This is a genomic window from Piscinibacter defluvii (assembly GCF_004011805.1).
Classification (GTDB): Bacteria; Pseudomonadota; Gammaproteobacteria; order Burkholderiales; family Burkholderiaceae_C; genus Piscinibacter; species Piscinibacter defluvii.
In genome coordinates, this window is record NZ_RCHJ01000027.1 from 1 (window position 1) to 54,374 (window position 54,374).

A 54,374-nucleotide genomic window follows, 5' to 3' on the forward strand; every position below is an offset into this window, starting at 1 on the left:
CCCTGCGGACACCCGCGCGCCTGGCGAAGGACCGCGCGCATGCAGGCGCGCGGGCTGGGCAGCGCATGGTGGGTCTTGCTGCGCGTCAAGCGCGGCATGGGCTCCGCGGCGCAGAATGGTCTCCACACGAAGGAGAAACCATGGCCATCCGCTACCCGCTCGACCCTGCCGGCGCCGATGCCGCGGCGGTGCGTGACACCCTGCGCGCGCGCCAGCGCAGCCTGGCCGACGAGATCGCCGCCACGCGCGGCACGAGCGAGGCGCGTGGCGACGAGGTGCTGGACCAGAAGGACGAGGCGACGCGGCGCGAGTTCAACGAGATCGGCGACGCCGAGGTCGCGCGCGACGTCGGCGAGTTGCGCGAGATCGAGGCCGCGCTGCGCCGGCTCGACGAAGGCCGCTACGGCCTGTGCGCCGCGTGCGACGCCGCGATCGACCCGCGCCGCCTGCAGGCCGAACCCTTCGCGGTGCGCTGCGCCGCCTGCCAGACCCAGGTGGAACGCGGCCGGCGGCGCTGATCAGGGCAGGCGCAGCTCCACGCGTTCGCCGTCGCGCTGCACCGTCATCGACATGCCGGCCGGCGCACGCCAGGCGAGCAGCAGGCGCGCCAGGTCGGCGCTGCTGGCCACCGGCCGGCCGCCCAGGCCGAGCACGATGTCGCCGGCGCGCAGGCCGAGCCGCTCGGCCAGGCTGCCGGGCTGCACACCGAGCACCAGCGCGCCGGCCGTATCGCCGCGCCCGCGCAGCAGCGCCACCGGCGGCGACAGGTCGACGAACTCGGCCCCGAGCCGCGGGCGCACCACGCTGCCGTTGCGGCGCAGCTCGTCGGCCACCTCGAGCACGATCTCGATCGGGATCGACAAGCTGACCCCCGGCGCCCCGTAGGCACCGACCACGGTGCGCATGTTCATGCCGACGATGCGCCCGGCGGCGTCGACCAGCGGGCCGCCCGAGTTGCCCGGGTTCAGCGCCAGGTCGGTCTGGATGTAGAGCAGTTCGGGGTCGTCGACGAAATGCCGGTCCATGCCGCCGACGATGCCGGCCGTCACGGAGCGGTACAGGCCGTAGGGCTCGCCCACCGCCAGCACCCAGTGGCCCGGCCGCAGCGTGGCGCTGCGGCCCAGCGGCACGGGCTCGGCCGCCGCGTGGGCCACGCGCAGCAGCGCGATGTCGGTGTCGGCGTCGGTGCCCAGCACCTCGGCGGCCAGCACACGCTGGTCGGCCAGCTTGACGACCACCTGCTCGGTGTCGGCCACCACGTGGCCGGCGGTGACGAGCAAGCCGGTGGCATCGACGAAGAAGCCGGCACCGATGCGCGCGTAGGGCGCGACGATGCCGCGCTCGGCCTCGGCGTCGGGGCCGGCGGCGCCGTCGTAGTCGATGCGCTCGCGGCGCGCCAGGCCGTAGACGCCCACCGCGAACGGCAACGCCCGGGCCAGCGCCTGGGCGAAGCCGGTGTCGGCACGCGGCACGCGCCCGGGCACCAGCGGCGCCGCGCAACCGGTCAGCAGCAAGGCCAGCAGCAGCGCGAGCGGCAGGGCAAGCCGTGCACCCCGCACGGCCGGGTCGGGGCCGGTCATGCGTCGATCATGCGCGGCGCCGGCGCCTGGCGCCTGCGCCGCGTCAAGCCGACGGCAGCGCGAGCACGCGCGCGCGCTTGCCGCTGCGCCCCGGCGGCGGGGGCGGGCCGTGCTGCGCCTGCACCCGCACGCCGGCCAGGCCCTGCGTGCGCAGGTAGGCGCGCAGCGCTGTGCAGGCGCGCGGCAGCGCGGCCGTGGCGCCGGGCTCGGCCACCCACAGCGCGAGCGCACGGGCACCGCGCTGCACGAGCTGGAAGTCGAGCACGCCGCCCTGCTCCTCCAGCACCGTGGTCAGCGCCAGCGGCAGCAGCCGCACCGGGTGGCCGCCCGCATCGTGCAGGACCAGGCTGTCGTCGACCCGGCCGACCACCTCCAGCGCCGGCAGCGCCGAGCCGCAGTCGCACGGCGGCAGCAGGCGCACGCGGTCGCCCAGCCGGTAGCGGATCAGCGGCTGCACGTGGTTGGCCAGGTTGGTCAGCAGCGTCGCCGCGCCGCTCTCGCCGGGCGGCACGGGCCGGTCCTGCGCGTCGACCGGCTCGAGGATCACCCAGTCGCTGTTCAGGTGCAGCACGCCGTGGCGGCACGGCGCGGCCAGCGCGAGGAACTCCGAGGCGCCGTAGCTGTTGGCCAGCGGGCAGCCGAAGGCCTGCTCGATCTGCGAGCGCATCGGCGGGCTGAGCGCCTCGCCGCCGGTCCAGATCTCGCGCGGCGCGATCGCCAGGCGGCCGGCCGCGCGTTCCTCGGCCAGCAGCAGCGCCGCGCTCGGGTAGGTGGCCAGCAGCGTGGGCGCGAAGGCCTCGAGCTGGGCACGCAGCGCCGCCAGCGGCTGCAGGAACGAAAAGGCCTGCAGCCGAGGCGCCAGCCAGGGCTGCAGCCGGCGCAGGCGCTGCAGCGACACGATGCTCGCGAAATGCCCGTCGGTGGCGCCGACGAAGGCGCTGCGCTCGGCCTGGTACCAGGGGTCGAACCAGCGCCGCAGCGGGTCCAGCGGCGTGCGACGCAGCAGCTCGAGCGCGTCGTAGACCGCCATCGCCGCAGCGTCCTGCACGAACACGCCGGGGCGGCCGCTGCTGCCCGAACTCTCCCAGACCCACCAGCGGTCGCGAAACGGCATGCCGATGCGTGCCGGGTCGGCCATGAACGCCTGCAGCGCGTCGAGCTCGAGCACCGGGTCGGTGACCCAGTCGGCGAAGCGCGACATCAGCTCGTCCTTGCCGACCGGCTCGATCCGCTCCAGGGCCCGCGCATCCAGACCGCCGAGACGCTGCCGGTACAGCGCCGAACCGCGCCGTGCGGATTCGACGAGCGCGTGCAGCCGCATGCGCCGGCGCGCCGCCAGGGCGGCGGGCGCGGCCTGCGCGGCGGCCAGCACGTCGAGCGCGACGCTCGCGGCCTGCCAGGCGGGGTCGAAGAAGGTCGACACGGTGATTCCGCGAGCCTCGGGCATCACCTCGTTGGTGGCAAGGCCATTCCACGCGTGGGGCCGGGGCAAGGTTGATGCAAGGCAAGCCGTGGCCTAATGGAGGACCCGGCTACCCGACGCTGCGTACATGTGACGACCCCGCTGCACCTCGCCGTTCTCGACGACGAGATCGACATCACCCGGCTGCTCGCCCATTACCTCGAGAGCCACGGGTACCGCGTCAGCGAGCTTCATCGCGGCGCCGACCTGATGGCCCTGATGGCCAGCGACGCGCCGGCGCTGGTGCTGCTGGACCTCGGCCTGCCCGGCGAGGACGGTTTCGCCATCGCGCGCCAGCTGCGCGAGCACTGGCGCTGCGGCCTCGTGATCGTCACCGGCCGCGGCGACGCGGTCGACAAGGTGGTCGGCCTCGAGGTCGGCGCGGACGACTACGTCACCAAGCCCTTCGACCTGCGCGAGCTGCTGGCGCGCATCAAGGCCGTGCTGAGGCGCATCGAGCCGGCCGGCACGGCGGCCGCACCGGCCCCCGCAGCGCCGGCCGTGGCGGACAGCGAAGGCCGCCGGCTGCGCTTCGCGCAATGGGAGCTCGACCTCGCCGCGCGCCGTCTGTGCGACGTCCAGGGCCGCGAGGTGGTGCTGACCACCGGCGAGTTCGACCTGCTGGCCGCGTTCGCGCGTCACCCGGGCCGGGTACTGTCGCGCGACCAGCTGCTCGAGCAGACCCGCGGCCGCCCGGCCGGCCCGTTCGACCGCACGATCGACGTGCAGGTCGGCCGCCTGCGCCGCAAGCTCGACGACCATGCCGACGAGCCGCAGATCATCAAGTCGGTGCGCGGCGCGGGCTACCTGTTCGTGCCCGCGGTGGTGGCGGCGTGATGGCGGCCGACGCGCCGCCGGCCATCGGCGTGCGCCTGCCGCCCGGGCTCGACCCGCACGGCGTGTTCCGCTCGCTGTTCGCGGCCTACCCGGACGCGCTGCTGGTGGTCGGCCACGACGGCTCGATCGTGCTGGCCAACCCGGCCGCCGCAGCGCTGCTCGACTATGGCGTCGACGAGCTGGTCGGGCTGCCGGTCGACGCGCTGGTGCCGGATGCGATCCGCCCACGCCATGCGGCCTACCGCCGGGCCTACGCGGACAGCCCGCGCGCGCGGCCGATGGGCACGCAGATGGACCTGCTGGCGCGGCGCCGCGACGGCTCGGAGGTGATGGTCGAGATCGCGCTCAGCCCGCTGCAGGACCACGGCCTGCCCTACGTGGTGGCGGCGATCCGCGGCATCGGCGCCTACCCGCGTGTCAGGCAGGCGCTGCAGCGCGCGCGCTACAGCGAGCAGGTGGCGCAGTTCGGCCGCCTGGCGGTGGACGCGCGCGATCCGCAGCTGCTGGTGGAGCAGGCGCCGCGCGTGGCGGCCGAGGCGCTGGAGATCGAGAGTGCGGTGCTGCTGCTGCTCGAACCCGGGCGCCACGAGCTGCGCGTGGCCGCCGGCGTGGGCCTGCTGCCCGACGAGCCGCTCGGATCCCGCCTCAGCGCCGTCGCCGGCACCGCGCTCGGCCGTGCGCTGCACGAGGGCGTGGCGCCGCCGGTCGCGGGCTGGGGCAGCGTGCACGCGGTGCCGCTGGCCGGGCGCGACCAGGCACTGGGTGTGCTGCTGCTGCGCGCCCGCGCGCCGGAGCGCTTCGGCAGCGACGAACGACGTTTCCTCGACCTGCTCGGCAGCCTGCTGGCCACCAGCCTGCAGCGCGCCCACAGCGAGGAGGCCCTGAACCATTCGCAGCGGCTCGAGAGCGTCGGCCAGCTCACCGGCGGCATCGCGCACGACTTCAACAACCTGCTGACGGTGATCTCGGGCAACCTGCAGGTGCTGGAGGAGCTGCCGGCGCTGGCCGGCGATGTCTTCGGCCAGCAGCTGGTCGGCGCGGCGGCGCGTGCCAGCCGGCGCGGCGCCGAGCTGACCGGCAAGCTGCTGACCTTCTCGCGCCGCCAGGTGCTGCAGCCGGCGGCCATCGACGTGGAGATCCTGCTCGAGTCGCTGGCCGACATGCTGCGCCGCACGCTCGACCAGCGCATCCGCATCAGCGTCGAGGCCGAGCCGGGCTGCCCGCAGGTGCTGGCCGATCCGGCGCAGCTCGAGTCGGCGCTGCTGAACGTGGCGATCAACGCGCGCGACGCCATGCCCGAGGGCGGGGCGCTCGAGTTCTGCTGCCGGACCCTGCCCGCGGCCGAGCTGCCGATCGAGCTGACCGCCGGCGGCAGCGCCGCCCCGGAGCGTTATGTCGAGATCGCGGTGGCCGACAGCGGCGTGGGCATGCCCGAGCATGTGAAGGAGCGCGCCTTCGAGCCCTTCTTCACCACCAAGGAGGCCGGCCGGGGCACCGGGCTCGGCCTGGCCACCGTGTACGGCTTCGCGCGCCAGTCGCGCGGCGCGGTGCTGATCGACAGCGCGCCGGGCGCGGGCACGACCGTGCGGCTGGTGCTGCCGGAGGTGCCCGGCAGCGGCGAGCCGGCGCCGGTGGAGACCGCGCCGCGTGCCCAGCTGCCTGCCGGGCTGCATGTGCTGCTGGTGGAGGACGACGCCGAGGTGCGCCAGGTGGTGCAGCGCTTCCTGGCCGGCTTCGGCTGCCGCGTCACCGAGTGCGCCAGCGGCGAGGACGCGCTGGCGGCACTGGCGCCCGGCGCCGTCATCGACGTGCTGCTGAGCGACATCGCGCTCGGCGCCGGCCTGCGCGGCACCGAACTCGCCGAGAAGGCACGCGAACGCATGCCCGGCTTGCCGGTGCTGCTGATGAGCGGCTACTCGAGCGCGCTGCTGGACGCGCCGCCGGGCTGGCCGCTGCTGCGCAAGCCCTACACGCGCACCGAACTCGCCCGTGCGCTGGCGCGGGTCATCGCCGCACGCTGAGACGACACCGGCACGGCGGGCTCAGTGGACGGCCGCCGGGTTCGCGGCGCCCCCGCCCATGCAGCCCTGGATGAAGGCCGACAGCGCCTCGACCCGCGGGATCTGGATCTCGCGCCGGCCCTTCTCGGCGAAGCGGATCACGTCGCCGCGCGCCAGGCGCGACAGCGCGCGCGAGACCGTCTCGAGCGTCATGCCCAGGTAGTTGCCGATCTCCGCACGCGTCATGCGCAGCGTGATCTGGTCGGTGCGCAGGCCGCGCTCGGCCAGGGCCTCGGCCCAGTTGCGCAGGAAGTCGGCCACGCGCGCATCGGCCGGCAGGGTGCACAGCGCCAGCATGGAATCGCGGTCGCGCCCGATCTCGCGGCTCATCGCCTCGTGCAGCAGGGTCAGCAGCACCGGCTTCTGGGCGCAGGCCTGCAGCAGCGCGTCGTAGCGGAACGACCAGACCTCGCCGGTGTCCATCGCGATCGCGTCGCAGCCGTAGTGGCCGCTGGCGATGCCGTCGAAGCCCAGCCAGTCGCCGCGGAAGTGCAGGCCCACCACCTGCTCGCGGCCGTCGGCGGCGAGGTTGACGACCTTGACGAAGCCCGAGTTCAGGATGAACAGCTGGGTGAACGGCTCGCCGGCCTGGTACAGCGTGTCGCCGGCGTGCACCACGCGGCGCTGGATGGGCAGGGCCTCGCGCAGCAGGCTCATGCTCTCGGCGATGCGCTGGCTGGCGTTCACGGTCTGGGCGGTGCTGGCGTTCATGGTTGTCTCCGGTGTCGATGCACGGCAGTCTCGCGGCCGCCGGCAAACCGGGTGAGAACCGTCGTGCACGCTGCGTAACGCTGCGTGAACCAACGGTATCGAACCGGTGTCCGGCGTCCTTGCGTTGACGGCGCGCAAGCTGCGCGGAAACCGCCTTCGGTACGGTGCGCCCTGCAATGGAACGCCCGCGCTCGCCTTCGCTCGCTGCCCCCCGCGGGGGGCCCCGATGGTTTCGGGCGGCCGCGCGACACTGACATGCAAGCGCGCCAAGAAGTCGATCCGTGCCACCTGTGGTCGGTGGAGGCCCTGTCCGGGCGTGAGTTGCGCTGCCTGCTCGAGCGCGCCCGCCGGCTGCGCCATGAGCCCGCGCAGGCGCCGCTGCGCGGGCGCAACCTGGCCCTGCTGTGCGACGGCGAGCCCGACGAGGCGGCCCGGGCGCTGCAGCGCGCGGCCGGCGAACTGGGCGCCCAGGTCGCCACCCTGCGCGCGAGCGACACCTGCCCGGACGGGCACACGGTCGACCAGGCCACCGTGCGCCTGCTCGGCCGGCTCTACGACGCGATCGATTGCCACGGGCTGGGCGAACCGCAGGTCGAGATCATTGCCCGCGAGGCGGGCATCCCGGTGTTCAACGGCCTGGGCGAACGTGACCGGCCGGCCCGCTCGCTGGCAGCGCTGCTGGGCGTGCTGGAGCGCAGCGGCAAGCCGCTCGAGGCGCTGCAGCTCGGCTACGTGGGCGACCCCGGCAGCGACTGCGCCCGGCGCTGGGCCCGGCTCGCGGCCACCGGCGGCATCGTGCTGCGCCAGGTCGACGCGCCCGAGGCACTGCACGACGACGTCGACCTGCTGATCGACGCGCGCAACGGCCAGCCGGTGCTGACGCCGGCCGTGACGCCCGATCAGCGCGAGGCCGACCGCCGCGTCACGCTGCAGGCGATGCTGATGACGACGATGGCCTGAGCGGTCCGCCGGCGCGCCCGATCAGTTCGCGCGCGCGGCGTTCGGCCGCGACGGCGGCCTCCAGCGGCGAGCGCACCAGCCCGGCGTGGGCGTAGTGCAGGTTCTCGTACAGCTCGGCCGCGGCGGGGTGGGCGCCCAACACGGCGTCCAGCGCGTCGGCCGGCAGCGCCGGCGCGAGCAGCGCACGCTGCAGGCGCTGCACCACGGTGCGGTGCGCGTCGGCGTCGATGCGCCCGGGGCGGCGTTCCAGCCGCTCCAGCAGGCCGGCGAGCACGATCACGGTCTCGACGGCGGCGCGGGCGCTGGCGGCATCGGAGGGTGCGGACATGGCGGTTCCTGCGGTGGGAGTCCTTCTCCTCCCCTAGCTGCGGCCGGCCGGCCCGCCTTCAAGCCAGCGCGCTGCTCAATCGTTCACGATGCGCGACACCAGCGCGCGGCTGAACTCGCCGGTCGAGGCGCTGCCGCCCAGGTCGCCGGTGCGCACCTTGTCGACGTTGAGCGTGCGGTCGATCGCGCGGCGCAGCCGGTCGCCGAGGTCCTTGCGGGCGACATGGTCGAGCATCATCGCCGCGGCCAGCATCAGCGCCACCGGGTTGGCCTTGCCCTGGCCCGCGATGTCGGGCGCCGAGCCGTGCACCGCCTCGAAGATGGCCGCGTCGGCGCCGATGTTCGCGCCCGGCGCCATGCCCAGGCCGCCCACCAGGCCGGCCACCAGGTCCGACAGGATGTCGCCGAACAGGTTGGTCGTGACGATCACGTCGAACTGCCAGGGGTTGAGCACCAGCTTCATCGCGCAGGCGTCGACGATCACCGTCTCCATCGCGACGCGGCCCTTGTACTTCGCCTCGTACATCTGCTCGGCCGTTTCCTTGAAGATGCCGGTGAGCGCCTTCATGATGTTGGCCTTGTGCACGATGGTCACCTTCTTGCGGCCATTGGCGATGGCGTACTCGAAGGCGTACTCGAGGATGTGGCGGCAGCCGGCGCGGGTGTTGATGCCGGTGGCCATCGCGACGGCGTGCGGGTCGTCGTCGATCTGCACGTAGTGCTCGTGCCCGATGTACAGGCCTTCCAGGTTCTCGCGCACCACCACCAGGTCGATGTTCTCGAAGCGTCCGCCGGGCACGATGGTGCGCGCCGGGCGCAGGTTGGCGTAGAGCTTGAACTCCTCGCGCAGCCGCACGTTCGAGCTGCGGTAGCCGCCGCCCGAGGGCGTCTCGAGCGGTCCCTTGAGTGCGAGGCGCGTCCGGCGGATGCTGTCCAGCGTGGCCTGCGGCAGCGGGTCGCCGCTGTCCTTGATGCCGGCCAGGCCCGCGCTGGCGCGCTCCCAGGCGAACGGCGCCTTCAGCGCCTCGAGCGCCGCGAGCGTCGCGTCGACGATCTCGGGGCCGATGCCGTCGCCTTCGATCAGCGTGGCGGGAATGGTCTGCGTCATGGGTCTCTCCGCAATGTCGTATTTGTTCAGGCCGGCACACTCAGCTCGAGGTTGTCGATCAGGCGCGTCGTGCCCAGGCGTGCGGCGGCCAGCGCGACCAGTTCGCGGTCGTCCGCGCCGGGCTCGAGCAGGTCGACCCGGCGCCGCACGGCCACGTAGTCGGGTTTCCAGCCGCGTCGCACCAGCCGGTCCACGGCCTCGGCCTCGAGCGCCGCCCAGTCGCGCCGCCCGGCGCGCAACGCCGCGCCGATGGCACGCAGTTCCTGTGCCAAGGCCACCGCCTCGGCCCGCTCGGCCTCGCTCAGGTAGCCGTTGCGCGACGACAGCGCCAGGCCGTCGTCGGCACGCGCGGTTTCGCCGGCCACCACCTCGATCGGCAGCGCCAGCTCGCGCACCATGTGGCGGATCACCATCAGCTGCTGGTAGTCCTTCTTGCCGAACACCGCCACCTTCGGCTCCACGATGTTGAACAGCTTCAGCACCACGGTGCACACGCCGTTGAAGAAACCGGGGCGAAAGCGCCCCTCGAGGATGTCGGCCAGCGCCGGGTCGGGGCGCACGGTGCAGGTCTGCGGCTGCGGGTAGAGCTCGTTCTCGGAGGGCGCGAACACCATGTTGCAGCCCACCGAGCGCAGCAGCTCGCAGTCGCGCCCGAGCGTGCGCGGGTAGGTGTCGAAGTCCTCGTGCGGTGCGAACTGCAGCCGGTTGACGAAGATGCTGGCCACCACCGGGCCGCCGTGCTCCTTGGCGAGCTTGATCAGCGCGAGGTGGCCCTCGTGCAGATTGCCCATCGTCGGCACGAAGGCCGTGCCGGTGGTGCCGGCCAGCGCCTGGCGCAGGTCGGCGATGGTGTGCAGGATGCGCAAGCGGGCTTCTCCGGAATGGCGTCAGTGGCTGTGGCGGGCGTCGTCCGGGTAGCTGCCGGCCTTCACCGCGGCCACGTAGCGCTGCACCGCGGCGGCGATGCCGCCGCCCTCGGCCAGGAAGTCGTGCACGAAACGCGGCTTCGGCCCGCTGCCCAGCCCCAGCATGTCGTGCAGCACCAGCACCTGCCCGCTGCAGCCGGCACCGGCCCCGATGCCGATGGTCGGGATCGGCAGCGCCTCGGTCAGCGCGCGGCCGAGCGCCGCGGGCACCAGCTCGAGCACCAGCATGGCCGCGCCGGCATCGGCCAGCTCGCGGGCATGGGCCTGGAGTGTCCGTGCCGAGGCCTCGTCGCGCCCCTGCACGCGCCAGCCGCCCAAGGCGTGCACCGATTGCGGCGTGAGCCCGAGGTGGGCACACACCGGCACGCCGCGCTCGACCAGGAAGCGCACGGTCTCGGCGGTCCAGCCCCCGCCCTCGAGCTTGACCATCTGCGCGCCGGCGGCCATCAGCATCGCGGCGCTGCGCATCGCCTGCGTGGGCGACTCCTGGTAACTCGCGAACGGCAGGTCGCCGATCAGCCAGGCATGGCGCCGCCCGCGCGCCACGCAGGCAGTGTGGTAGGCCATCTCCTCGAGCGTCACCGGCAGCGTGCTGTCGCGGCCCTGCAGCACCATGCCGAGCGAATCGCCGACCAGCAGCACGTCGACGCCGGCGTCGTCGAGCACCCGCGCGAAGCTGGCGTCGTAGCACGTCAACATCGCGATCTTCTCGCCGGCTGCGTGCATGGCGCGCAGGCGCTGCAGCGTCACCGGCTTGCGCGGCGTGGAGGGAACCGGGCCGTAGGGTGTGGAATCCATCGCAGGCGGATTATCGCTGCGTCGCAGCAAATCCCCGGCGGCCAGGGCGGTGGCCAGGCGCGAGGGACCTTGCCCGGGTTGGGGTCGGAAAGTAATAAATGACAGGGAGGGTGGCACAATACCCACGGCTGTACAGCCTCGAGAACCCATGAAACTCAGAGACGTCGTTATCTTTTCCGGCGCGCGATTCGAGGTGCCCGAAGGCATCCAGCGCATCGACCACCGCGCCACCCATGGCTGGCAGCTGCGTTACGGCGGCACCAAGCTGTTTTCCGACTTCACGCCCGACGGCAGCGGCGCCGCGCGTTCGCTCGAGAAGGCCACGCGCGAGCTGCTCGCGCGCATCGCCAAGCTGCCCGCGCCGTCCAAGCTGCAGAAGGGGCCGAGCGAGAACAAGTCCAGCGACCTGCCGGTGGGCATCTCCGGCCCGATCGTGCGCACGCGCCACGCGACCGGGCTGCGCGACTGCAGCTTCCTGGTCTCGGTGCCACGCTACGGGAAGACACCGCGGCGACGCACGGTCTACATCGGCACCGAGAACACCTACACGCCCGAGAAGTACCACGCCGCGCTGGCGCGCGCCATCGCGATCCGGCAGGAGGCCGAAGAGGCCTACCAGCGCGACGCGACCCGCGCCAAGCGGGCGGCTGGCCGGGCGCTGCGGGCACAGGCCCGCCAGTCGGCCTGATCAGCCCAGGTCGAACAGGCTGGTGGCCTCGAGGTCCAGCACCTCCTTGTGGTGCTGGTTGAAGAGCTGCCAGCGCCAGCGCAGGATGCCCAGGCTGCCCTGGGTGCGCGAGCGGCGCGCCTCGATGATCGTGGCGCGCAGCCGCAGGGCATCACCCGGGCGCACCGGGTGCGGCCAGCGGATCTTCTCAACGCCCGGCGAGGCGAACGACTCCGAACCCTCCAGCGCCGCCTGCACGGCCAGTCGCATCGCGATGCCGCAGGTCTGCCAGCCGCTGGCGATCAGGCCGCCGAAACGGCCCCGTGCCGCCGCGTCGGGATCGGTGTGGAACCATTGCGGGTCCCACTCGCGCGCAAAGGCAAGCAGGTCCGACTCGCTCAGCAGGTAGGGCCCGGCCTCGATCACCTGGCCGGCCTGGAACTCGGCGAACCTCATGCGGCGCGCCGCTGCAGCCAGGGGCTGACGCGGTAGCGTTCGCCGCGGTAGGTGGTGTCCAGCGCCGCGATCACGCCGGCCACGCCGGCCACGCTCCAGCGCGCCAGCCACTCGAACGGCCCGGCCGGGTAGTTGACGCCGAGCTTCATCGCCGCGTCGGCCCCTTCGGCCATGCACACGCCCTGCAGCACCGCATCGGCCGCCTCGTTCACGAGCATCGCGACCGTACGCGCCACCACCAGGCCCGGCACGTCGGCCAGCGGCAGCGGGGTCACCCCCAGCGCGGCCAGCCAGGCGGCGGCCTGGGTGCGCCAGCCCTCGCTCGCACCGTCGTGAACGGCATAGGCGAGTGCGCTGCCGGCGGCCACCGGCAGCACGACCGGCCGGTCGAACACCGCCACCTCGTGCGTGCCCAGGGCCCGGGCCAGTTCGTGCGCCGGACGACCGTCGGTCAGCACCAGGCGGGCCGCGTCGATCGCCAGCCCGGTCCAGGCCGAGCCGCGTTCGCGCGCCGGGCCCCAGCCCTGCGCGGCGAGCGCCGCGGTGGCGGCCTGCTCGAGCCAGTCGGCGATCGGCCCGTCGCCGTGCACCGTGATCTCGCGCGCCGTGGCCGGCGCCTCGTGCACCGCCACCGGCAGCGCCGGAACGCCCTCGGGGTAGCGGTAGAAGCCGCGCCCGCTCTTGCGCCCGAGCAGGCCGCCGTCGACCAGCTCGCGCTGCACCAGCGAGGGCGCATAACGCTTGTCGAAGAAGTTGGCCTCGTAGACCGAGTGGGTGACGGCGAAGTTGGTGTCGTGTCCGATCAGGTCCATCAGCTCGCAGGGCCCCATGCGGAAACCCGCCGCCTTCAGGCAGGCGTCCAGCACCTGCGGCTCGGCAGCCCGCTCGAGCAGCAGCGCGAGCGTCTCGGCGTAATACGGCCGGGCGATGCGGTTGACGATGAAGCCCGGCGTAGAGCGGGTGTGCACCGGCACCTTGCCCCAGGCCTTGCTCAGCTCGAAGATCGCATCGGCCACCGCGGCCTCGGTGTGCAGCCCGGACACCACCTCCACCAGCTTCATCAGCGGCACCGGGTTGAAGAAATGCATGCCCACGAGCCGCTGCGGCCGCGTCAGGCCATTGGCCAGCGCGGTGACGGAGATCGACGAGGTGTTGGTGGCGAGCACGCAGTCGGCATCGACGATCGCCTCCAGCTCCATCAGCAGCGTGCGCTTGACGGACAGGTTCTCGACGATCGCCTCGACCACCAGCGCGCTGCCCTGCGCCTCGCCCAGCGCGCCGATCGGCTCGATGCGCGCCAGCGTGGCCTGCGCCGCCTCGGGCGCGAGCTTGCCCTTGGCCGCCAGGCCGTCGAGCGTGGCGGCGAGCTTCTTCTTCGCGTCGGCCGCGGCGCCTTCGCGCGCGTCGTACAGGCGCACCGCATGGCCGGCCTGCGCCGCCACCTGCGCGATGCCCACGCCCATGATGCCGGCGCCGATCACCGTGACGGTGGCGCCACCGAGGTTCTTCTGCGTCATTGCGGGATCCAGTTCGCCGGCCGCTTGGCCAGGAAGGCGGCGAAGCCCTCGCGCGCTTCGTCGGTGCCGCGCACGCGGCTGATGGTCTGCGCGGTCAGCTCGCGCACCTCGGGCGTGATCGGCCCGACGGCGAGCTGCGCGAACAGCTGCTTGATCTCGCGCTGCGCCGCCGGCCCTCCGGCGAGCAGCTCCTGCACCGTGGTGTCGACCGCGCCGTCGAGTGCGTCGACGGCGACGACCTGCTGCACCAGACCGATCGCCAGCGCCTCGGCGGCGGCGATGCGCGTGGTGCTCAGCGCGAGCCGCTTCGCCTGCCGCTTGCCGACCGCATTGGTGACGTAAGGCCCGATCACCGCCGGCAGGATGCCGAACTTCGCCTCGCTGACCGAGAAGCTCGCGTTGTCGGCCGCGATCGCGATGTCGCAGGCGCAGGCCAGGCCCACGCCGCCACCGAGCGCCGCACCCTGCACACGCGCGACGGTGGGCTTGGGGCAGGCTTCGATGCGCGCCAGCATGCCGGCAAAGCGGCGGGCATCCGCGAGGTTCCACTCCGGCGTGGCCTCGCTGGCACGCTGCATCCACTGCAGGTCGGCCCCGGCGCTGAAATGCCTGCCCTCGCCGGCCAGCACGATCACGCGCACGGCCGGGTCGTCCGCGAGCGATGCGAAGGCCGCGTCGAGCTCGCCGATCATCGCCTCGTCGAAGGCGTTGAAGACGGCCGGGCGGCTCATCGTGACCCGCGCCACCCCCGGCGCGGGACGGGTGACGACCACCGACACCATCAGTAGGTCTCCAGATGCAGCCGGCCGTGGGTCTTCATGGCCGCGCCGACCGTGTCCCAGTCCAGCCCGGCCTGCTTGGCGACGTCGCGCAGCGCCAGCACCACGCCCTCCTCCATCGCCTTCAGGCCGCAGACGTAGAAGAAGGCGTTCGAGTCGGCCAGCAGCGGCGCGAGGTCGGCAGCACGCTCGCGCATCAGGTCCTGCACGTACCGCTTCGGCTGGCCCGGCGTGCGGCTGAACGCGAAGTTGATGTCGATGAAGTCCTTCGGCAGGTTCTGCAGCGGGCCGAAGTACGGCAGCTCTTCCTTGGTGCGCGCGCCGAAGAACAGCAGCAGCTTGCCGCCCTCGAACTTGCCGCTGGCGCGCAGGCGGCGGCGCCACTCGGTCATCGCGCGCATCGGGGCGCTGCCGGTGCCGGTGCAGATCATCACGATGTGGCTCTTCGGGTGGTTGGGCATCAGGAAGCTGGTGCCGAACGGGCCGATCACCTGCACCTTGTCGCCGACCTTCAGGTCGCACATGTAGTTGCTCGCCACGCCGCGCACGGGTTTGCCGGAATGGTCCTCCAGCACGCGCTTGATGGTCAGCGAGACGTTGTTGTAGCCCGGGCGCTCGCCGTTGCGCGGGCTGGCGATCGAGTACTGGCGCGCATGGTGGGTGCGGCCCGCGTCGTCGGTGCCCGGCGGCACGATGCCGATCGACTGGCCCTCGAGCACCGGGAAGGGCATCGCGCCGAAGTCGAGCACGATGTGGTGCGTGTCGTACTCCTTGCCGACCTCGGTGACGCGCACGTTGCCCACCACCGTGGCCGCGACCGACTTCTCCGCCGCCTTCGGCCCGTAGAGATTGGTGTAGGCATGGGCGGCCGACCAGGGCGGCAGCGTCGCACCGTACTGCGCGGAGTTGAACGCCGTCTCCCCGCTCACGGCGGCGGGCAGGCTCGGCGCCACCGGCTCCACGGCCGGTGCCGCGTCGGCCGCGACGCCCTGCGCGGCGAGCTCGTCGGCCGTCAGCTCGGCCGGCAGGCTGTCCCAGGTCAGTTGCTCGGCGACGCTGTAGGCGCGCACGATCGGCATGATGCGCCAGTTGTCGATCGAGCCGGTCGGGCACGGCGGGATGCAGGCCATGCACAGGTTGCACTTGGCCGCGTCGACCACGTAGTTGCGCGAGTCGTGCGTGATCGCCTGCACCGGGCAGGTGGCCTCGCAGGTGTTGCAGCGGATGCAGATCTCGGGGTCGATCAGGTGCTGCCTGAGCACACCCGATTCAGCGGCCATGTCCATGCTTGTCTCCTCGAAGGCAAGGGGCCCGCGGGCCCCTTGCCGTCAGCCTCGATGATGCCGCGCTTCAGTTGAAGCGGACATAGTCGAACTCCACCGGCTGGCGGTTGATGCCCATCACCGGCGGCGCGATCCAGTTGGCGAACTTGCCCGGCTCCACGACGCGGCCCATCAGGCTGGCGACGAAGGCACGGTCCGTGGCGCTGGGCAGCCACTGGTCGACCTTGGCGGCCCATTCGGCCTCGCTGATCACCTGGCCGTCCGGGCTCACCTTCACGCCCGAGAGCGCACCGATGTTGCGGTGGAAGGCCTTGTGCGGCGTCTTCAGCCGGAACGGGATGCCCGCCTTCTCGATCACCTTGTTCCAGCGCTCGACGCCGGCGACCGAGTCCTTGATGTAGTCGTCGCGCAGCACCTCGTTGAGCGCGTTGAGCATCGGCACTTCCTTCTCGACGAGCTTGCCGCCGACCGCGTTGAGCACCTTGTAGGTCTGGCCCTTCAGCACATGGTCGTCGGTGCGCTTGCCTTCCTCGAAGCGGCCCTTCAGGCCGGTGGAGTAGAAGGTCGCGGCGTTGCTCGACTCGTCGGCGCCGAACAGGTCGATCGTCACCGAGAAGTGGAAGTTCAGGTAGCGCTGGATGGTCGGCAGGTCGATCACGCCGGCGGCGCGCAGCTTGGCCGGGTCGTCCGTCTTCAGCTCGTTCATCGCGGCGCAGGTGCGCTGGATGACGCGGCTGACGCCGGATTCGCCCACGAACATGTGGTGCGCCTCTTCCGTCAGCATGAACTTCGTGGTGCGGGCGAGCGGGTCGAAGCTCGATTCGGCCAGCGCGCACAGCTGGAACTTGCCGTCGCGGTCGGTGAAGTAGGTGAACATGAAGAACGACAGCCAGTCCGGCGTGGGCTCGTTGAAGGCCTGCAGGATGCGCGGGTTGTCGGTCTGGCCCGAGCGGCGCTCGAGCAGGGCCTCGCCCTCCTCGCGGCCGTCGCGGCCGAAGTACTTGTGCAGCAGGTAGACCATGGCCCACAGGTGGCGGCCTTCCTCGACGTTCACCTGGAACAGGTTGCGCAGGTCGTACTGGCTCGGGCAGGTCAGGCCGAGGTGGCGCTGCTGCTCCACCGAGGCCGGCTCGGTGTCGCCCTGCGTGACGATGATGCGGCGCAGGTTGGCGCGGTACTCGCCGGGCACGTCCTGCCAGGCGTCCTCGCCCTTGTGGTCGCCGAAGTGGATCTTGCGGTCCTTCTCGGCCGGGTTCAGGAAGATGCCCCAGCGGTAGTCGGGCATCTTCACGTGGCCGAACTGCGCCCAGCCCTGCGGGTCGACGCTGACCGCGGTGCGCAGGTAGACGTCGAAGTTCTGCGAGCCGTCGGGCCCCATGTCGTTCCACCAGTCGAGGTAGTTCGGCTGCCACTGCTCGAGCGCGCGCTTGAGCGTGCGGTCCTCGGCGAGGTTGACGTTGTTGGGGATCTTCTCGCTGTAGTCGATCGTGCTCATGTCTCGTTCCTTGGTGACTCTGTTCAGACGCGGTTCCAGTCGAAGGCGGCCTTCTCGCCCTTGCCGTAGACCTTCAGCGCGCCCTTCTCGCCGACCGCATTGGGCCGCTGGAAGATCCAGTTCTGCCAGGCGGTCAGCCGGCCGAACACGCGGGTGAACATGTTCTCGGGGCCGTTGAAGCGCAGGTTGGCTTCCATGCCGGTGAGCGCGTCCGGGCTCATCGCCACGCGCTCCTCGATCGCGATGCGGGTCTCGTCGGCCCAGTCGATGTCGTCCGGGTTGCTGGTCACGAGGCCCAGCGCGTAGGCCGCATCCGCATCGAGCGGCTGGCCGAGCTTCGCGCGCACGGCCTCCATCGCCGGCGCCTCGTCGTAGAAGCGGCGGGCGAGGCGGCTCTGGCCGGTGACCATCGGGTAGAGGCCGAAGTTGACCTCGCCCACGGTGACCTTCGGCGCCTTGGCCTCGTCGTCCGGCAGCGCCAGGTGGTAGCTGCGGTCACAGGCCAGCGCCAGCTCGAGGAAGCTGCCGGCGAAGCACGAGCCCGCCTCGATCAGCGCGAACAGCGAACGCGACGACACGTCGAGCCGGCTGAACGTGCGGCGCAGCAGACCGATGGTTTCGCGCACCAGCCAGTGGTTCTGGTTCGCCAGCAGCACCACGTCCATCGCCTGCACGGCGGCGGCGTCGCCCTCGGTCTTGATCAGCCAGGTGCCGATGTCGAGCTCGTTGGTGCGCATCGACAGGATCGCGTCCTCCAGCTCGCGGGCCAGCGCCAGCGGGTACCAGGCGGCGCCGGACTCGACGATCTGCGCCGGCGTGCTCGGCTGCGGGCCGCTCGGTGCCTTGACAGTGAAGGTGGCGGTGCGGCCGGCGCGGTCGATCTCGACCGTCACGTTCGGATAACGCAGCGCATCGGCCTCGATGCTGCGGTCGATCGGCGTCAGCGCCACGCCCTTGCCGTCGGCCGGGCGGTCGCTGCGCTGCGCGAGCTGCAGCGCGCGCTCCTGCACCTTGGCGGCGAACTGCGCCGGCTTGGCGATGTCGTCGACCAGGCGCCATTCCTTGGCCTTCTGGCCGCGCACGCCTTCGGTCGTGGTGCAGAAGATGTCGGCCAGGTCGTGGCGCACCTTGCGCTTGTCGGTCACGCGGGTCAGGCCGCCGGTGCCCGGCAGCACGCCCAGCAGCGGCACCTCGGGCAGGCTGACGGCGCTGCTGCGGTCGTCGACCAGGATGATCTCGTCGCAGGCCAGCGCCAGCTCGTAGCCGCCGCCGGCGCAGGCGCCGTTGACCGCGGCGAGGAACTTCAGGCCGCTGTGCTTGGAAGAGTCTTCCAGCCCATTGCGCGTCTCGTTGGTGAACTTGCAGAAGTTCACCTTCCAGGCGTGGCTGCTGACGCCCAGCATGAAGATGTTGGCGCCGGAGCAGAACACGCGGTCCTTCGCGCTGGTGACGACCACCGTGCGCACCTCGGGGTGCTCGAAGCGGATGCGGTTGATGGCGTCGTTCAGCTCGATGTCGACGCCGAGGTCGTAGCTGTTCAGCTTGAGCTTGTAGCCGGGGCGCAGGCCGGCGTTCTCGTCGAAGTCAGCCGCCAGCGTGGCGACCGGGCCCTCGAACTTCAGCTTCCAGTGCTTGTACTGGGACGGATGGGTCTGGTAGTCGACGCGGGGGGCTTGGCTCACGGTGGGGCTCCTCAGGTTACGCAGCGCGGTGCATGTTTGGTGACGCGTTGTACGCATCATAGTGCATGCATCTGCGGGAGGTCAAGCAGTACAGTGCATATTCTTTGATTCGGGTTTACCCCTGCAGCTGCAGTGCGCCGCGCACCAGCCGGCGCAGCTCCGCGAAGGTCGGTTCCAGTGCCTGCGCGCTGGTGTCGAGGCGGAACTCGGCCTTGGAATAGAAGGCCGCGCGGCCGGCCAGGATGACCTTCAGGTCCTCCATCGCCTCCTTGCTGTCGGCCATCGGGCGCATGTCGCCCTGGGCGATCACGCGCTTCATGTGGTCCTCCGGATCCGCCTGCAGCCAGACCGTGGTGCAGTGCGCCAGCAGCAGATTGAAGGTGGCGGCATCGGACACCAGACCGCCGGGCGTGGCGATCACCGCCTCGGGGTAGATCTGAATCGCCTCTTCCACCGCACGCCGCTCGTAGCGCCGGTAGGCGTTCTGCCCGTACAGGGCCTGGATCTCCGAGATCGAGCAGCCGGCGAACTTCTCGATCTCGCGGCTCAGCTCGACGAACGGGAAGCCCAGGTCCTCCGCCAGCATCTGCCCGAGGGTGGACTTGCCCGCGCCGCGCAGGCCGATCAGCGCCACCCGCGGGCTGCGCTGGCCGCGTGCATTGGCGCCGCCGGTGCCGAGCATCGTGCCGATCGCCTCGCGCACGCGGCGCAGCGTCGCCTCGTCGCGGCGCTCGAGCAGTTCGCGGATCAGCAGCCATTCGGCCGAGGAGGTGGTCACGTCGCCGAGCAGCTCGGCCAGCGAGCACTGCAGCGCCTGCGCCACCTGCAGCAACACGAGGATGGACGCATTGCCGACCCCGTACTCCAGGTTGGCGAGGTGGCGCTCGGACACATCGGCCGCCAGCGACACCGCCTTGCGCGTCATGCCCCGCCGCGCCCTGAGCGAGCGCACACGTTCCCCCAACGCCACGAGGAACGGGTTCTTCTCTTCTTCGGTCGCGTCCGCCGCCTGCGGCGCCTCGGCAGGGCCGCTAGGGGCTAACCCGGGTACAGGCAATATAGTGCTTGACATGGTGAGGGTCGAACCCTAAAGTCCTGGCACGCACAATACTGCATCCATTGGGTGCGTACAAGCCTGACAAAGGACCAGCCATGTCGCCCGACACCTTCCGCGCCCAGATCGCGGCGCTGACCGCGCAGATCGCCGGCCGGCCGCTCGACGCCGACCTCGACGCCTGGCTGAACCACGAGCACGGCGCCGGCAGCGCCAGCTTCGCGGCACTCGCCGAGAGCTGCCGCGCCGGCGTGGCCGAAGGCTGGCTGGCCAACCGCGAGGGTGGCGGCATCCGCTACGGCCGCATCTTCAAGCCGGCGCCGGACCTGCACGGCTTCTCCGTCGACGTCGTCGACATGCAGGACATCGCCGGCCCGCACCATGTGCACCCGACCGGCGAGATCGACCTGATCATGCCGATCGACCCCGAGGCCCGCTTCGACGGCCGCCCCGCCGGCTGGCTGGTGATGCCGCCGGGCAGCGCGCACCGCCCCACCGTCTCGCAGGGCCGCGCGCTCGTGCTCTACCTGCTGCCGGAAGGCCGCATCGACTTCACCAAGGCCTGACACATGACCGAGCTTCTGAAGAACTTCGTCTCCGGCCGCTGGCAGGCCGGCACCGGCGCCGGAACGCCGCTGTTCGACCCGGTGCTCGGCACCGATCTCGTGCGCGTGGATTCGACCGGGCTCGACCTCCCTGCCGCGTTCGCCTTCGCCCGCGAGCAGGGCGGCGCGGCACTGCGTGCCCTCAGCTACCGCGAACGCGGCGCGCTGCTGGCCGCAATGGTGAAGGTGCTGCAGGCGAACCGCGACGCCTACGATCAGATCGCCACTGCCAACAGCGGCACGGTGAAGAACGACTCGGCGGTGGACATCGACGGCGGCATCTACACGCTCGCCACCTACGCCAAGCTGGGCGAGACGCTCGGCCAAACGTCTGGAAATGGGCGTTTCCTGGTCGACGGCGAGGCCGCCAGGCTCAGCAAGGACGGCGGGTTCCAGTCGCAGCACCTGCTCGTGCCGACGCAGGGCGTGGCGCTCTTCATCAACGCCTTCAACTTCCCGAGCTGGGGTCTGTGGGAGAAGGCCGGCCCGGCGCTGCTCTCCGGCGTGCCGGTGATCGTCAAGCCCGCCACCGCGACGGCCTGGCTGACGCAGCGCATGGTGCAGGACGTGGTCGATGCCGGCATCCTGCCGCCGGGCGCGCTGTCGGTCATCTGCGGCAGCTCGGCAGGGCTGCTCGACCCGCTGCAGCCCTTCGACGTGGTCTCCTTCACCGGCTCGGCCGAGACGGCCGCGCTGATCCGCTCGCACCCGGCGATCGTGCAGCGCTCGGTGCGCGTCAACATCGAGGCCGACAGCCTGAACTCGGCGCTGCTGCTGCCCGACCATGCGCCGGGCAGCGAGGCCTTCGAGCTGCTGGTCAAGGAAGTCGCGCGCGAGATGACGCAGAAGTCCGGCCAGAAGTGCACCGCGATCCGCCGCGTGCTGGTGCCCGAGGCGCTGTACGGTGCGGCAGCCGAGGCGATCTCGGCGCGCCTGGCGAAGACCCGCGTCGGCAACCCGCGCAACGAGTCGGTGCGCATGGGCGCGCTGGTCAGCCGCGCGCAACTCGCCGCCGTGCGCGAAGGGCTCGCGACGCTGAAGACGCAGACCGCGGTGCTGCACGACGGCGCGACGCATTCGATCGTCGATGCCGACCCGGCCGTGGCCTGCTGCGTCGGCCCGACGCTGCTCGGCGCGCGCGACCCCGATGCCGCGCCACTCGTGCACGACGTCGAGGTGTTCGGCCCGGTCGCCACCCTGCTGCCCTACCGCGACCTGGCCCATGCGCTGCAACTCGTGCAGCGCGGCCAGGGCTCGCTGGTGGCCTCGCTCTACGGCAGCCGGCCGGCCGAGCTGGCGCATGCCGCCGTCGAACTCGCCGCCTGGCATGGCCGGGTGCACGCGGTCTCCCCCGACGTCGCCGCGCAGCACACCGGCCACGGCAACGTGATGCCGCAGTCGCTGCACGGCGGACCCGGCCGCGCCGGCGGCGGCGAGGAACTCGGCGGACTGCGGGCCCTGAACTTCTACCACCGCCGCGCCGCCATCCAGGCCGGCAGCGCCGTGCTGGCCGCGCTGGCCGGCTGAGCCATTCGAATCCGAGGAGACACACCATGTCCGAACTCGAAGCCACCGGCGTCACGCCGCCGCCCGAGACCTTCAACTTCGCCGCCCACCTGCTGGCGCTCAACACCGGCCGCGCGGCCAAGGCCGCCTATGTCGACGACCTCGGCAGCCTGAGCTACGGCGCGCTCGACGAGCGTGTGCGCCGCCTCGCCGCCGGCCTGCGCGGCTTGGGGCTGAAGCGCGAGGAGCGTGTGCTGCTGCTGATGCAGGACGTGAACGACTGGCCGGTGACTTTTCTCGGCGCGATGTACGCCGGCCTGGTGCCGGTGGCCGTCAACACCTTGCTGACCGCCGACGACTACGCCTACATGCTGGAGCATTCGCGCGCCCAGGCGGTGCTGGTCTCCGGCGCGCTGTTGCCGGCGCTGACCGCGGCGATGATCAAGTCGGACCACGAGGTCACGAAGGTGATCGTCTCGCGCCCGGTCGCACCGCTGCACCCGGCCGAGGTGGAGTTCGAGACCTTCCTGGCCGCCCAGGTGCCCTCGGCCAAGCCCGCGGCCACCAGCCCGGACGACCCGGCCTTCTGGCTCTACTCCTCCGGCTCCACCGGCCGCCCCAAGGGCACGGTGCATTCGCACGGCAACCCGTACTGGACCGCCGAGCTGTACGGCCGCGGCGTGCTCGACCTGCGCGAGGACGACGTCTGCTTCTCCGCCGCCAAGCTCTTCTTCGCCTACGGCCTGGGCAACGCGCTGAGCTTCCCGCTCTCGGTGGGCGCCACGGTGATCCTGATGGCCGAGCGGCCGACACCGGATGCGACCTTCAAGCGCTGGACCGGCGGCGTGGGCGGCGTCAAGCCGACCGTCTTCTACGGTGCGCCGACCGGCTTCGCCGGCATGCTCGCCAGCCCGAGCCTGCCGAACAGGAGCGATGTCGCGCTGCGACTCGTCTCGTCGGCCGGTGAAGCCCTGCCGGCCGAACTCGGCGAGCGCTTCAAGGCGCACTTCGGCATCGACATCGTCGACGGCATCGGCTCCACCGAGATGCTGCACATCTTCATCTCGAACCGGCCCGATCACGTGCGCTACGGCACCACCGGCTGGCCGGTGCCCGGCTACCGGATCGAGCTGCGCGGCGACGATGGCGGGCCCGTGCCCGACGGCGAACCCGGCGACCTCTACATCCACGGCCCGTCCGCCGCGATGATGTACTGGGGCAACCGCCAGAAGACCCGCGAGACCTTCCAGGGCGGCTGGACGAAGAGCGGCGACAAGTACATCCGCAACGCCGACGGCAGCTACACCTACGGCGGCCGCAGCGACGACATGCTGAAGGTCAGCGGCATCTACGTCTCGCCCTTCGAGGTGGAGGCCACGCTGGTGCAGCACCCGGCGGTGCTCGAGGCCGCGGTGATCGGCGTGCCCGATGCCGAAGGCCTGACCAAGACCAAGGCCTTCGTCGTGCTGAAGGCCGGCGCGCAGGCCACCGACGCCGAGCTGAAAGCCTTCGTGAAGGACAAGCTGGCGCCCTACAAGTACCCGCGCCAGATCGAGTTCGTCACCGACCTGCCGAAGACGGCCACCGGCAAGATCCAGCGCTTCAAGCTGCGCGAACTCGAAGGGTCGAAGTGAGCGCCTTCGTCGAGATCGACTGGGCGGGGCGCCCGGTCAGGATCGAACATGCCTGGATCGCACGCGAGCGGCGCCAGGCACCGCTGCTCGTGTTCCTGCACGAAGGCCTCGGTTCGCTGTCGATGTGGAAGGACTTCCCGCAGCGCCTGTGCGACGCTGCCGGTTGCCGCGGCCTCGTCTACTCGCGCCCCGGCTACGGCCGCTCGACCCCGCGTGAACGCGACGAGGCCTGGGGCCTGGACTTCATGCACCGCCAGGCGCAGCAGGTGCTGCCGGCGCTGCTGGCCGCGCTCGACATCGACGCGGCGCGCGACCGGCCCTGGCTGTTCGGCCACAGCGACGGCGGCTCGATCGCGCTGCTGCACGCCGCAGCCTTCCCCGACCGCGTGGCCGGCGCGATCGTGCTGGCGCCGCACATCCTGGTCGAGGACCTGTCCGTCACCAGCATCGCCCAGGCGCGCGAGGCCTACCGGACGACGGACCTGAAGGCCCGCCTGGCGAAATACCACGACGACCCGGATTCCGCCTTCTGGGGCTGGAACGACATCTGGCTGCACCCGCCGTTCAGGCAGTGGTCGATCGAGGAGGAGATCCGCACGATCGCCTGCCCGCTGCTGGCGGTGCAGGGCCTGGACGACGAGTACGGCACGCTCGAGCAGATCCGCGGCATCGCGCGCCGCGTGCCGCAGACCGAACTGCTCGAGCTGCCCGACTGCGGCCACTCGCCGCACCGCGACCAGCCCGCGGCGCTGATCGACAGCGCCACCCGCTTCCTCGCACGACACACCCAAGGAGACCCCGCTTGAAGACCGTCCGCACTGCAGCGCTGCTCGCCGCCGCCCTCGCCTCCCCCGTCGCCCAGGCCCAGAGCACCGGCAAGCTCAAGGTCGGCCTGATGCTGCCGGCCACCGGCACCTTCGCCGCGCTCGGCACGGCGATCGAGAACGGCTTCCGGCTCCACGTCACCGAACAGGGCGGCAAGCTCGGCGGCCGCGAGGTCGAGTTCGTCAAGGTCGACGACGAGAGCGATCCGGCCAAGGCCACCGACAACGTCAACAAGCTGATCAAGCGCGACAACGTCGACGTGCTCGTCGGCACGGTGCACAGCGGCGTGGCGATGGCCATGGCCAAGGTCGCGAAGGAGACCGGCACGCTGCTCGTGGTGCCCAACGCCGGCGCCGACGCGGTGACCGGCCCGATGTGCGCGCCCAACATCTTCCGCAGCTCGTTCTCGAACTGGCAGCCGGGCTACGCGATGGGCGAGGTGGTGGCGAAGAAGGGCCACAAGAAGGTGGTGACCATCACCTGGAAGTACGCTGCCGGCGACGAATCGGTGCGCGGATTCAAGGAGGCCTTCGAGAAGGCCGGCGGCCAGGTGGTGAAGGAACTGTCGCTGCCCTTCCCGAACGTCGAGTTCCAGGCGCTGCTGACCGAGATCGCGGCCGCGAAGCCGGATGCGGTCTACACCTTCTTCGCCGGCGGCGGCGCGGTCAAGTTCGTCAAGGACTACGCCGCGGCGGGCCTGAAGAAGAACATCCCGCTCTACGGCGCCGGTTTCCTGACCGACGGCACGCTGGAAGCGCAAGGTGTCGATGCCGACGGCCTGCTGACCACGCTGCACTACGCCGACAGCCTGGGCACGCCGAAGGACAACGCCTTCCGCCTCGCCTACGCGAAGAGCTTCAAGCTGCAGCCCGACGTCTACGCGGTGCAGGGTTACGACGCGGCGCAGATGCTCGGCATCGGCCTGGCCGCGGTGAAGGGCGACACGAGCAAGAAGGCCGAGATCGCCGCGGCGATCGAGAAGGCGAAGATCGACAGCCCGCGCGGCGCCTTCAGCGTCTCCAAGGCGCACAACCCGGTGCAGGACATCTACCTGCGCCAGGTGAGCGGCAAGGAGAACAAGCTGGTGAGCGTGGCTTCGAAGTCTCTGGCCGACCCCGGCCGCGGCTGCAAGCTCTAAGCACCCACCCCGAGACAACTGCCTGAACCGCGGCGCTCGCGCCGCGGTCCGGGGGAGGCTTTGCCGATGGATATCGCCACCTTCCTGATCCAGTGCCTGAACAGCCTGCAGTACGGCCTGCTGCTGTTCCTCGTGGCCAGCGGCCTGACGCTGATCTTCGGGATCATGGGCGTCATCAACCTCGCCCATGGCAGCTTCTACATGATCGGCGCGTACATGGCCTACGCGCTGGCGCCGATCGTCGGCGGCACCTTCGGCGGCGGCTTCTTCGCCACGCTCGCGGTCGGGCTGGTGCTCGCGGTGATCCTCGGCTACGTGCTCGAGTGGGCCTTCTTCAGCTTCCTCTACGAGCGCGAGCACCTGCAGCAGGTGCTGATGACCTACGGGCTGATCCTGGTGTTCGAGGAACTGCGCTCGCTCGCCGTGGGGGACGACGTGCACGGCGTGCAGCCGCCGGAGATCCTCACCGGCAGCCTGCCGCTCGGCGACGTGATGACCTACCCGGTCTACCGTCTCTTCATCTCGGCCGTGTGCCTGCTGCTCGCGCTCGGCATGTACCTGGTGTTCACGCGCACCCGGCTGGGCATGATGATCCGCGCCGGCAGCACCAACCGCGAGATGGTGCAGAGCCTGGGCATCGACATCAAGTTCCTGTACCGCGTCGTGTTCGCGGCCGGCGTCGCGATCGCGGTGCTCGCGGGCATGGTCGCGGCGCCCGTGTCCTCGGTCTACCCGGGCATGGGCAACTCGGTGCTGATCGTCTGCTTCGTGGTGGTCGTGATCGGCGGGATCGGCTCGATCCGCGGCGCGCTGCTGGCGGCGCTGCTGATCGGCGCGGTGGACACCTTCGGCAAGGTGCTGCTGCCGCAGGCGGCCGGCGTGCTGGTCTACGTGCTGATGGCGCTGATCCTGCTCTGGAAACCCGACGGCCTCTTCAAGGCGGGATGACTATGACCACCCCCGAAGCGGCCTGCGGCCGCCTCCCCCTCGAGGGGGCAACACCAGCGGCCCGGCAAAGCCGGTTCCGCGGTGTTCGCTTGATCTCATCAGGAGCGAATTCCATGCATGGTCGACTCGGTTTCGTCCTGGCGTGCTTCGGCGCGCTCGCGCTGCTGCCGCTGCTCGCCGGCCCCTACGCGCTGGACCTCGTCACCAAGATCATGGTGTACGCGATCTTCGCGCTCAGCCTCGAGCTGCTGGTCGGCGGCACCGGGCTCGTCTGCTTCGGCCAGGCGGGCTTCTTCGGCATCGGCGCGTATGCGGCGGTGCTGCTCTCGCCGGAGAGCGGCTCGCCCTCGGCATGGTGGCTGCTGCCGGCCTGCCTCGCCGCCGCGGCGCTGTATGCGCTGGCGGTGGGGGCGCTCTCGCTGCGCACCAAGGGCGTGTACTTCATCATGGTCACGCTCGCGTTCGCGCAGATGGCCTACTACGTGGTGCACGACACGCCGCTGGGCGGCGGCACCGACGGCATCTACCTCTACACCAAGCCGCTGCTGTGGCCGGGACGCGACCTCGACGACGGCCTCGTGATGTACGGCTTCACGCTGGCCTGCCTGGTGGCGACCTTCGTGTTCCTCGCGGTGCTGCTGCGCTCGCGCTTCGGCCGGGCACTGGCCGGCATCCGCGTCAACGAGCAGCGCATGCGCGCCACCGGTTTCTCCACCTACCCGTACAAGCTCGCCGCGTTCACGCTCTCGGGCGCGATCGCCGGGCTGGCGGGTTTCCTGTTCGCGGTGAAGGACGGTTTCGTGAACCCCGAGCTGATGAGCTGGCACCACTCCGGTGCGGTGCTGATCATGGTGATCCTGGGCGGCATCGGCCACCTGCGCGGCGCGCTGATCGGCGCGTTCGCGTTCGCGCTGCTGCAGGAGTTCTTCAAGAGCGAGGCGATCTTCGGCGCCTTCGCCAAGCACTGGCACCTGGGCCTCGGGCTGGCCATCATCGCCTGCGTGGCGCTGCTGCCGCGCGGGCTGGTGGGCCTGCCCGGACAGTGGCGCGAGCGGCTCGCCGGGCGCCTGCTCGGCCCCCGCGCCGGCGTGCCGACGGAGGTGGCGCCATGAACACCGACGTGCTGCTGCGCGGCCAGGGCCTGACGCGCCGCTGGGGCGGCCTCACCGCGGTGAACGGCGTCTCGCTCGCGCTCGCCCGCGGCGAGGTGCATGCGGTGATCGGCACCAACGGCGCCGGCAAGTCCACGCTGATCAACATGCTCTCGGGCGAGATCGAACCCTCGAACGGCACGGTCGAGCTGCTCGGGCAGGACGTCACCGGCTGGACGCAGCCCCGGCGCGCCCGCGCCGGCCTCGGCCGCAGCTACCAGCGCAACACCATCTACCCGAGCTTCACGGTGGCCGAGAACTGCCGCCTCGCCGCCCAGGCGCGCACGCCGCGGCCCTGGGCCTGGTGGCAGCGCGCCGATCGATGCACGGCCAGCAACGGCGCCGCGCGCGCCGCCGCCGCGCAGGCCGGTCTCGAGGACGTGCTCGAGCGCCCCGCCGGGCTGCTCTCGCACGGCCAGAAGCGCCAGCTGGAGATCGCGATGTGCCTGGCCACCGCGCCGCAGGTGCTGCTGCTCGACGAGCCGCTGGCCGGCATGGGCGCCGAGGAGACCGAGCGCATGCTGGCGCTGCTGGCCGCGCTGAGGGCCAGCCACGCGATCCTGCTCGTGGAGCACGACATGGACGCGGTGTTCCGCATCGCCGACCGCATCACGGTGATGGTCAACGGCGAGGTGATCGCGAGCGACGTTCCGGCGGCGATCCGCACCAACCGCGCCGTGCAGGTGGCCTACCTGGGAGAGCATTGATGCATGCAGAGGTGATCGTCGACGCCCAGGGCGTGCACGCCTGGTACGGCTCGAGCCACGTGCTGCACGGCGTGGACCTGCAGATCCGCCGCGGCGAGACCGTCGGCCTGCTGGGCCGCAACGGCATGGGCAAGAGCACGCTGATCCGCAGCCTGCTCGGCCATGTGGCGCAGCGCGAGGGCCGCATCCAGATCCAGGGCCAGGACGCGGCGCGCGCGAAGCCGCACGAGGTGGCGCGCCTGGGCGTGGCCTACGTGCCCGAGGGCCGCGGCGTGTTCCCGAACCTGAGCGTGCGCGAGAACCTGGTGATGGCCGCGCGCCCCGGCCGCGATGGCCGCCAGGACTGGGACTTCGAGCGCGTGCTGGCCACCTTCCCGCGTCTGAAGGAGCGCCTCGCCAATCTCGGCGCGCAGCTCTCTGGCGGCGAGCAGCAGATGCTCTCGATCGGCCGGGCGCTGATGACCCACCCCGAGCTGATCATCCTCGACGAGGCCACCGAAGGCCTCGCGCCGCTGATCGTGGCCGAGATCTGGCGCGTGATCGGCGAGATCCGCGCCAGCGGCATCGCGACCCTCATCGTCGACCGCGACTGGCGCAAGGTGCTCGCCCACGCCGACCGCGCTGTGGTGCTCCAGAAGGGCCAGGTGGCGCTGAGCGGCGCGGCGCGCCAGGTCGCCGACGACCCGGCCCTGGCCGGCTGCCTGGGCGTCTGAGGCACGCCGAACGCGGCGTTCACTCCGGTGCGAGGTGCGGCGGGCAGCCGCCCTCGGCCGGCTCGCCGGTTTCCGGGTCGATCCAGTCGGCCATGCCGACCTCGCCTTCCGCCTCCTGCAGCGTCTCGCCCGGCTCGGGCGCCTGCTCGTCGGCCGAGTCGATCATGTCGGCCAGCGCTTCCTCGCGTGTCGGGAAGGGGCCGAACTCCTGGCGGCCGTCGGGCGCGGTCCAATGGAAACCATCGGGGCGCTCGACGATGTGCTCGCCCTCGCCCGCGTCGTCCGGGTGCGCCGGGTCCGGACCGGCCCGCTCGCCTGCATGCGTCATCGTCGCTCCTCCTGGCCCCGCCGGGGTGCCGTCACGAGATCGCCAGCGTCGTTCCCCTGGCGTTCTCGCGCGTCAGCACACGCTCGCCGTTGCCCTGGGTCTGCTTCTCCTCTCGGACCGACTCGCGCAGGCGCGTTCGAAGCCAGTCGTCCACGGGTTCGAAGCGTCTGATGGAAGCCATGACTCGTCTGCGCAAGCATTGTTCGGCCCCACGGGCCGCAGACCACTCTAGGCAGCCGGCCGCAGCACGCGTTGCGTTCGCTCAAGCGCGGCCTTCGGGGCTGCCCGTGCCGGCACCCGCGCGCTCGCGGATCCAGTCGATGGCCTGGCGGAACTCGAGCGCCTTGTCGAAATAGGCCTGCGCCCCGGCATCGATGAAGGGCTTGCGCATCGCCTCCCAGCCGAAGTTGGACAGCACGACCACCCGCAGCCGCGGGTGCCGGCTGCGGATGCAGCGCAGCAGGTCGTAGCCGCGATCGCCATGCGCGAGCTCCACGTCGAGCACCACCAGGTCGGGTGCCCGGTCCTCGATCAGCGCCAGCGCACCGGCACAGTCTTCCGCGCCACCGACGACGACGACCTCTGGCGCCCGCGACAGCAGCGCCCGCAGCGCCGCCTGGACTTGGCGTGAATCATCGACCAGCAGCACCCGCATCGGCATGGCCCGCAACCCACATGACTGCACTTCGTGTCCATCATGCGCGCCGCGGGTCGGTGCCGATTGCGCCTGATCACCTCCCCGGCCGGTGCTCGGGCGGCGCCAGCGGCACCTGCGCATCGAGCGTCGTCCCGCCGCCCGGCGGGCTGTGCACCTGCAGCGTGCCGCCCGCCGCGCGCAGCCGCTCGCGCATGCCGATCAGGCCGAAGGCGCCGTGCCGATGTTCGCTGCCCGCCGCGATGCCGATGCCGTCGTCGGCCACCGACAGCAGCAGCTGTTGCGGCGCCCGGCTGGCCAGCGTGACCTGCACGGTGCTGGCGTGGGCGTGCTTGGCGACATTGTTCAGCGCCTCCTGCGCCACGCGGTAGAGGCAGGTGCCCTGCGGCACCAGACGCGCCTCGTCGGCCGCGGCCAGTCCGCTCGCGTCCACGCGGCACGCGATGCCGGTGCGCTGGCTGAACTGCGCCGCCAGGTTCTCGAGCGCGGCCACCAGGCCGAACTCCTCGAGCGCCTGCGGGCGCAGGTCGTGGATGATGCGGCGCGCCGAGGCGATGGCCTGCTCGGTGGCGTGCTCGATGCGCGCCAGCGCTTCCGCCGCGCCCGGGTCGGCGTGGCCGAGCGACTCCCGCACGACGGTGGCTTCCATCAGCACGGCGGCCAGGCTCTGCTGCATGTCGTCGTGCAGCTCGCGCGCGATGCGCAGCCGCTCGCGCTCCTGCACGCCCTCGCGCGCGTCGAGCAGCCGCTGCAGCTCGGCGTGCGAGGCCTGCAGCTCGGCGTGCATGCGCTTGAACTCGGTCACGTCGCGCGCGCTCGCCACCGCGCCGGCAATGCGCCCGGCGGCGTCGCGGATCGGCGCGAAGCTGTAGCTGCCCACCCAGCGTTCGCCGCTGTCCCTGCGCCGCAGCACGTACTCGACGTTGCTGCCGGTCTCGCCGCGCAGCGCCCGCGGCACGGCCCAGTGCTCGGGCGACGCAGGCGACCCGTCGGGCCAGCAGACCTCGACGATCTCGCCCCAGCACTGCAGCTCCGTGGGGCAGTCGGCCCGGCCGCGGCAGCGGTGGAAGGTCACGAAGGCGTCGTTGAAGGTCAGGACGCGGCCGTCCGCATCGGCGATGAAGACGGCGTCGTTCATGCTCGCCAGCGCCGCCTCGAGCTGCGCCTTGGCCGAGCGCAGCGCTGCCTCCGCCCGGGTGCGCTCGATGTCGGCGCGGATGCGTTCGGCCACCTCCTCGAACAGCGCCACCTCGTCGGCGCTCCAGTGGCGCGCCGTGCTGGCGTGCACGAAGAACACCGCGGCGAGCCGCCCGCCCTTGAGCAGCGGCACGTCGACACTGGCGCCGAGGTGCAGCCGCGCATGGGCGGCCTTCTCCGCGTCGCCGAGCGAGGCGTCGCCGGCGATGTCCGGCCGTACCACGGTGCGCCCGGCGCGCAGGGCCTGCAGCAGGGCCGGCCCGTAGTCCTCGTTGCGGTATCGCCCGATCAGGTCGGGCACGCCGTTGCTGTAGCTCTGCGTCACGTCGATCGTCACGCCGTCGCCCGCATCCTCGGCGTAGCCGACGCGCTGCGCGCCGACGAACTCGCCGAGCAGGCACACCGCGTCGGTGGTGACCGCGACCGGGTCGTCGAGCCGCCGCAGCCGGTCGTTCAGGCGCACCAGGAAGGTCTGGCGCGCGTCGCGGCTGCGCAAGGCATCCTCCGCCGCGCGGCGGGCCGTCACGTCGTGCAGCACGCCGACCACGCGCTGCACGCGGCCGTCGGCGTCGCGCACCACGTTGCCCTCCAGCTGCACGTGGCGAATGCCGCCGTCCTTGCGCACCAGCCGCTTCTCGAAGCGGTAGCCGGCCCGGCCCTCCAGCAGCGCCTGGAAACGGGCCTCGTCGAGCCGGTCGTCGGGATGGTTGAGGTCGTCGGGCCCCATCGCCAGCAGCTCCGCCTCGTCGAAGCCGGTCAGGGCGCAGAACGCCGCGTTGACGGCCACGAAGCGGCGCGTGGACGGGTCGATGTGGACCATGCCCACGTTGCTGACGTTGAAGGTGGCGGCCAGCATCTGCGCGCTGTGGTGCAGCACGGCGGCGGCGCGCCGCTCCTCGCTGAGGTCGTGCAGCACCACCGTGTACAGGCGCTTGCCGTCCACGTGCGCCTGCGAGATGCCGGCCTCGAGCGGGAACTCCTCGCCGCCGGCGCGCAGGCCCAGGATCTCGCCGCGCCCGCGCATGCGGCGCGCCGGCGCCTCGGCGTCGCCGAATGCCGCCAGATCGATCCGGTGGCGTGCGCGGAAGCGCTCCGGGATCAGGCACGACAGGTCGGCGCCGATCAGCTGGTCGACGCGGCGGCCGAACATGTCCGCCGCGGCTCGGTTGGCCATCACGATCGTCTGCGCCTCGTCGACCGCGACGATGCCTTCGCTGGCGGTCTCCAGCATGCCGCGCAGCTGCCCCTCGCGCAGCTCCAGCCGGTCGTGCTCGTTCAGCAAGCTGGCCTCAGGACACGCGGAGCTGCCGCGGCGGCGCCAGGTGCGAAACCAGCCAGGCCGCGGCGGTGCGGGCGGCGCGGTCGGGCGGGCCCGCGGCGCCGGCGGGTGTGCTGGGGCTGCGGATCAGCTCGAGCCGGGCCTCGCCCGGCAGCCGCGTGCACGCGGCGCGGTTCAGCGAGAGCGCCACCGGGTCGTCGGCGCCGACCAGCAGCAGCGCGGGCGCGTGCACGCCGGCGAGCGCGCCGTCGGCCAGGTCGGGCCGGCCGCTGCGCGACACCACCGCGGCCACCTGGCGCGGCCGGCGCTCGGCGGCCAGGAACGCCGCCGAGGCTCCGGTGCCGACCCCCAGCAGCGCCAGCGGCAGGCCGGCCAGGTCGTCGCGCCTGCCGGCCCAGTCGATCACCTCGCCGAGCCGCTCGGCCAGCAGCTCGACGTCGAAGGCCTTGGTGCGGTCATGCGCCTCCGCGTCGCTCAGCAGGTCGACCCGCAGCGTGGCCAGCCCGGCGCGCTGCAGGCAGCGCGCGGTGTGCCGGTGCGTCGGGCTGCGCCCGCTGCCGCTGCCCTGCACGAACACCACCAGGCCGGTGGCATGCCCGGGCAGGGCCAGCTCGCCGCGCAGCGCGCGCGGTCCGAGCGCCACCGCCTCGTGGCGCACGGCCCGGGCAATCGCGTCCAGGTGCTCGGCCGGCATGGCAGCTCCTCCATCGACGACGTCGGGGGCCGAACCTTAGACCGGTGCCGTCCGGGCCCGTTGAGCCAGCGCAAGTGCACCGCGCCCGGCGGCCCGGCCGAGCGCGGCGAGGCTCAGCGGAACTGGCGCCGGAAGCGCCAGACGCCGACGGCGAACAGCGTGGTGCCGAGCGCGAGCATCTTCACCACCGACGGCCAGATCGCGTCCAGCCCGGTGCCGCGCAGGACGATCCCGTAGGCGATCGGCACGAAGTGGCGCAGCGGCGAGAGCTCGATGCCGGCGCGCAGCCACGCCGGCATGCCCTCGACCAGGTTCCATGAGCCCGAGAGGAACAGGATCGGCATCACGATCAGCAGCACGATCAGGCCCACCTGGCCGGAGTTGCGCGCGAAGGTCGCCGCGACGATGCCGAGGCCGGACGTCGTGACCGCATACAGCGCCAGCAGCGCGAAGAACAGCACCGGGCTGCCGCGGAACGGCACGTCGAGCAGCCCGACCATGATGCCGCCGACCGCCACGGCGGCGCCGGCGAGCATCACCAGGGTCATCGCGAACACCTTGGCCAGCACGATCTGCAGCGGCGCGAGCGGCGAGACCAGCAGCTGCTCGATGGTGCCGCGTTCCTTCTCGCGGATCAGCGCGGCGGCGGGCAGGAAGATCGCCGCGACGGTCATCATCGTCACCAGCTCGGAGATGGTAGCGAACCAGGTCTCGCGCAGGTCGGCGTTGTACCAGGTGCGCGGCTGCAGGCGCACCTGCGGCAGGCTGCGCGCGTCCACCCCTTCGCGCGCCAGACGGGCCGCGGCCCAGCCGGCCGACTCCTGCGCCAGGATGCGCTCGCCGTAGCTCTCGATCAGGTAGCCGAGCGTGGCCTTGCTGCCATCGATGACCAGCTGCACCGGGGCCTCCTGCCCGCGCTGCAGCGAGCGCTCGAAGCCCGGCCCGATCTCGAGCAGCGCGTGGATCGCGCCCTCGTCGAGCAGGCGTCCGGCAGCGTCGGGCGAGGCGTTCAGCGGGCGGGCCTCGAAATGCGGCGCACGGAAGCGGTAGACCAGCTCGCGCGACGCGGCGCTGCGGTCCAGGTCGACGATGCCGATCGGCGCGTGACGCACGTCGAAGCCCGCGTTGCCGGCGGCCAGCAGGATGTCGAGCGTGAAGATGTACACCGTGAACAGCAGCAGCGCACGATCGCGCACGATCTGCAGCAGCTCCTTGCGCACCAGGATGCCGACCTGGCCGAGCCACACCGCGACGGGCGAGCGGCGGCCGTTCACGTGCGCGTCCGCTTGCGGAAGAGCGCGTGGGCCAGGCCCAGCACCACGAGCCCGTAGAGGGCCAGCGCGAGGTACTCGCGCCACAGCGTCGGCAGGCCGATGCCCTTGAGGAACGCCCCCATCACGATGGTGTCGTAGTAGCTGGCCGGGAACAGCCTCGCCACGACCCGGCCCACGCCCGTTGCCGACTCGAGCGGGGCGAACATGCCGGCGAACTGGAAGGCGACCACGAAGGCCGTCATGGTCGCGATCATGATCGCGGCCTGCTGGGTGCGGGTGACGATCGAGACGAGCAGGCCGAGCGAGCTGGTGGCCAGCACGTACAGCCCCGTGGCCAGCGCGAACTGCCAGGCGCTGCCGTGGAAGGGCGCGCCGAAGTAGAAGTGCGCGATCAGCCACAGCAGCAACGCGTCGACGCCCGAGACCACGACCGCCGGCACCAGCTTGCCGACCAGGAACTCCAGCCGCGTCACGGTGGAGCTGGCCATGTTGTAGATCGCGCCGGTCTCCTTCTCGCGCACCACGCTGACGGCCGTGAGCAGCGGCGGCACCAGCAGCAGCACCAGCATCATCAGCGGCGGCGCCACGGTGAGGTTGCTGCGCGCCGCCGGGTTGTAGAGGAAGCGCACGCTCAGGCGCAGCGGCTGCAGCATCCCCGCCACCCGGGCCGGCGGCAGCGCCAGCCGGCGCGCCAGCACGCCCGTCGCGATCGCGGTGGCGGCCTGCGCGTTGATCGCCTCCAGGTAGGCGCGGATGGTGCGGGCGGTGACGGTGAACGCCCCGTCGATGATGGCCTGCACGTCCACCGGGCGGCCGGCGAGCAGGTCGCGCTCGAAACCCGGGCCGACCCACAGCACCACGCGCGCCTCGCCCCGCGCGAGCAGCGCGTCGGCCTCGCGCAGGTCCTGCGCCTGCCCGGCGAGGCGGAAGTGGCGCGTCGACACGAAGCTCTGCACGTAGCCACGGCTGGTCGGGCTGCGGTCCTCGTCGAGCACGACCAGCCCGACGTTCTCGACCTCCTGCGTGATGCCGTGGCCGACCACCACCATCAGCACGACCGGGATCACGAAGGCGAGCGTCAGGTAGACCGGGTCGCGCAGGATCTCGCGCCACTCCTTGAGCGTGAGGGTGAGCACGCGCCGCAGGTTCATGCCGAGCGCTCCAGCGCCAGGACGCGGTGCACGAACACGTCCTCCATCGTCAGCGCGCGCGGCGCGACGTCGTGCAGGCGCAGGCCGGCGTCGGCGCAGGCGGCCTCGATGCGTGCGCGCGCCGCGTCGGCGTCGTGCGCCAGCACGTGGATGCGCCGGCCGTGCAGCACCGCCCCGGGGAAGCCGGCCTCGCGCAGCGCCTGCAGCGCCGGCAGCAGCGGCTCGGCGGCCACCTCGAGCAGAGCGCCGGCGTCGCGCACCAGCGCCTGCTTCATGGCCGCAGGGCTGGCATCGGCGACGATGCGGCCGGCATGCATCAGCGCCAGCCGGTCGCAGTACTCTGCCTCGAGCATGTAATGCGTGGTCAGCAGGATCGCCGTGCCCTTCTCGCGCGCGAGACGGCGCAGCAGCGCCCAGAACTGGCGCCGGCCGAGCGGATCGACCCCCGAGGTCGGCTCGTCGAGGAACAACACCTGCGGCTCGTGCACGGTGGCGCAGGCGAGCGCGAGGCGCTGGCGCAGGCCCATCGGCAGCTCGCCGGCGCGGTCGTGCTGCCGGGCCGCGAGGCCGCCGGCGTCGAGAAGCGCGGCGACGCGGCGCGTGGCCTCGCGCCGGCCGAGGCCGTAGATGCCGGCGTAGAGCTGCAGGTTCTCGTCCACGCTCAGGTCGCCGTAGAGCGAGAACACCTGCGACACGTAGCCGATGCGGGCCTTCACGAGCCGGCCGGCGCGGCGCATGTCGACGCCGGCGACGACCCCCGCACCGCCGCTGGGCGGCAGGATGCCCGTGAGCATCTTGATCACGGTGGTCTTGCCCGCCCCGTTGGCGCCGAGCAGGCCGAAGATCTCGCCGTGCCGGACCGAGAACGACACCCGGTCGGCGGCGCGAAAGCGGCCGAAGTCGCGTGTGAGCTCGCGCGCGTCGATCGCGTCGCCCGGCGGCCCGGCCGGGCCGGGCGCCGCGACGGCGTCGGGCGCGGCAGGCTCCGGCGTTGCGCCGGCACCGGCCAGCAGCGCCACGAACGCCGCCTCGAGGTCGCCCGCGCCGCCGCGCAGCGACTCCGGCGGCCCTTCGGCGAGCACGCGCCCGGCGTGCATCAGCACCAGGCGATCGAAGCGGCTCGCCTCGTCGAGGTAGGCGGTCGAGACCAGCGCGGTGAGCCGCCCTTCCTCGATGAGCTGCGCGAGGATCATCCAGAAGTCGCGCCGCGACACCGGGTCGACGCCGGTGGTGGGCTCGTCGAGCACGATCAGCGCCGGGGCGTGGATCAGCGTGCAGACCAGCCCGAGCTTCTGCTTCATGCCGCCGGAAAGCTGCTTCATCGGCCGCTCGCGGAAGCCGGCCAGGCGGGTGATCGCCAGCAGCCGGGCCTTGCGCGGCGCCAGCTCGGCCTCGGGCACCAGGCGCATGCGCGCGAAGAAGTCGACGTTCTCCTCGACCGAGAGCTCGGGGTAGAGGTTCAACCCCAGGCCCTGCGGCATGAAGCCCAGGCGCGCCTTGACCGCCTCCGCGGCGGCCTCGCTGTCGATGCGGTGGCCGAACACCGCCACCTCGCCGGCATCGTGGGCCAGCACACCGGCCACCGCCTTCATCAGGCTGGACTTGCCGGCGCCGTCGGCGCCGATCAGGCCGAACAGTGCGCCCGCGGGCACGTCGAACGACACGCCGTCCACCGCCACGCGCGGGCCGTGGCGCTTGACCAGGCCGCGCAGGCGGACCACCGGCGTCGACTCCATCAGCGCTGCGGGCGGCGCCAGGGCACCTGCTCGTCCCAGCGGATCATCGCGTCGGCGGGCTGCCCCGGCAGCAGCCGGCCGCGCGGGTCCGCCACGGGATACAGGCGCACCTCGAACACCAGCTTGACCCGCTCGTCGACGGTGCGGATCTCCTTGGGCGTGAACTCGGCGCGCGACGCGATGTAGCCGACCCGGGCGTCGAAGGGCGCGTCGGGGAAGGCGTCGGACCAGATCTGCGCCGCATGGCCGAGCCGCAGGCGGCCGATCAGCGGCTCCGGCACGAACACCTTCAGGTAGACACGCGACAGGTCGATCAGCCCGAACAGCGGCGTGCCGGCGGCCACCACCTCGCCGGGGTTCACGTAGCGGTTGGTCACGACCGCCGCGGCCGGCGCGGCGACGCGCAGTTCGTCGACCTGCACCCGTGCCTCGTCCACGCGCGCCCACGCCGCCTGGGCCTGCGCCTGCAGCGCCGCGCGCTCCGCCTCGCGCGCGCCGACACGCTGCGGGCCGAGGCGAGCGTCGTTCAGGACTTCCCGGCTGCGCACACGTGCCGCGGCGGCCGCGGCACGCTGCTCCTGGCCCACCCGCAGCGCCAGCGCCGAGACCTCCAGCGCCTGCGGGCCGACGAAGCCCATCGCCGCCAGTTCGCGGGCGCGCGCCAGGTTGCGCTCCTCCTGCTCGGCCGCGGCATCGGCGCGGCGCAGGTCCGCCTCGGCCGCCACCACGCCGGCCTGCGCGGCGGCCTGGGCGGCCGCGCTCTCGGCGCGCAGCAGGGCGATGGCCGCGTCGATCGCCCGCACCTGCTGGTCGAGCGCCTCGGCCGCGGCCCGTGCCTGCGCCAGCCGGGCCGCGGCGCCGGCATCCTCCAGCCGCGCGACCGGCTGCCCCGCGCCGACCGCGTCGCCCTCGCGCACCGACAGCGCGGCGATCCGGCCGGGCACCTTGGGCGCCAGCGTGACCAGGTCGCCCTCGACACGACCGTTGACCTGCAGCAGGCCGCTGTCGACCGGCCAGCGGCGCTGCACGGCCACACCCACGGCGACGGCGATGGCGGCCGCGGCGAGCAGCGCCACGGCCAGCCCCACCCTCCACCGCCTCGGCGGCCGCTGGTCCTCGGTCTCGGCGTTCATCGTCCCCCAGCCTTGCGTGCGGCAGGCGCACCGGCGGCCAGCATGTCCGCTGGCGCGCCGGCGAGGTTGATCGCACTCAAGCTCCGGGCGCATCGCCCGGGGGTGCCGCCATTCGAACGCCCTGGCGCGCGGCGAGGGACCGCCCGGCAACGCCCGCCGAGCAGCCGCGCCGCGACGGCGCGGGCGCCCTTACGGCGCCGCCACCGCGCCCTCCCCGCGCAGCCTCAGGGCCGCGATGTCGCGCATCGGCGGCGCGCCGAACTGGCGCGCGTACTCGCGGCTGAACTGCGAGGCGCTTTCGTAGCCGACGCGGTAGGCCGCGGTCGAGGCGTCGAGGTCCTCGACCAGCATCAGCCGGCGCGCCTCGCCCAGGCGCAGCTGCTTCTGGAACTGCAGCGGGCTCATGCCCGTCAGCGCCTTGAAGTGGTGGTGGAAGCTCGAGGCGCTCATCAGCGCCTCGCGCGCCAGGTCTTCCACACGCAAGGGCTCGGCGAAGCGCGCGCGCAGCAGGCTGATCGCACGCGAGACCTGGTGGCCCTGGCTGTCCACCGCGGCGATCTGGCGCAGCCGCCAGCCGGCCTCGCCGGTGAGCAGCCGGTAGGTGATCTCGCGGCGGATCAGCGGCGCCAGCACCGGCGCGTGCTGCGGCTGGTCGAGCAGCGCGAGCAGGCGGTCGAAGGCGTCGAGCAGCGGGGCATCCACCGCGCCGGTGGCCATCGCGCGGCGGCCCGCGCCCGGCGCGGGCGGCGGCGGCGCCACACCCTCGAGCACCAGGGTCGCGATCTCGCGCAGGTCCAGCCGCAGCGCGAGAGAGAGGAAGGGGCGCTCCGGCGTCGCTTCCAGCACCACCGAGCGCCCGGGCAGCTCGAGCGGGGTCACGAAGTAGCGCTGCGGGTCGTAGCGGTAGGTCTCGTCGCCGAAGCTCACCCGCTTGCTGCCCTGCACCACCAGCGCCACCAGCGGCTCGTAGATGGCGCACACCATGCCCTCGCAGCCATGCAGCCGCATCATCATCAGGCCGGGGATGGCGGCGGACTCGGCCAGCGCCTGCAGGCCGGTGCCGTGGCGCATCAGCCGCGCCGCCAGGCGCTGGCGCACCGGTTCGGCGGAGAAATCCTCGCGGGCCTCGGGGGATTGGGCAGTCGACGACATGGCCGGCATCCTAGGCGACAGCGCTCGTGCGTGCAGGGGCGCCGCAGGATCAGGCAATCTTTTCGGAGCTTCGTGCTAACGCGCGGACGGCGCGGCACCCGACACTCGCGCCCATCCCTCCACCACCCCACCCTGCCCGATGACCACGTTGAACATCAACGGCCGGCCCCAGTCGGTCGATGCCGATCCGTCCACGCCCGTGCTCTGGGCGCTGCGCGACAACCTGGGCCTCACCGGCACCAAGTTCGGCTGCGGCGCGGCGCAGTGCGGCGCCTGCACGGTGCACCTCGATGGCCAGGCCATCCGCTCCTGCGTGACGCCGATCTCCGCCGTCGAAGGCCGGCGCATCACCACCATCGAGGCCGTCACCGCGGGGCAGGACAGGGTCGGCGCCGCGGTGCACGCGGCCTGGGTCAAGCACGACGTCGCGCAGTGCGGCTACTGCCAGAGCGGCCAGATCATGAGCGCCACCGCCTTCCTGAAGTCGCTGCCCAGGGGCAAGCAACCCAGCGCCGCCGAGATCGACGCCGCGATGGCCGGCAACATCTGCCGCTGCGGCACCTATGCCCGCATCCGCGCCGCGGTGGCCGAAGCCGCCCGCACGCTGGCCTGAGGAGGAGCCGGACATGATCACCTCCGCGATGAACGATTCGCTGGCCCGCGGCGAGCTGCCGCGCGCACTGCAGCACCTGCTCGACCGTGGCCAGGAGGCGCTGGCCGACGCCGCGCTGCCGCGCCGGCGCTTCCTCAAGCTCGCCGGTGCCGGCGGCCTGGCGCTCGGCGCCTGGCCCGCGCTGGCGGCCGATGCCCCCGCGAACGCGCCGGCCGGCCTCAAGCCGACCGAGCAGCCCGAGGCCTTCGTCCGCATTGCGGCCGACGGCAGCGTGACCGTCACCGTCAACCGCCTCGAGTTCGGCCAGGGCGTGCACACCGCGCTGCCGCTGGTGCTGGCGGAGGAGCTCGATGCCGACTGGTCCAAGGTGCAGGCGCGCCTGGGCACCAACGACCCGGCCTACGCCGATCCGCTCTGGGGCATGCACCTGACCGGCGGCTCCACCGCGCTGAAGCACAGCTTCAAGCAGTATCGCGAGCTCGGCGCGCGGGCCCGCGCGATGCTGGTCGCGGCGGCGGCCGAGCGCTGGAAGGTGGATGCCGCAACGCTCAAGACCGGCCGCGGCGTGGTCACCGGCCCCGGCGGCAAGCGGGCCCGCTACGGCGAGCTGGCCGAGGCGGCGATGAAGCAGCCGGTGCCGACCGCCGTCGCGCTGAAGGACCCGGCCCAGTTCCGCCTGATCGGCCGGCCCACGCGCCGGCTCGATGCCAAGGCCAAGAGCAGCGGCCGGCAGGACTTCGGCATCGACGTGAAGCTGCCCGGCCAGCTCACGGCGGTGGTCGCGCGGCCGCCGGTGTTCGGCGCGAAGCTGAAGTCGGTGGACGATGCGGCCGCGCGGGCGCTGCCCGGCGTGAAGGCCGTGCTGCGCGTGCCGCTGGACCGCGGCGCCGAAGGCGTGGCCGTGATCGCCACCGGCTACTGGCCGGCGCGCCAGGCACGCGAGGCGCTCACGCTGCAGTGGGACACCGACGCCGTCGAGAAGGTCGACAGTGCCCGCCAGCTGGCGCAGTACCGCACGCTCGCCGCCCAGCCCGGCGCGCGCCAGTTCGAGGCCGACATGGCGCCGCTCGCCGGCGCGGCGAAGAAGATCGAGGCCGAGTTCGCGTTCCCCTACCTGGCGCATGCGCCGATGGAGCCGCTCAACTGCACGGTGCAGCTGGGCGATGCCGGCGCCGAGCTGTGGGTGGGCTCGCAGATGCCGGGCCTGGACGGCGCGGCCGCCGCCCGCGTGTTCGGCCTCAAGCCCGAGCAGGTGAAGGTGAACGTGCAGATGGCCGGCGGCGGCTTCGGCCGCCGAGCCATCCCGAGCAGCGACTACGTGGTCGAGGCCTGCCAGGTGGCCAAGGCCGCACGTGCCGCGGGCATCGCAGCGCCGGTGCGCACGCTGTGGAGCCGCGAGGACGACATCCACGGCGGCTACTACCGCCCGATGCACCTGCACACCGCGCGCATCGGCTTCGACGACAAGGGCCAGGTGCTGGCCTGGGACCATGTGATCGTCGGCCAGTCCATCCTCGCCGGCTCGCCCTTCGAGCAGATGATGGTGAAGAACGGCATCGACGCGACGGCCGTCGAGGGCATGCGCGCGCCCTACCCGCTGCCGATGCGCCTGACGGTGCACCACCCCAAGGTGAACGTGCCGGTGCTGTGGTGGCGCAGCGTGGGCTCCACGCACACCGCCTTCGTGATGGAGACCCTGATCGACGAGATCGCCCGCAGCACCGGGCAGGACCCGGTGGCCTACCGCCTCGCGCTGATCGGCACGCAGCATCCGCGGCATCGCGCGGCACTGCAGCTGGCGGTGGACAAGAGCGGCTACGGCAAGAAGACCCTGCCCGCCGGCCGCGCCTTCGGCGTGGCGATGCACGAGTCCTTCGACTCGGTGGTGGCCTATGTCGTCGAGGCCTCGGTGCAGGACGGCCGGCCCGTGCTGCACGAGGTGACGGCAGGGGTGCACTGCAACCTCGCGGTGAATCCGCTGACGGTGGAGGCGCAGGTGCAGGGCGCGGCGCTGATGGGCCTGGCGATGTGCCTGCCGGGCGCGCAGATCACGCTGAAGGACGGGGTGGTCGAGCAGAACAACTTCGGCGAATACCAGGTGCCGCGCATCACCGACATGCCGAAGATCGCCGTGCACATCGTGCCCAGCGCCGAGCCGCCCACCGGCATGGGCGAACCCGGCCTGCCGCCGCTGGCCCCGGCGTTCGCGAACGCACTCGCGCGGCTGACGGGCAAGCCGCAACGCGCGCTGCCGTTCAGCGTGTAGGACCGGGGCGGCCGGGGATCAGCCCCTGGCCGCCTCGCCGTGCGGCCAGGCGAACCACGCTGACCTTGCTCTGGATCGGCGGCAGGAAGCGTTCCTCGAACAGCTGCTCGACCACCAGGTCGGGCCAGTTCGGCACGCCGTGGCAGATGTCGATGTCGGCCCGGCCGAGCGCGAAGCCACGCCGCCGCGCCGCGCTGGGCACGCGCATCCGCGGCTGGCTGGGCTGAACGCACTGCGCACCGTACCGATGCGGTGCGCCCCTCATTCCCAAGAGGGGGTTGATCTGCTTATCATGCGCTGATCGATGAGGTGCGCACCTCAAGGAGACGATCATGCGCAAGGTGGTGTGGGGTGTCCTGAGCACGGCCCGGATCGGGATCGAGAAGGTGCTGCCGGAGATGCTGGCCAGCCCGCTGATCGAGCTGCGTGCGATCGCGTCGCGCTCGCTGCCGGCGGCCCGGGCGGCAGCGCAGCAGCTCGGCATCCCGCGCGCCTACGGCTCGTACGAGGAACTGCTCGCCGACCCGGAGATCGAGGCGGTCTACAACCCGCTGCCCAATCACCTGCACGTGCCGCTGACGCTGCAGGCCGCCGCCGCGGGCAAGCACGTGCTGTGCGAGAAGCCGATCGCGCTGAGCGCCGAGGAGGCCGCCACGCTGCGCGCGGCAGCCGGCCGGGTGCGCATCGAGGAGGCCTTCATGGTGCGCCACCACCCGCAGTGGCAGCGCGCGCGCGAGCTGGTGCGGGCCGGGCGCATCGGTACGCCGCGCGCGGTGCAGGTGGCCTTCAGCTACTTCAACGACGACCCGGCCAACATCCGCAACCAGGCCGCGATCGGCGGCGGCGCGCTGTACGACATCGGCTGCTACGCCATCCTCTCCGGCCGCTGGCTGTTCGAGGCCGAGCCGCGCCGCGTGGTGGCGCTGGTCGACCGCGACCCGGCGCTCGGCACCGACCGCAGCACGAGCGCGCTGCTGGATTTCGGCGCCGGCCGCCAGCTCGCCTTCACCGTCTCCACGCAGAGCTGCCCCTACCAGCGCGTGCAGGTGCTGGGCACGCGCGGCCGGCTGGAGATCCGCATCCCGTTCAATGCCCCGCGCGGCGGCGCGATGCAGATCGCGCTGGACGAGGGCGGCGCGCTGGACGGCAGCGGCGTGCAGGTCGAGACGCTGCCCGCGGCCGAGCAGTACCGGCTCGAGGCCGAGGCCTTCTCGCGCCTGGTGCGCGGCGAGCCCGGCCCCGGCTACGGCCTGGACGACGCGCTCGCGCAGGCGCGCGTGATCGACGCGCTGTGGCGCTCCGAGCGCAGCGGGCGCTGGGAGGACATCGCCTAGGGTCGCAGCGATGGACCGCACCCCGCGCATCCTGATCGTCGACGACGACGTCGAGATCCGGCGCATGACCAAGACGCTGCTCCAGGACTACGGCTTCCTCGTCACCGTGGCCGGCAACGGGCGCGAGATGAATGCGGCACTGGCGCAATGGCATGTCGACCTGGTGGTGCTCGACGTGCTGCTGCCCGGCCCGGACGGCTTCGCGCTGTGCCGCGAGCTGCGCAGCCGCAGCGAGCTGCCGATCATCCTGATGACCGCGCTGCGCGAGGAGTCCGACCGCATCGTCGGCCTCGAGCTGGGCGCCGACGACTACCTCGTCAAGCCCTTCAACCCGCGCGAGCTGGTGGCGCGCATCCGCACCATCCTGCGCCGCGCGCGGGTGCGCGCCCCCGAGCCGGCGCAGGAGACCCGCTACGTCTACGGCTTCCGAGGCTGGCGGCTCGACGCCGGCGCGCGCGAACTGCAGGCGCCCGACGGCATGCTGGTGCCGCTGTCCACGCGCGAGTTCGCGCTGCTGCTGGCCTTCCTCAGCCACCCGCGCTGCCCGCTCAGCCGCGACCGGCTGGCCGACACCGTGCGCGGCCAGGACTGCGCACCCTTCGACCGCAGCATCGACATCCTGGTCTCGCGCCTGCGCCGCAAGCTCGAGGACAGCGGCAAGGAGCCCACGCTGATCAAGACCATCCGCGGCGAGGGCTACCAGTTCTGTGCCGAGGTGTCGCGCCAGCCGGCCGAACTGCTGGTGGCGCCGCCCTCCTGACCGCACGAGCGCGTGATGCCGCCCTGGCGCGACTCCCTGGCGCGCGGCGTGCCGCGCAGCCTGCGCGCGCGGCTGCTGGGCCTGCTGGCGCTGACGCTGGCCGCGCTGCTGCTGCTGGCCGGCCTGCTGCTGGGCCTGCCGGCGGCCTCGGCGGGCGCCTGGCTGGCCTGGCTGCTGGCCGCCGTGCCGCTGCTGGCGCTGGCCGGCTGGGCGGCGGGCCGGATGGTGGCGCCGATCGGCGATCTGGCCGCGGCCATCGAGCAGCAGGCGGCGGACGTGCGCGAGCCGCCGCTGCCCGAGCGCGGCCCGCTCGAGGCACGGGTGATGGCACAGGCCTTCAACCGCCAGCGCGAGCGCATCGCGGGGCTGCTGGCCGACCAGACCCGCATGCTGGCCGCCGTCTCGCACGACCTGCGCACGCCGGCCACGCGGCTGCGCCTGCGCGTCGAGTTCGTGCGCGAGGACGCCGAGCTGCAGCGCCTGATGCTGCGCGACCTCGACGAGATGGACGCGCTGCTGGCCGAGGCCATGGCCTTCCTCGCGCACGACGTGCGCGGCGAGCCGCGCAAGCTGGTCGACCTGGGCGCGCTGCTGCAGTCGCTGTGCGACGACTACGCCGACCTGGGCCGCCCGGTTGGCTTCGCCGAGCCGCCGCCGCTGCGCTTCCGCAGCGTGCCGACGCTGTTCTCGGCCGCGGGCCGCGAGCTCAGCTTCGACGGCGAGCGCAAGGTGCGCCTGCACTGCCGGCCCAACGCGCTGCGCCGCGCGGTCAACAACCTGATCGACAACGCACTGAAGTACGGCCACCGTGCCGACGTGCAGCTCGATGCCGACGCCCAGCGCGTGCGCATCGGCGTGCTCGACCGCGGCCCGGGCATTCCGCCCGAGGAACTCGACAGGGTGCTGCTGCCCTTCTACCGCATCGAGTCGTCGCGCCAGCGCAGCACCGGCGGCATGGGCCTGGGGCTGGCGATCGTCAAGGCAGTGGCCGAGGCGCACCGCGGCCGCGTCGAGCTGAGCAACCGGGCCGAGGGCGGGCTGGCCGCCACGCTGGAGCTGCCGCGCGAGGCCTGAGCGCGAGGCCTGAGCGCAAGGCCCGAGCGCGAGGCCCGGGCGTGCGAGCGGGTAAGCTCACGCCATGCCCGTCTCCCCCCGCCCCGTCGAATCGCGCCGGCTCTACCAGCAGGTGGCCGACGAGATCCGCGAGATGATCCAGCGCGGCGGCTTCGAGGTCGGCACGCGCCTGCCGCCCGAGCGCGACCTGGCGCAGCAGCTCGGCGTGTCGCGCCCGTCGCTGCGCGAGGCGCTGATCGCGCTGGACATCGAGGGCAGTGTCGAGATCCGCGGCGGCTCGGGCGTCTACGTCAACACCGTGCAGGAGCCGCCGCCGCGGCGCACCGCGGCGCTCGGCGAGAGCCCGACGGAGCTGATGCAGGCCCGCTCGGCGATCGAGGGCGAGATCGTGGTGCTGGCCTGCGCCCGCATCGACACCGCTGCCCTCGCGCGGCTGCGCGACATCGTCGAGGGCATGCGCGAGGAGATCACGCGGCGCCGCTCGCCGCTGGAGTTCGACCGCCGCTTCCACCTGATGCTGGCCGAGCTGGCCGGCAACTCCGTGATGGCGCGCCTGGTGGGCGACCTGTTCGACGAGCGCAACAGCCCGCTGTCGGCCAAGATCAGCTCGCGCTACGAGAGCACCCGCACCTGGGCCGCGGCGCTGAAGGAGCACGAGGCCATCGTGCATGCCCTGGCGGCGCGCGACCCGCTCAGCGCGCAGGCCGCGATGCGCAGCCACCTCAAGGCTTCGGAGCTGCGCTGGGTCGGGCGCGACTGACGCAGCGCCAGCTCGGCGAGCGTCGAACCGAGGTCGGACACGCGCGCGCGGCGCCATCGGCCCGTCACGGGGCTTGACTCTCTTTGATATTTCCATAAACTTAGAACCATGAATGAGAAAACTGCCGTTGCCGCCCTTGCCGCCCTGGCGCAGGAAGCCCGGCTGCGTGTCTTCCGCGCACTGGTCGGTGCCGGCCCGGAGGGCATGACCCCGAGCGCCCTGGCGGCGATGCTCGACATCCCCGGCTCCACGCTGTCGTTCCACCTGAAGGAACTCGTGCACGCCGATCTGGTGAGTGTCGAGCGCGACGGCCGCAACCTGCACTACCGCCCGGCGCTCGACCGCATGAACGAACTGCTCTCCTACCTCACCGACCACTGCTGCCTGGGCAAGTCCTGCTCGCCCGGCAGCGGCAAGCGCCGCACCACCTGCTGATCCGAAAGGCCGTCATGAAGCGATTCCACGTCCACCTGCACGTCGAAGACCTCGCCCAGAGCATCGCCTTCTACTCGACGCTGTTCGCCGCCGAGCCGTCGCGCGTCGAGAGCGACTACGCCAAGTGGATGCTCGACGACCCGCGCATCAACTTCGCCATCTCCACGCGCGGTGCCCGGCCCGGCATCGACCACCTCGGCTTCCAGACCGACGACCCGGCGGAACTGGCCGAGATGAAGTCGCGCGCCGAACGCGCCGACATGGCGCTGCTCGACGAAGGCGAAACCACCTGCTGCTATGCACGCAGCGAGAAGCACTGGGTCACCGACCCGCAGGGCATCGCCTGGGAGCATTTCCACACCCTGGGCAACATCCCCGTCTTCAGCGAAGGCCAGCCGGCAGACGCTGCCGCCGCCTGCTGCACACCGGCGGCTGCGGCCACTTCCACGCAGGCCTCGGCCTGCTGCGCCCCCGCCCCGCGTGGAAAGCCGATCGGCATCCCGGTCAAGTCCTCGAACTCCTGCTGCTGAGCCCCCCATGGACGACAAGACCTACAACGTGCTGTTCATCTGCACCGGCAACTCGGCGCGCTCGGTGATGGCCGAGGGCTTGATGAACGAGCTGGGGCACGGCCGCTTCAAGGCCTGGTCGGCCGGCAGCCATCCGAAGGGCACGGTGCACCCCTTGGCGCTCAAGACCCTGGCGACGCACCGCATCCCGACCGACGGGTTCCGCAGCAAGGGCTGGGAAGAGTTCGCGCGCCCGGACGCACCGGAGCTCCATTTCGTCTTCACGGTCTGCGACCAGGCCGCCGGCGAGGTCTGCCCGGTGTGGCCCGGCCAGCCGATGACGGCGCACTGGGGCCTGCCCGACCCTGCCGCCGTGGAGGGCGACGAGGCGGTGCGCGAGAAGGCCTTCCTCGACGCCTTCGTCACGCTGAAGCGCCGCATCCAGCTGATGCTGTCGCTGCCGCTCGCCAGCCTGGACCGCATGGCGCTCCAGAGGGAAATCAAGGCCATCGGAAGCCGCTGAGCCATGACCACCCACGTCCTGATCTTGTGCACCCACAACTCGGCGCGCAGCGTGCTGAGCGAAGGGATGCTCAATCACCTGGCGGCCAGGCTCGGCAAGGATGTCCGGGCTCACAGTGCCGGCAGCGCCCCGAGCGGCCGCATCAACCCGTTTGCGATCGAGGCACTGCGCAACGCCGGCATCGACACCGACGGCTACCGCAGCAAGAGCTGGGACGAGTTCAGCCGCGATGGCGCGCCGCCGCTGGCCATCGTCATCACCGTCTGCGACAGCGCCGCGGCCGAGCAGTGCCCGGTGTTCTTCGGCGGCACCGGCGGCCCGCCGGTCAAGGTGCATTGGGGCTACCCCGATCCGTCGAACGCCGAGGGTGGCGACGAAGGCAAGCGCCGGGCCTTCGAGCTGACACGCCAGGCCATCGGCTACCGCATGCTGCAGCTGCTCGCGCTGCCGCTTCAGGCGATGGACCGCACCGCGCTGCAGGCTGCCCTCGTCGAGATCGGCAGGAGCTGATCGAACAAGAACATGAACACGACCACCTTGCCCTCCCGCGCCGAGGCGCCCGCGCCGATGAGCGTCTTCGAGCGTTACCTCACCGTCTGGGTCTTCCTCTGCATCGTCGTCGGCATCGCGCTCGGCCAATGGCTGCCCGACCCGTTCCGGGCCATCGGACGCATGGAGGTCGCCAAGGTCAACCTGCCGGTGGGCCTGCTGATCTGGGTGATGATCATCCCGATGCTGCTGAAGGTCGACTTCGGCGCCCTGCATCAGGTCAGGCAGCACTGGCGCGGCATCGGCGTCACGCTGTTCGTCAACTGGGCGGTCAAGCCCTTCTCGATGGCGCTGCTGGGGTGGATCTTCATCCGCCACGTCTTCGCGCCCTACCTGCCGGCCGGCCAGCTCGACAGCTACATCGCCGGCCTGATCCTGCTCGCCGCGGCGCCCTGCACGGCGATGGTGTTCGTGTGGAGCCGGCTCACCCACGGCCACCCGCTCTTCACGCTCAGCCAGGTGGCGCTGAACGACACCATCATGGTGTTCGCCTTCGCGCCCATCGTCGCGCTGCTGCTCGGCCTGTCGTCGATCACGGTGCCCTGGGACACGCTGCTGACCTCGGTGGTGCTCTACATCGTCATCCCGGTGCTGATCGCGCAGGGCTGGCGCAAGGCCTTGCTCGCCAGGGGCCAGGCCGCCTTCGACGCCGCGCTGGCGAGGATCGGGCCGTGGTCGATCGCCGCGCTGCTGGCCACGCTGGTGCTGCTGTTCGCCTTCCAGGGCGAGGCGATCCTGAAGCAGCCGCTGGTGATCGCGATGCTCGCGGTGCCGATCCTGATCCAGGTGTTCTTCAACTCGGCACTGGCCTACTGGCTGAACCGCCGGCTCGGCGAGTCGCACAGCGTGGCCTGCCCGTCGGCGCTGATCGGCGCGAGCAACTTCTTCGAGCTGGCGGTGGCCGCCGCGATCAGCCTGTTCGGCTTCGAGTCGGGCGCGGCACTGGCCACGGTGGTCGGCGTGCTGATCGAAGTGCCGGTGATGCTGCTGGTCGTGCATGTGGTGAACCGGAGCAAGGGCTGGTACGAGGCCGGCAGCCGGGCCTGACGCCATCGGCGAGAAGCGGAGCCACGGCTCCGCTTCTTCGGGTCAATTAGTTGCTATTGACAACCTGGACATGAGATCTCGAGATGCGCACCGATCGTTGCTATTCACAACCAGGACCCGGAGCCCCTCTCCTCCGCCCGGCTGCCCGGCGAACTGCTGCGCGAGGTCGCACGCCGGTACACCCGTGCGCAGCGCACCGTGGCCGCCTGATGCCACACCCGCAGCAGCCCGTGTCACCGGCCGGTCGAGCGGGCTCGCTCCGGCCCCGTGCCGCTCAGCGAGCTCGGCGCACGGCCGAGCCTGGAGAGGAGCTGGGTGTCCCGGGCCGTCGCTGGGCTGGTCGAAGTTGGATGGGTGACCAGGGGACCGAATCCGCTCGACGCGAGAAGCTGGCTCGTCATGCTCACCGCCGACGGCGACGCGCGTGCGTGAACCCCATGCCAGGCTCGACAAGCATGCGACGCGCGTGCTCGACCACCTGAGCCCGCGCGACCGCGCCACGGTCGAGAAGTCACTGCTGCCGTTGCTCAAGGCCCTGCACGAGGACGTGGACCTCGCCTCCTGCTGCTCCACCCCGCAGGGCCGCACCCCCAACAAGGAACGAAGATCATGCTGCCAAACACCTCCCCCTCGCTGCGTCCGGCCCACCCGGCCGATGAACCCGTCGCCGTGCTCGGTGCGGGCCCGGTCGGCCTCGCGGCCGCAGCCAAGCTCATCGAACGGGGCCTCCCGTTCGTCATCCTCGAGGCCGCGTCGAGCGTCGGCGCCAACCTCGTCGACTACGGCCACGTGCGCCTGTTCTCGCCCTGGCGCTACGACGTCGACCCGACGATGGCCCGGCTGCTGGAGCCGACCGGCTGGCGCGCGCCCGACCCGGATGCGCTGCCGCTGGCCGGCGAGGTGGTCGAGCAGGTGCTCCAGCCCTTCGCGCGCCTGCCGCAGGTTGCCGCCGCGCTGCAGCTCGGCACCCGGGTGCTGTCGGTCACGCGCGAAGGCTTCGACAAGGTCAAGAGCGCCGGCCGCGAGAAGGCACCGTTCGTGATCCGCGCGCTGCGCAACGGCGAGACCATCGAGTTCAAGGCACGCGCCGTGATCGACTCGACCGGCACCTGGAACCAGCCGAACCCGATCGGCGCGAGCGGGCTGCCGGCGATCGGCGAGCGTGAAGCAGCGGACCGCATCGCCTACGGCATTCCGGACGTGCTCGGCGCGGCGCGCAGCCGCTACGCCGGCAGGCGCACGCTGGTCGTCGGTGCCGGCCACTCGGCGGCCAACGCCCTGCTCGCGCTTGCCGACCTGGCCCGGGAAGCGCCGGGCACGTCGCTGGTGTGGGCCGTGCGCTCGCCGGCCCTGACGCGGGTGTTCGGCGGCGGCGACGCCGACGCCCTGCCGGCACGCGGCGCACTCGGCAGTTCACTGCGCAGCCTGCGTGACTCGGGCGGCCTGGAGTTCCACGCGGGACTGCGCATCACGCGCATCGAGCGGCACGACGGCCGGCTGACCGTCCTCGGCATCGACGCCGGGGGCCAGGCGCAGCGCCTGGCCGGCATCGACGAGATCATCTGCGCCACCGGGCAGCGGCCCGACCTCGGCCTGACCAGCGAACTGCGCCTGAAGCTCGACCCCTGGCTGGAGTCGAACGAGGCACTCGGGCCGCTGATCGACCCGAACCTGCACAGCTGCGGCACGGTGCGTCCGCACGGGCACCGCGAACTCGCCCATCCGGAGCCGGGGCTCTACACCGTGGGCGTAAAGAGCTACGGCCGCGCGCCGACCTTCCTGATGGCCACCGGCTTCGAGCAGGTGCGCTCGGTCGTGGCGGCCATCGCCGGCGACCTCGAGGCGGCCGACCGCGTCGAACTCGACCTGCCCGAGACCGGCGTGTGCAGCACCGGCGGCAGCGCCACGGAGGGCGCCGCCGAGGGCTCGTGCTGCGGCGGACCGGCGAAGACCGACCGTTCGGCCTGCTGCGCGCTCGACGAGCGGAAGAAGGCTGAAGGCGCGTCCGGCTGCGGCTGCGGCTGCGGCAGCAGCCGCCCGCCGGCCGTCGAGCCGCGGCGCGCGGCATCGGCGTGCTGCTGATGCCGAACCCGAACGCGACACCGCATGCGACTCCCCCTCAGCCCGGGTACCAGATGCGGCGCGGATCGTCGCTCGCGCGCTGCCACGACCAGGCCGACTCGACCAGCCGCTCCAGGTCGTAGGCGGGCCGCCAGCCGAGCAGGAACTTCGCCTTGCTGTTGTCCAGCCAGGTGGAGTGGTAGCGATCGCGGATCGGCACCAGCGGGCAGCCGCGCGTGCGCGCCAGGTGCTCGCCCAGGCGCACGTAGTCGACCGGCTCGTCCATCGCGACGTTCATCAGCTGACCGCGGGCGCGCGGCTGGTCGAGCGCGGCGAGGATGGCGGACACGAGGTCGTCCACGTGCACGAAGTTGCGCAGCAGCCCGGCACCGTTCGCGTCGAGCAGCACCGGCACCGCGCCGCTCGCCAGGTGCGCGGCGGCGGCCTCGAGGCCGACGAGATCGCACCAGCGCGGCGCGCCGAACACGTCCTCGCCAAAGCTGAGGTGCGCGCGCAGGTCGTCCTTCTCCATGATCCACGGCGCGCGCAGGCAGCAGGCGTTCAGGCCGTACTGCACGATGACCTGCTGCAGCATCGTCTCCTCCAGCACCTTGGAGAGCGCGTAGCAGCCCGGGTAGGCCGTGGGCGGCTGCGTTTCGACCACCGGCACCGGGTGCGGGTAGTGGAAGTGGCCCACCGCGGCGTCGCCGCCGATCAGCACGAACTGGCGGAAGCTGGGGCTCGCGCGGCAGCCCTCCAGCAGCCAGAACAGGCCCTTCACGGAGACGTCCATCGCATCGTCCGGCGTCTCCTTGCTGGTGGCCAGGTGCAGCACGTGGGTGACACCGTCGAGCGCACGCTGCACGGCCGCGCGGTCCTGGATGGCGCCGAACACCGACTCGACCCTCGCGTCCGGCGGCAGCGCGCGCTGGTGGCAGAAGGCACGCACGCGCCAGTGGCCACGGGCCTTGTCGGCGAGCAGGCGCGTGATGAACGCGCGGCCGACCTTGCCGGTGGCGCCGGTGACGAGGATGAGCGGGTCGGAGGGCGTGCTCATGGAAACCTCCCTAGGCCAGCAAGGCGTTCAGCCGCGGCTGCGCGAGCGCCGGGCAGGCCTCGGCCGCGAGCACCAGCAGCGGCGCGATGCGGCGCTGCTTCTTCTGCGCATGGTTCTGCGCGATGTCGGCCAGCCGGTGCGCGAGATAGGGGTTGAGCAGCCGGTCGCGCAGCACGACGAGATACTCACGTGCCGCAGCGCCTTCGCCCAGCGCGTCGAACACCGGCAGCACCTCCTCCTGCCAGACGGCCTCGAGCGCCGTGCGCATCGCGGCGTCGTGCATCGCGTCGCGCACGCACAGCTCGCGCGCGTGCGCGCCGCGCAGCCACAGCTCGGCCAGCACCGTGTGGCCGAGGTTGAGCAGGAACAGCTTGAGCCGCTCGTACGGCGCCAGGTCGTCGGTGAGCACGATGGCCGGGTGCCGGCAGGGCAGCACCAGGCGCGGCTGGCGTTCGACGGCCCACAGCGCATAGGGTTCGGCCACCGCGCCCACGGGCTCGAGCGGCTCGGAGACGATGCGATCCACCAGGCTGTTGGCCCACACCGGATGCGCGCCCAGCCAGTCGAGGAAGGCCGGCTCGCCGCCCCACTCGCGCGCGAGCTGCAGCAGCAGCGCCCGCAGCCGCTCGCCGTTGCGGCTCACCAGCTCGCAGGGCAGCAGGCTGAGCGGGCGCTCGGGCGCGGCGAGCCAGCGGTCGTGCAGCAGCACCAGCAGCCGGGCCGCAAAGGCCTCGGGTGCGGCGGCCTCGGCCTGCCAGTGCGACGGCCCGTCGCCCGGGTGCAGCGCCCAGCCGGTGTCACCGGTGTTGGAGACGATCACCTGCACCTGCTCGCGCATGCGCTGCCGCAGCGCCGGCCAGTGCGTGCGCGCCTCCACTGCCTCGTGCACCGCGGTGCAACGCCGGCGCGATTCGTGCGGCTGGCCGTCGACCAGGCCACGCACGATCACCTCGTAGCCCTCGGCCCGCGCCAGCGCCGCGGTGCGCGCGCTGCTCACCGGGCTGCCGGTGCCCTGCACGACGCAGATGCCGCCCAGCGCCTCGCCGGCCTGCAGTGCCTCGTGCACGAACAGGTCCACATGCGCCTGCAGGAAGCGGCCGGTGCCGAACTGCAGGATGGGTGGCCCGCCGGTCATGACAGCCCCTCGGCCGACGGGTACGTCGGCCGATCCCCATGGGACACGGGGTGTCTCATTGCGTCAGCACTCGACGATGGCCTTGACCACCCGCTGCGCCGGGTCGAGCAACTGCGCGAAGCCGCCCGGCACGTCGGCCAGCGCGAGCCGGTGCGTGGCCAGCGCGCGGTCCGGCACCTGGCCGGCGCGCATCGCCGCCAGCACGGTCTCGAAATCCGCCGCAGTGGCGTTGCGGCTGGCCAGCAGGCTGGCCTCGCGCTTGTGGAACTCGGGGTCCGGGAAGCGCAGGTCGGCCTGCACGATGGACACCAGCACGTAGCGCCCGCCGTGGGCGACGAAGCGCAGGCCGCGCTCCATCGCCCGGGCGCTGCCGGTGGCGTCGAACACCACGTCGAAGAACTCGCCGCCGGTCATGCGGGCCAGCGCATCCTCGTCGCCCTCGCCCAGCGGCACGACGGCCGCCACGCGGACGTCGCGCTGCGCCACCTCGAGCCGGTCGGCGCGTCCGTCCAGCGCCACCACCTGCGCGCCACGCAGGCGCGCGAACAGCATCGCCCCCAGGCCGATCGGCCCGGCACCCACCACCAGCACGCGCTGCCCCGCCTGCACCTCGCCGCGCCGCACCGCATGCGCGCCGATGGCCAGGAACTCGAGCATCGCCGCCTGGTCCAGCGTGATGCCGTCGGCGCGGTGCACGAAGGCCCGCGGCACGCTCAGGTACTC

General features: G+C 72.2%; 55 protein-coding genes (1 of these 55 running past the window's edge). 27 read left to right on the top strand and 28 right to left on the bottom strand.

Annotated elements, in window-relative coordinates; translation table 11 throughout:
• Nucleotides 1-140 precede the first annotated feature (140 nt).
• Nucleotides 141-518, top strand: a complete 378-nt coding sequence (locus D9C15_RS28955; protein WP_164886903.1) for a TraR/DksA family transcriptional regulator — start codon at nucleotides 141-143, stop codon at nucleotides 516-518.
• Here the strand turns inward: D9C15_RS28955 and D9C15_RS28960 are convergent, their stop codons facing one another.
• Nucleotides 519-1,580 (bottom strand): S1C family serine protease, encoded by a 1,062-nt coding sequence (locus tag D9C15_RS28960; protein ID WP_128002745.1) that lies wholly within the window; start codon nucleotides 1,578-1,580, stop codon nucleotides 519-521. It abuts the gene before it with no gap.
• 43 nt (nucleotides 1,581-1,623) lie between these two features.
• Nucleotides 1,624-3,027, bottom strand: a complete 1,404-nt coding sequence (locus tag D9C15_RS28965; RefSeq protein WP_240668640.1) for a phenylacetate--CoA ligase family protein — start codon at nucleotides 3,025-3,027, stop codon at nucleotides 1,624-1,626.
• Nucleotides 3,028-3,132: 105 nt separating this feature from the next.
• Between D9C15_RS28965 and D9C15_RS28970 the strand changes: the two genes are divergently transcribed.
• Together D9C15_RS28970 and D9C15_RS28975 are read left to right on the top strand one after the other, a co-directional pair.
• Nucleotides 3,133-3,879 carry a winged helix-turn-helix domain-containing protein gene (locus D9C15_RS28970; protein WP_128002747.1) on the top strand — a complete coding sequence of 249 codons (747 nt, stop codon included), beginning with the start codon at nucleotides 3,133-3,135 and terminating at the stop codon, nucleotides 3,877-3,879.
• Nucleotides 3,879-5,900, top strand: coding sequence for an ATP-binding protein (locus D9C15_RS28975; protein WP_128002749.1), 2,022 nt, complete (start codon nucleotides 3,879-3,881; stop codon nucleotides 5,898-5,900). The genes D9C15_RS28970 and D9C15_RS28975 overlap by 1 nt, the downstream gene beginning before the upstream one ends.
• 21 nt (nucleotides 5,901-5,921) lie before the next feature.
• Here D9C15_RS28975 and D9C15_RS28980 read toward each other — a convergent pair whose 3' ends face one another.
• Nucleotides 5,922-6,650 (bottom strand): Crp/Fnr family transcriptional regulator, encoded by a 729-nt coding sequence (locus tag D9C15_RS28980; RefSeq protein WP_128002751.1) that lies wholly within the window; start codon nucleotides 6,648-6,650, stop codon nucleotides 5,922-5,924.
• 255 nt (nucleotides 6,651-6,905) lie between these two features.
• Here D9C15_RS28980 and D9C15_RS28985 point away from each other — a divergent pair, with 255 nt between their 5' ends.
• Complete coding sequence (locus D9C15_RS28985) at nucleotides 6,906-7,610, top strand: Rossmann-fold NAD(P)-binding domain-containing protein (RefSeq protein WP_128002753.1); 705 nt, start codon at nucleotides 6,906-6,908, stop codon at nucleotides 7,608-7,610.
• Here D9C15_RS28985 and D9C15_RS28990 read toward each other — a convergent pair.
• From D9C15_RS28990 to panB, 4 genes are all read right to left on the bottom strand, one after another.
• Nucleotides 7,573-7,938, bottom strand: a complete 366-nt coding sequence (locus tag D9C15_RS28990; protein WP_128002755.1) for a hypothetical protein — start codon at nucleotides 7,936-7,938, stop codon at nucleotides 7,573-7,575. The two genes, D9C15_RS28985 and D9C15_RS28990, sit on opposite strands and share 38 nt — an antisense overlap.
• Before the next feature lie 75 nt (nucleotides 7,939-8,013).
• Nucleotides 8,014-9,045 carry an isocitrate/isopropylmalate dehydrogenase family protein gene (locus D9C15_RS28995; protein ID WP_128002757.1) on the bottom strand — a complete coding sequence of 344 codons (1,032 nt, stop codon included), beginning with the start codon at nucleotides 9,043-9,045 and terminating at the stop codon, nucleotides 8,014-8,016.
• A gap of 26 nt (nucleotides 9,046-9,071) precedes the next feature.
• Nucleotides 9,072-9,911: a pantoate--beta-alanine ligase gene (panC, locus tag D9C15_RS29000; RefSeq protein ID WP_128002759.1), complete on the bottom strand. Its 840-nt coding sequence runs from the start codon at nucleotides 9,909-9,911 to the stop codon at nucleotides 9,072-9,074.
• 21 nt (nucleotides 9,912-9,932) lie between these two features.
• On the bottom strand, nucleotides 9,933-10,769 hold the full coding sequence (gene panB / locus D9C15_RS29005; protein WP_128002761.1) for a 3-methyl-2-oxobutanoate hydroxymethyltransferase: 837 nt from the start codon (nucleotides 10,767-10,769) through the stop codon (nucleotides 9,933-9,935).
• A gap of 148 nt (nucleotides 10,770-10,917) precedes the next feature.
• On the opposite strand from panB, the gene D9C15_RS29010 reads away from it, so the two are divergent.
• Nucleotides 10,918-11,457, top strand: a complete 540-nt coding sequence (locus tag D9C15_RS29010) for a hypothetical protein (RefSeq protein ID WP_128002763.1) — start codon at nucleotides 10,918-10,920, stop codon at nucleotides 11,455-11,457.
• Here the strand turns inward: D9C15_RS29010 and D9C15_RS29015 are convergent, their stop codons facing one another.
• From D9C15_RS29015 to D9C15_RS29045, 7 genes are all read right to left on the bottom strand, one after another.
• Nucleotides 11,458-11,892: a MaoC family dehydratase gene (locus tag D9C15_RS29015; RefSeq protein WP_128002765.1), complete on the bottom strand. Its 435-nt coding sequence runs from the start codon at nucleotides 11,890-11,892 to the stop codon at nucleotides 11,458-11,460.
• On the bottom strand, nucleotides 11,889-13,409 hold the full coding sequence (locus D9C15_RS29020; RefSeq protein ID WP_128002767.1) for a 3-hydroxyacyl-CoA dehydrogenase: 1,521 nt from the start codon (nucleotides 13,407-13,409) through the stop codon (nucleotides 11,889-11,891). The genes D9C15_RS29015 and D9C15_RS29020 overlap by 4 nt, the downstream gene beginning before the upstream one ends.
• Nucleotides 13,406-14,191: an enoyl-CoA hydratase-related protein gene (locus D9C15_RS29025; protein WP_128002769.1), complete on the bottom strand. Its 786-nt coding sequence runs from the start codon at nucleotides 14,189-14,191 to the stop codon at nucleotides 13,406-13,408. The genes D9C15_RS29020 and D9C15_RS29025 overlap by 4 nt, the downstream gene beginning before the upstream one ends.
• Complete coding sequence (boxA, locus tag D9C15_RS29030) at nucleotides 14,191-15,474, bottom strand: benzoyl-CoA 2,3-epoxidase subunit BoxA (protein WP_128002771.1); 1,284 nt, start codon at nucleotides 15,472-15,474, stop codon at nucleotides 14,191-14,193. Before boxA ends, D9C15_RS29025 begins: the two co-directional genes overlap by 1 nt.
• A gap of 64 nt (nucleotides 15,475-15,538) precedes the next feature.
• On the bottom strand, nucleotides 15,539-16,966 hold the full coding sequence (gene boxB / locus D9C15_RS29035; RefSeq protein ID WP_128002773.1) for a benzoyl-CoA 2,3-epoxidase subunit BoxB: 1,428 nt from the start codon (nucleotides 16,964-16,966) through the stop codon (nucleotides 15,539-15,541).
• 23 nt (nucleotides 16,967-16,989) lie between these two features.
• Complete coding sequence (gene boxC / locus D9C15_RS29040) at nucleotides 16,990-18,648, bottom strand: 2,3-epoxybenzoyl-CoA dihydrolase (RefSeq protein ID WP_128002775.1); 1,659 nt, start codon at nucleotides 18,646-18,648, stop codon at nucleotides 16,990-16,992.
• 115 nt (nucleotides 18,649-18,763) lie between these two features.
• Nucleotides 18,764-19,720, bottom strand: a complete 957-nt coding sequence (locus D9C15_RS29045) for a helix-turn-helix transcriptional regulator (RefSeq protein ID WP_128002778.1) — start codon at nucleotides 19,718-19,720, stop codon at nucleotides 18,764-18,766.
• A gap of 80 nt (nucleotides 19,721-19,800) precedes the next feature.
• On the opposite strand from D9C15_RS29045, the gene D9C15_RS29050 reads away from it, so the two are divergent.
• The 9 genes from D9C15_RS29050 (at nucleotide 19,801) to D9C15_RS29090 (ending at nucleotide 28,929) form a co-directional block, all read left to right on the top strand.
• Nucleotides 19,801-20,268, top strand: coding sequence for a DUF4863 family protein (locus tag D9C15_RS29050; RefSeq protein ID WP_128002779.1), 468 nt, complete (start codon nucleotides 19,801-19,803; stop codon nucleotides 20,266-20,268).
• A 3-nt stretch (nucleotides 20,269-20,271) separates the two neighbouring features.
• Complete coding sequence (locus D9C15_RS29055) at nucleotides 20,272-21,834, top strand: 3,4-dehydroadipyl-CoA semialdehyde dehydrogenase (protein ID WP_128002781.1); 1,563 nt, start codon at nucleotides 20,272-20,274, stop codon at nucleotides 21,832-21,834.
• Nucleotides 21,835-21,860: 26 nt separating this feature from the next.
• A complete protein-coding gene (locus D9C15_RS29060) occupies nucleotides 21,861-23,447 on the top strand; it encodes a benzoate-CoA ligase family protein (protein WP_128002783.1) in 1,587 nt (528 codons plus the stop codon).
• The gene (locus D9C15_RS29065; RefSeq protein ID WP_128002785.1) at nucleotides 23,444-24,253 is read left to right on the top strand and encodes an alpha/beta fold hydrolase; all 810 of its coding nucleotides are present in this window, start codon (nucleotides 23,444-23,446) and stop codon (nucleotides 24,251-24,253) included. Before D9C15_RS29060 ends, D9C15_RS29065 begins: the two co-directional genes overlap by 4 nt.
• Nucleotides 24,250-25,410, top strand: a complete 1,161-nt coding sequence (locus D9C15_RS29070; RefSeq protein ID WP_128002787.1) for an ABC transporter substrate-binding protein — start codon at nucleotides 24,250-24,252, stop codon at nucleotides 25,408-25,410. Before D9C15_RS29065 ends, D9C15_RS29070 begins: the two co-directional genes overlap by 4 nt.
• 66 nt (nucleotides 25,411-25,476) lie before the next feature.
• Nucleotides 25,477-26,358: a branched-chain amino acid ABC transporter permease gene (locus D9C15_RS29075; protein ID WP_128002789.1), complete on the top strand. Its 882-nt coding sequence runs from the start codon at nucleotides 25,477-25,479 to the stop codon at nucleotides 26,356-26,358.
• Nucleotides 26,359-26,471: 113 nt separating this feature from the next.
• Nucleotides 26,472-27,470, top strand: coding sequence for a branched-chain amino acid ABC transporter permease (locus D9C15_RS29080; protein ID WP_128002791.1), 999 nt, complete (start codon nucleotides 26,472-26,474; stop codon nucleotides 27,468-27,470).
• The gene (locus D9C15_RS29085; RefSeq protein ID WP_128002793.1) at nucleotides 27,467-28,216 is read left to right on the top strand and encodes an ABC transporter ATP-binding protein; all 750 of its coding nucleotides are present in this window, start codon (nucleotides 27,467-27,469) and stop codon (nucleotides 28,214-28,216) included. Before D9C15_RS29080 ends, D9C15_RS29085 begins: the two co-directional genes overlap by 4 nt.
• Complete coding sequence (locus D9C15_RS29090) at nucleotides 28,216-28,929, top strand: ABC transporter ATP-binding protein (protein ID WP_128002795.1); 714 nt, start codon at nucleotides 28,216-28,218, stop codon at nucleotides 28,927-28,929. The genes D9C15_RS29085 and D9C15_RS29090 overlap by 1 nt, the downstream gene beginning before the upstream one ends.
• Before the next feature lie 19 nt (nucleotides 28,930-28,948).
• Here the strand turns inward: D9C15_RS29090 and D9C15_RS29095 are convergent, their stop codons facing one another.
• The 10 genes from D9C15_RS29095 to D9C15_RS29135 form a co-directional block, all read right to left on the bottom strand.
• Nucleotides 28,949-29,257, bottom strand: a complete 309-nt coding sequence (locus D9C15_RS29095) for a hypothetical protein (protein ID WP_128002797.1) — start codon at nucleotides 29,255-29,257, stop codon at nucleotides 28,949-28,951.
• A 31-nt stretch (nucleotides 29,258-29,288) separates the two neighbouring features.
• Entirely contained in the window at nucleotides 29,289-29,438 is a 150-nt protein-coding gene (locus D9C15_RS33570; RefSeq protein ID WP_164886905.1) for a hypothetical protein, read from the bottom strand.
• An 81-nt stretch (nucleotides 29,439-29,519) separates the two neighbouring features.
• Nucleotides 29,520-29,918 (bottom strand): response regulator, encoded by a 399-nt coding sequence (locus tag D9C15_RS29100; protein WP_164886906.1) that lies wholly within the window; start codon nucleotides 29,916-29,918, stop codon nucleotides 29,520-29,522.
• Nucleotides 29,919-29,988: 70 nt separating this feature from the next.
• Nucleotides 29,989-32,391, bottom strand: a complete 2,403-nt coding sequence (locus tag D9C15_RS29105; RefSeq protein WP_128002801.1) for a PAS domain S-box protein — start codon at nucleotides 32,389-32,391, stop codon at nucleotides 29,989-29,991.
• Between the two features lie 7 nt (nucleotides 32,392-32,398).
• Nucleotides 32,399-33,082: a dienelactone hydrolase family protein gene (locus D9C15_RS29110; RefSeq protein WP_128002802.1), complete on the bottom strand. Its 684-nt coding sequence runs from the start codon at nucleotides 33,080-33,082 to the stop codon at nucleotides 32,399-32,401.
• 113 nt (nucleotides 33,083-33,195) lie between these two features.
• Nucleotides 33,196-34,356 carry an ABC transporter permease gene (locus tag D9C15_RS29115; protein ID WP_164886907.1) on the bottom strand — a complete coding sequence of 387 codons (1,161 nt, stop codon included), beginning with the start codon at nucleotides 34,354-34,356 and terminating at the stop codon, nucleotides 33,196-33,198.
• Nucleotides 34,353-35,507 (bottom strand): ABC transporter permease, encoded by a 1,155-nt coding sequence (locus D9C15_RS29120; protein WP_128002806.1) that lies wholly within the window; start codon nucleotides 35,505-35,507, stop codon nucleotides 34,353-34,355. The genes D9C15_RS29115 and D9C15_RS29120 overlap by 4 nt, the downstream gene beginning before the upstream one ends.
• Nucleotides 35,504-37,243 carry an ATP-binding cassette domain-containing protein gene (locus tag D9C15_RS29125; RefSeq protein ID WP_128002808.1) on the bottom strand — a complete coding sequence of 580 codons (1,740 nt, stop codon included), beginning with the start codon at nucleotides 37,241-37,243 and terminating at the stop codon, nucleotides 35,504-35,506. Before D9C15_RS29125 ends, D9C15_RS29120 begins: the two co-directional genes overlap by 4 nt.
• A complete protein-coding gene (locus D9C15_RS29130; RefSeq protein ID WP_164886909.1) occupies nucleotides 37,243-38,376 on the bottom strand; it encodes an HlyD family secretion protein in 1,134 nt (377 codons plus the stop codon). Before D9C15_RS29130 ends, D9C15_RS29125 begins: the two co-directional genes overlap by 1 nt.
• Before the next feature lie 189 nt (nucleotides 38,377-38,565).
• Complete coding sequence (locus D9C15_RS29135; RefSeq protein WP_164886910.1) at nucleotides 38,566-39,528, bottom strand: AraC family transcriptional regulator; 963 nt, start codon at nucleotides 39,526-39,528, stop codon at nucleotides 38,566-38,568.
• Nucleotides 39,529-39,667: 139 nt separating this feature from the next.
• On the opposite strand from D9C15_RS29135, the gene D9C15_RS29140 reads away from it, so the two are divergent.
• Nucleotides 39,668-40,141 (top strand): (2Fe-2S)-binding protein, encoded by a 474-nt coding sequence (locus tag D9C15_RS29140; RefSeq protein WP_128002814.1) that lies wholly within the window; start codon nucleotides 39,668-39,670, stop codon nucleotides 40,139-40,141.
• Nucleotides 40,142-40,154: 13 nt separating this feature from the next.
• Nucleotides 40,155-42,407 carry a xanthine dehydrogenase family protein molybdopterin-binding subunit gene (locus D9C15_RS29145; protein ID WP_375138829.1) on the top strand — a complete coding sequence of 751 codons (2,253 nt, stop codon included), beginning with the start codon at nucleotides 40,155-40,157 and terminating at the stop codon, nucleotides 42,405-42,407.
• On the opposite strand, the gene D9C15_RS34620 is transcribed toward D9C15_RS29145, so the two are convergent.
• The gene (locus D9C15_RS34620) at nucleotides 42,397-42,615 is read right to left on the bottom strand and encodes a type 2 periplasmic-binding domain-containing protein (protein ID WP_375138830.1); all 219 of its coding nucleotides are present in this window, start codon (nucleotides 42,613-42,615) and stop codon (nucleotides 42,397-42,399) included. The genes D9C15_RS29145 and D9C15_RS34620 overlap by 11 nt on opposite strands.
• A 124-nt stretch (nucleotides 42,616-42,739) precedes the next feature.
• Here D9C15_RS34620 and D9C15_RS29155 point away from each other — a divergent pair, with 124 nt between their 5' ends.
• The 11 genes from D9C15_RS29155 to D9C15_RS29205 all read left to right on the top strand — a co-directional run bounded on the left by D9C15_RS29155 (nucleotide 42,740) and on the right by D9C15_RS29205 (nucleotide 51,480).
• Nucleotides 42,740-43,741, top strand: a complete 1,002-nt coding sequence (locus D9C15_RS29155; protein ID WP_128002816.1) for a Gfo/Idh/MocA family protein — start codon at nucleotides 42,740-42,742, stop codon at nucleotides 43,739-43,741.
• Between the two features lie 10 nt (nucleotides 43,742-43,751).
• Nucleotides 43,752-44,501 (top strand): response regulator, encoded by a 750-nt coding sequence (locus D9C15_RS29160; protein WP_128002818.1) that lies wholly within the window; start codon nucleotides 43,752-43,754, stop codon nucleotides 44,499-44,501.
• 15 nt (nucleotides 44,502-44,516) lie between these two features.
• Nucleotides 44,517-45,575, top strand: coding sequence for an ATP-binding protein (locus D9C15_RS29165; RefSeq protein WP_128002820.1), 1,059 nt, complete (start codon nucleotides 44,517-44,519; stop codon nucleotides 45,573-45,575).
• Nucleotides 45,576-45,639: 64 nt separating this feature from the next.
• On the top strand, nucleotides 45,640-46,335 hold the full coding sequence (locus D9C15_RS29170) for a FadR/GntR family transcriptional regulator (RefSeq protein ID WP_128002821.1): 696 nt from the start codon (nucleotides 45,640-45,642) through the stop codon (nucleotides 46,333-46,335).
• A gap of 108 nt (nucleotides 46,336-46,443) precedes the next feature.
• A complete protein-coding gene (locus tag D9C15_RS29175) occupies nucleotides 46,444-46,770 on the top strand; it encodes an ArsR/SmtB family transcription factor (RefSeq protein WP_128002823.1) in 327 nt (108 codons plus the stop codon).
• Between the two features lie 14 nt (nucleotides 46,771-46,784).
• A complete protein-coding gene (locus D9C15_RS29180; RefSeq protein WP_128002824.1) occupies nucleotides 46,785-47,300 on the top strand; it encodes an ArsI/CadI family heavy metal resistance metalloenzyme in 516 nt (171 codons plus the stop codon).
• A gap of 7 nt (nucleotides 47,301-47,307) precedes the next feature.
• A complete protein-coding gene (locus tag D9C15_RS29185; protein ID WP_128002825.1) occupies nucleotides 47,308-47,802 on the top strand; it encodes an arsenate reductase ArsC in 495 nt (164 codons plus the stop codon).
• Nucleotides 47,803-47,805: 3 nt separating this feature from the next.
• Nucleotides 47,806-48,312 carry an arsenate reductase ArsC gene (locus D9C15_RS29190; RefSeq protein WP_128002827.1) on the top strand — a complete coding sequence of 169 codons (507 nt, stop codon included), beginning with the start codon at nucleotides 47,806-47,808 and terminating at the stop codon, nucleotides 48,310-48,312.
• 12 nt (nucleotides 48,313-48,324) lie between these two features.
• Complete coding sequence (gene arsB / locus D9C15_RS29195; RefSeq protein ID WP_128002829.1) at nucleotides 48,325-49,398, top strand: ACR3 family arsenite efflux transporter; 1,074 nt, start codon at nucleotides 48,325-48,327, stop codon at nucleotides 49,396-49,398.
• A 267-nt stretch (nucleotides 49,399-49,665) separates the two neighbouring features.
• Nucleotides 49,666-49,830, top strand: coding sequence for a MarR family transcriptional regulator (locus D9C15_RS34625; RefSeq protein WP_128002831.1), 165 nt, complete (start codon nucleotides 49,666-49,668; stop codon nucleotides 49,828-49,830).
• A gap of 177 nt (nucleotides 49,831-50,007) precedes the next feature.
• Nucleotides 50,008-51,480, top strand: a complete 1,473-nt coding sequence (locus tag D9C15_RS29205; RefSeq protein WP_128002833.1) for an FAD-dependent oxidoreductase — start codon at nucleotides 50,008-50,010, stop codon at nucleotides 51,478-51,480.
• Nucleotides 51,481-51,517: 37 nt separating this feature from the next.
• On the opposite strand, the gene D9C15_RS29210 is transcribed toward D9C15_RS29205, so the two are convergent.
• From D9C15_RS29210 to D9C15_RS29220, 3 genes are all read right to left on the bottom strand, one after another.
• Nucleotides 51,518-52,516 carry an NAD-dependent epimerase/dehydratase family protein gene (locus D9C15_RS29210; protein ID WP_128002835.1) on the bottom strand — a complete coding sequence of 333 codons (999 nt, stop codon included), beginning with the start codon at nucleotides 52,514-52,516 and terminating at the stop codon, nucleotides 51,518-51,520.
• Between the two features lie 10 nt (nucleotides 52,517-52,526).
• Complete coding sequence (locus D9C15_RS29215; protein WP_128002837.1) at nucleotides 52,527-53,651, bottom strand: mannitol dehydrogenase family protein; 1,125 nt, start codon at nucleotides 53,649-53,651, stop codon at nucleotides 52,527-52,529.
• A gap of 63 nt (nucleotides 53,652-53,714) precedes the next feature.
• Nucleotides 53,715-54,374 carry the 3' portion of a zinc-binding alcohol dehydrogenase family protein gene (locus D9C15_RS29220; RefSeq protein ID WP_128002882.1) on the bottom strand. Its footprint extends 351 nt past the window's final position, so 660 of the gene's 1,011 nt are visible here — the last part of the coding sequence; the start codon falls outside the window, past its right edge; the stop codon is at nucleotides 53,715-53,717.

What these genes read in the sequence shown, in the direction of transcription:
- D9C15_RS29045 (WP_128002778.1), bottom strand. Translation starts at nt 19,720, where the DNA reads ATGTCAAGCACTATATTGCCTGTACCCGGGTTAGCCCCTAGCGGCCCT.
- D9C15_RS29050 (WP_128002779.1), top strand. Translation starts at nt 19,801, where the DNA reads ATGTCGCCCGACACCTTCCGCGCCCAGATCGCGGCGCTGACCGCGCAG.
- D9C15_RS29110 (WP_128002802.1), bottom strand. Translation starts at nt 33,082, where the DNA reads ATGCCGGCCGAGCACCTGGACGCGATTGCCCGGGCCGTGCGCCACGAG.
- D9C15_RS29145 (WP_375138829.1), top strand. Translation starts at nt 40,155, where the DNA reads ATGATCACCTCCGCGATGAACGATTCGCTGGCCCGCGGCGAGCTGCCG.
- D9C15_RS29130 (WP_164886909.1), bottom strand. Translation starts at nt 38,376, where the DNA reads ATGAACGCCGAGACCGAGGACCAGCGGCCGCCGAGGCGGTGGAGGGTG.
- D9C15_RS29160 (WP_128002818.1), top strand. Translation starts at nt 43,752, where the DNA reads ATGGACCGCACCCCGCGCATCCTGATCGTCGACGACGACGTCGAGATC.
- D9C15_RS29215 (WP_128002837.1), bottom strand. Translation starts at nt 53,651, where the DNA reads ATGACCGGCGGGCCACCCATCCTGCAGTTCGGCACCGGCCGCTTCCTG.
- boxB (WP_128002773.1), bottom strand. Translation starts at nt 16,966, where the DNA reads ATGAGCACGATCGACTACAGCGAGAAGATCCCCAACAACGTCAACCTC.
- D9C15_RS29190 (WP_128002827.1), top strand. Translation starts at nt 47,806, where the DNA reads ATGACCACCCACGTCCTGATCTTGTGCACCCACAACTCGGCGCGCAGC.
- D9C15_RS29075 (WP_128002789.1), top strand. Translation starts at nt 25,477, where the DNA reads ATGGATATCGCCACCTTCCTGATCCAGTGCCTGAACAGCCTGCAGTAC.
- D9C15_RS29210 (WP_128002835.1), bottom strand. Translation starts at nt 52,516, where the DNA reads ATGAGCACGCCCTCCGACCCGCTCATCCTCGTCACCGGCGCCACCGGC.
- D9C15_RS29135 (WP_164886910.1), bottom strand. Translation starts at nt 39,528, where the DNA reads ATGTCGTCGACTGCCCAATCCCCCGAGGCCCGCGAGGATTTCTCCGCC.
- arsB (WP_128002829.1), top strand. Translation starts at nt 48,325, where the DNA reads ATGAACACGACCACCTTGCCCTCCCGCGCCGAGGCGCCCGCGCCGATG.
- D9C15_RS29185 (WP_128002825.1), top strand. Translation starts at nt 47,308, where the DNA reads ATGGACGACAAGACCTACAACGTGCTGTTCATCTGCACCGGCAACTCG.
- D9C15_RS28980 (WP_128002751.1), bottom strand. Translation starts at nt 6,650, where the DNA reads ATGAACGCCAGCACCGCCCAGACCGTGAACGCCAGCCAGCGCATCGCC.
- boxA (WP_128002771.1), bottom strand. Translation starts at nt 15,474, where the DNA reads ATGGACATGGCCGCTGAATCGGGTGTGCTCAGGCAGCACCTGATCGAC.
- D9C15_RS29095 (WP_128002797.1), bottom strand. Translation starts at nt 29,257, where the DNA reads ATGACGCATGCAGGCGAGCGGGCCGGTCCGGACCCGGCGCACCCGGAC.
- D9C15_RS29100 (WP_164886906.1), bottom strand. Translation starts at nt 29,918, where the DNA reads ATGCCGATGCGGGTGCTGCTGGTCGATGATTCACGCCAAGTCCAGGCG.
- D9C15_RS34620 (WP_375138830.1), bottom strand. Translation starts at nt 42,615, where the DNA reads ATGCGCGTGCCCAGCGCGGCGCGGCGGCGTGGCTTCGCGCTCGGCCGG.
- D9C15_RS33570 (WP_164886905.1), bottom strand. Translation starts at nt 29,438, where the DNA reads ATGGCTTCCATCAGACGCTTCGAACCCGTGGACGACTGGCTTCGAACG.
- D9C15_RS29175 (WP_128002823.1), top strand. Translation starts at nt 46,444, where the DNA reads ATGAATGAGAAAACTGCCGTTGCCGCCCTTGCCGCCCTGGCGCAGGAA.
- D9C15_RS28990 (WP_128002755.1), bottom strand. Translation starts at nt 7,938, where the DNA reads ATGTCCGCACCCTCCGATGCCGCCAGCGCCCGCGCCGCCGTCGAGACC.
- D9C15_RS28995 (WP_128002757.1), bottom strand. Translation starts at nt 9,045, where the DNA reads ATGACGCAGACCATTCCCGCCACGCTGATCGAAGGCGACGGCATCGGC.
- D9C15_RS29060 (WP_128002783.1), top strand. Translation starts at nt 21,861, where the DNA reads ATGTCCGAACTCGAAGCCACCGGCGTCACGCCGCCGCCCGAGACCTTC.
- D9C15_RS29010 (WP_128002763.1), top strand. Translation starts at nt 10,918, where the DNA reads ATGAAACTCAGAGACGTCGTTATCTTTTCCGGCGCGCGATTCGAGGTG.
- D9C15_RS29055 (WP_128002781.1), top strand. Translation starts at nt 20,272, where the DNA reads ATGACCGAGCTTCTGAAGAACTTCGTCTCCGGCCGCTGGCAGGCCGGC.
- D9C15_RS29090 (WP_128002795.1), top strand. Translation starts at nt 28,216, where the DNA reads ATGCATGCAGAGGTGATCGTCGACGCCCAGGGCGTGCACGCCTGGTAC.
- D9C15_RS29155 (WP_128002816.1), top strand. Translation starts at nt 42,740, where the DNA reads ATGCGCAAGGTGGTGTGGGGTGTCCTGAGCACGGCCCGGATCGGGATC.
- D9C15_RS29165 (WP_128002820.1), top strand. Translation starts at nt 44,517, where the DNA reads ATGCCGCCCTGGCGCGACTCCCTGGCGCGCGGCGTGCCGCGCAGCCTG.
- D9C15_RS28985 (WP_128002753.1), top strand. Translation starts at nt 6,906, where the DNA reads ATGCAAGCGCGCCAAGAAGTCGATCCGTGCCACCTGTGGTCGGTGGAG.
- D9C15_RS29080 (WP_128002791.1), top strand. Translation starts at nt 26,472, where the DNA reads ATGCATGGTCGACTCGGTTTCGTCCTGGCGTGCTTCGGCGCGCTCGCG.
- D9C15_RS29170 (WP_128002821.1), top strand. Translation starts at nt 45,640, where the DNA reads ATGCCCGTCTCCCCCCGCCCCGTCGAATCGCGCCGGCTCTACCAGCAG.
- D9C15_RS28965 (WP_240668640.1), bottom strand. Translation starts at nt 3,027, where the DNA reads ATGCCCGAGGCTCGCGGAATCACCGTGTCGACCTTCTTCGACCCCGCC.
- D9C15_RS29180 (WP_128002824.1), top strand. Translation starts at nt 46,785, where the DNA reads ATGAAGCGATTCCACGTCCACCTGCACGTCGAAGACCTCGCCCAGAGC.
- D9C15_RS29020 (WP_128002767.1), bottom strand. Translation starts at nt 13,409, where the DNA reads ATGACGCAGAAGAACCTCGGTGGCGCCACCGTCACGGTGATCGGCGCC.
- D9C15_RS29125 (WP_128002808.1), bottom strand. Translation starts at nt 37,243, where the DNA reads ATGGAGTCGACGCCGGTGGTCCGCCTGCGCGGCCTGGTCAAGCGCCAC.
- D9C15_RS29205 (WP_128002833.1), top strand. Translation starts at nt 50,008, where the DNA reads ATGCTGCCAAACACCTCCCCCTCGCTGCGTCCGGCCCACCCGGCCGAT.
- D9C15_RS28955 (WP_164886903.1), top strand. Translation starts at nt 141, where the DNA reads ATGGCCATCCGCTACCCGCTCGACCCTGCCGGCGCCGATGCCGCGGCG.
- D9C15_RS29015 (WP_128002765.1), bottom strand. Translation starts at nt 11,892, where the DNA reads ATGAGGTTCGCCGAGTTCCAGGCCGGCCAGGTGATCGAGGCCGGGCCC.
- D9C15_RS29025 (WP_128002769.1), bottom strand. Translation starts at nt 14,191, where the DNA reads ATGGTGTCGGTGGTCGTCACCCGTCCCGCGCCGGGGGTGGCGCGGGTC.
- D9C15_RS29120 (WP_128002806.1), bottom strand. Translation starts at nt 35,507, where the DNA reads ATGAACCTGCGGCGCGTGCTCACCCTCACGCTCAAGGAGTGGCGCGAG.
- D9C15_RS29085 (WP_128002793.1), top strand. Translation starts at nt 27,467, where the DNA reads ATGAACACCGACGTGCTGCTGCGCGGCCAGGGCCTGACGCGCCGCTGG.
- D9C15_RS28975 (WP_128002749.1), top strand. Translation starts at nt 3,879, where the DNA reads ATGGCGGCCGACGCGCCGCCGGCCATCGGCGTGCGCCTGCCGCCCGGG.
- D9C15_RS29140 (WP_128002814.1), top strand. Translation starts at nt 39,668, where the DNA reads ATGACCACGTTGAACATCAACGGCCGGCCCCAGTCGGTCGATGCCGAT.
- D9C15_RS28960 (WP_128002745.1), bottom strand. Translation starts at nt 1,580, where the DNA reads ATGACCGGCCCCGACCCGGCCGTGCGGGGTGCACGGCTTGCCCTGCCG.
- panB (WP_128002761.1), bottom strand. Translation starts at nt 10,769, where the DNA reads ATGGATTCCACACCCTACGGCCCGGTTCCCTCCACGCCGCGCAAGCCG.